The following is a 56,272-nucleotide window of genomic DNA, read 5'->3' on the forward strand; positions in this document are numbered from 1 at the left end:
GGAAGAGCACGAGCCATTCGCTCTCGGGCGCGCCGACATATCTGTCGCCGAACTCGGCGGCGAGCTTCGCACCAACCGGCTTCAGATAGTCGCCGGGATAGAAACCGGTTGGAATCTCGATCGTCTCGCCCAGCGCTTCCCGATACCGAAGATGCGCAGAGCGGGCGAGCACGTCGACCTGGCCGCCCGCGTCGTTGACATAATATTCCCGGATCACCTTGTGCCCGGCGAATTCGAGCAGGGAAGCGAGCGCATCGCCCACCACCGCGCCGCGGCAATGGCCCATATGCATCGGGCCCGTCGGATTGGCCGAGACATATTCGACGTTCACGGTCGTGCCCGCGCCCATGGTGGAGCGGCCATATTCGTCGCCGGCATCGAGGATTGCCATCAGCTCGCCGCGCCAGGTCGCGTCGGTGAGCGTCAGGTTGATGAAGCCGGGGCCCGCGATCGAGACCGAGGCGACTTCGTCCAGCTTCTCCAGCTCCGCGCCGATCTTCTCGGCCAGCGCACGCGGATTGGTGCCCGCCGGCTTGGCGAGGACCATCGCGGCATTGGTGGCCAGATCTCCATGCGAGGCGTCGCGCGGCGGCTCGACGGTGACCGCACGTCGCTCCAGCCCCGCAGGCAGGTCACCGGCGAGGACGAGCGCATCCAGAGCGAGGTTCAGATGCGCGGCGAAGCGTGCGTAGAGCGTCATTCAGGGTTCCAGTGGTTGCGGAAGCGCGCGCCTTAGCGGATGCGGCCGAAACTGCACAGCCCCCGGCCGAACTTCGCCATTCTCGCGCCCTGCGGGGCGGCGCGTGTTGACGGACCTTGCCGCGAGCCGCCAAATGGGCTGCTTTTGCCGGAACCGGCGATCGGGAAGGACGTAGGACAAGGTGGCGGCAGCAGCTTCGGGCAGCAAGCGTCGGACACAGGCGGAACGCACTGCGGAAACGCGGGAAGCGCTGCTCGATGCCGCGATAGGATTGCTCTACCGCAAGGGCTATAGCGGCACCTCGACCGAAGCGATCGCGGAGGAAGCCGGCGTGACCCGCGGCGCGCTCCACCATCATTTCGGCACGCGCGTCCAGTTGATGGCCGATGTGATCGGGACCGTCTACGAGCGCGAGAAGCGCGCCTATGAACGGATCGCGGCAGACACCGGCCGCGGCGCGCGCCTCTCCGACTGGCCCGAAATGCTCTGGGAAGTGCTGAGCAGGCCCTCCGGCCTCGCCGTGCTCGAGATACTTCAGGCATCGCGCAGCGATCCCGAGCTGGCCGAGCTGGTCACGCCGATGCAGGCGAAGGTGGAGCAGATGTCGCTCGAAACCATCAAGCAGCAGTTCGGCAGCGGAGAGGATGGCGACGTGCTCGCCGGGATCCGCCTGTTCGTCTGGGCCGTGCGCGGGCTGTCGATCGCGCAGGTCCTTGCGCCGAACCCCGCGGAGATGCGGCGCTCGATCGATTTCCTGCGGCTGCTGATCGACGGCGCGACGAGCGCGGGCGTCATCGACTCGCGGGGGCGCCCGGTCGCGTTGCCGAACGGCTGACGGATCAGGGAACCGGCTGCCCCTCCCGGCAGACCGCGGCGATGTTGGCGAAGTCCTTCGTCCCGTCGTCGGTCGCGAGCATCTTCAGATGCCCCAGCCATACGAAGCGCCTGAACACGGGGTCCCGCGCAGTCCGCTTCTCGCCACAGGCGATCTGCGGCGCGTCCCGCCGAACGACGACATCGCGCAGCTCGGCCCGCGGGTCCTCCATCGATGCGAGGATCGCGGTTTCCACCGCCGATCGCGGCTGCGGCGCCGGCGCGACGGGTTCCACCATGGGCACCGGCGCCGGAGTGGGCGCAGCGTCGGCCGGCCGCACCACGACCGCGCCGGCGTCGGCCGCAACGGGCGCGCTTCGCGGCCATGCGAAAAATCCGGCAACCGCCGCCGCTACGACCAGAATCGCGACGATGCAGTAGGTACGAACCATGTTCCTGCCTTCCATGGATGGGGGTTGGCCGCGCGCCGCCCGGACCGCGGCGCGCGACCAGAAGTTCAGGACCGGAGGCTCAGGGAATGTTCGAGACGCGCCCCGTCCAGGCATTCGCAGTGAAGAACTCCCCGGTGCCGTTCTTGAACGCGGCGCCCGCGACCGCATCGCCCTTCAGCTGCCAGGCGAGCCAGGCGGTGGGGAAGCCCATATAGCCATAGACGCCGTTGGCGCAGGCCTTGAGGAAGCCCAGCACGCCGCATCCCGGGGTACCGGTGATGTCGTTGTGATTCGCGCCCTTCAGCAGGCCCTTGGCCTTGAGCATCGTGCCCGGCGTGGCGTTGTAATAGGCCGTTTGCGAATTGAGCTGGGTGCCGCCGCTCTGTGTATCGGGGGCGATAAGGCTGTCCGCCGTGCCGCTCACATAGAAGATCGACCCCGAACCGCCGGTCAGCGTCGGCGTGAGCAGGCAATTGTCCGCCGGATTGCACCAGTTCTGGTTCGGCAGCTCGAACGTCACCGTCGTGGTGATCGCTCCGCTCGAGTGGAACATCGCATTGGCGGCGCCCGATGCCCCCTGCGAATGGCCCGCCGCGCCGACATGCGCGAAATCGATGCGGTGATAGAAGGGGCTGGACGGACTCGCTTCCTCGGCCCGCATATAGGCCAGCGAATCCAGCACGGTATTGCCATAGCCCGTCTGCTGGTCGCGCGTCGCCACGACGACGAAACCCCAGCTGGCCAGATGCTTCAGCCAGTTGGTGTAATTGTCCGGCGTGGAGCCGGTGCCATTGGCCCAAACCACCAGCGGCAGGCGGACGTTCAGCGATGCGATGTTGGACGGATAGAAGACATCGCACTGATTGCCCTTGGAATCGCAGGCTGCGGCGGAGCGCGTCGTGGTCGTCGCATAGCTGCCATTGGCATAATATTGCGTCTCCACCGGGCCGGTCGGCGCGTTGGGGACCGATTGCGCGGACGCCGGCAGGACGGCGGCGAGCGCCGTGGCGGAAACCAGCATGGTACAGATCGCTCGGGATAGTCTCGTCATCTGCCTCTCCTTGCGCTTGTTGTTCTTCTCCTTCGAACCGCGTCGATCGCGCGGCTCGTCCGCACGGAGAGGCGGGCGGGAAAATGGCTTGTGCATGGCGCACCGGCCCATGGCCCGGATGCGCAACTGGTCCTCCCCGATCGCCGGTCTCCGCCGGTAGCGGCAGCCTAGGCGCACATTTACATGCAATCAAGAACGTATGTAAGTTGCACGGGATGCCGTTCCCGAGGTTCGCGGCAGCGGCCTATTCGGTAACGGCCGCGCGCAGCCTTGCCGGGTTGACGCCGTTGAGAAGCATCGCGGCGAGCGGGAAGCGCCGGACGATCAGGCGATGCACCAGATAGGAGAGCCAGCCCGACGATCCCACGAGCAGCAGATAGGAGACATAGGGATCGAGCCGCAGCGGATCGAGCAGCAGGTCGAGCGCCAGGATGATCGGGAAATGCACCATATAGATGGTGAAGGCCGCGTCCGATACCCGCCGGAACAGCGGCGGCGTCGCGCGCATCGCGATCGCCGAACGCAGGATCAATACGGTGACCGCCGGGGGACAAAGGCAGGAAGTCACCACGTTGAGCGGGCTGGCCGGGCCATCGAAGAGTCCCTTCCCGCCCCCGGGCAGCAGCCGCGAGGCCAGGCAAAGCGCGAACACCGCCGCCAGCACGGTAAAGGCCGGCCCGGTACGCGCGGTCACATGGCGGAACAGCGCGGGCGAGCCGGCCATGATCACGCCGAATGCATAGAGCGGCGCATAGCCCAGCACCTGGTGGACCGCCCAGACCGGCTCGGCCAGCGCCCCCGCGACGCTTGCCAGCCGCGCGACGAGAAGGACGCCGACGGTCGCGACCACGCCCACCGCCAGGACGATCAACGTCACCGAGGGGCGATCGCGCTCCACCCATCGATCGATCCGGGCGAAGACCGCGTGCCCCTGGTCGGCACGAAAGAGCCAGAAGGTGATCGGAGCAAAGGCGAGCAGATCGACAAGGAACCAGAAATGCCACCAGCCAAGCTCCGGCAGCGCCGGCATCATCGTGCCGAACGCATGCCAGCTGATGCAGGCGCTCATCAGCGGAGCGAGCAGGAGCAATCCGAAGCACATGGGAATGCCGATCTGGAAGCTCCGGCGCGCCAGCCAGGGATCGGCGCCATGCTTGCGGATCGCGAGCAGGCTGAGCAGCCCGGCGATTGCGAAGAAGGCGCCCATCCGGAAATTGGAGGATGTCTTGGCGATCAGCACGAACACGGGCCGATCGATCTCCTGCACGGTGGTGGCATGCAGGAATATCCCCGCCAGCATCAGCAGCGCGCGCCAATTGTCCAGGCCGGCAATCCGCTCGCTTCGCAAACTCGCCCCCCGGTGCAACTGCGGATGCAGTCGACTGGAAGTTGGCTAGATCAAATTGCTTAATCAGCCGTTCCTTGCGGCAACGAAACGGTATGAATACTGTCGTAACCTTCGTCGCGGGGCATCGACAGGCATCCGGGTCTACGAAACTTCCTTATGGCATCGTTGCAGGACGGCGCGGGGCAGTTTCTCGTCCAGTGCGTGGCGCAGCGCGATCGTCCAGCGCCGATAGCCTTGGTCGTTCAGGTGCAGGCCGTCCTCGCTGTAGAAGGGCCCCGGCCGCCCCTGCTCGAGCAGCAAGGGCACGATGTCGACATAGGTGACGTCCGGCCGCTGCCCGGCAATCGTCCGCGCGGCCATGTTGTACCGATCCTGCTGGGCGCGCTGATCCCAGCGCAGGGGGCTGGGCTTCAGTGAGATGACGAACACCGGCGTCTGGCCGAACAGGCGGGACTTGATGGCGAGGAACTCGCGCAGATCCCCCACCGTCTCGTCCACCGAGCGGCCGAAGGCGAGATCGTTGTCGCCGGCATAATAGACGATCGCCTGGGGCGCGCGTTTCGCCTGATCGTTCGCGATGTGGAGGTTGATCTCCGCCATCGTGGCGCCGCCCATGCCGCGATTCTGCGCGATCCAGGGCTTGAGATCGTCCTGAAGCGAGGACCAGCGGCTCATCGTCGAGCTGCCGACGAACCACAGCACGCACGCGCCCTGGCGGTTCGACGCCCCGGGCAGGGGCTGGCGCGCCAGGACCCATTGCCATCCGCCGAAGATGACCGTGAACACGGTGAGCGCGAGCGCGCACTTGCCAAGCGTAGCGAGCGCGATGCGCAAGGGTCCGGGCGATCGGGGCGACAGCGGCACTCTCAGTCCTCAACGCTTGATCGGCGCATATTGTGGCATGAAGGTTAAAGCCGGGTTTTCCGGTAGGCCCGCGATATCAACGCTTTATCCAGGCCCCGCCTTTCATGGGAAGACAGCCCCCAAGGCCGGATCGGCGTTTCACGCCGCCCGGCCGCGATGCGCCAGGAACTCGCGCTGCACGGCACGCCCGCCGAACTGGAGCGCGTGCTGGAGGAACATCAGATGGAGTTGGGTGCGCTCCTCGCCGGGATCGGGATGCTGCTCGCCGCTGGATCCCGGGCGACGATGCTCGCGATAGCGGTCGAGCAGCATTTCGAACTCGCGATCGGAAAGCAGCCACACCGACAGCTGGCCACGCGTCGAGACGACGTCCTGGAACATGAGCTTGTCGCTCGCCTCGAGCAGTTCGATCGCGTTGCGGCGTTGCGTGCGGTTGCCCCAGAAGCTCCAGTTGCGGACCACGGCCCGCTTCTCGCGGACTTCCATGATCAGCTGCTCGGTGAGGCGATCATAGGCAAGGCGATTTTCCACCGTCCGCGCGTCGAGGATGCGGGCGCTGCGCTCGGCGCTGTCGGCGACATGCTCGCACAGGAGGACCCCGCCTACTTGCGGGCCGAAATCATGCTCGTCGACGAGCACCGGCATCGCGCGGGGCAGGCCATGATGCGCGAGTGCGTCGGCCACGCCCTGATGGACGCGCAGATAGAGCCACCACAAGGCGATGACGAAACCGGCATAGTCGCGCGGCAATGCCTGGCTCGGAACAGCATGCCGACCCGGATAGGCGCGGATCGCGCCGTCGAGCAGCGCGAGGCCGCGGCATTCGAGCGAAGTCTCGATCTCGACAAAACATCCCTGCCAGGGCGTGGCATGGCCTTCGGAGGCTTCCAGCAGCGCCGCGCGGCTGGCGGTGGAGAAGGCGAAGCTGCCATCGTCATAGAGCGAGACTTCGAAGCCGGGGCCCTCGCCTTCCCAATGGCCGGTCAGGTCGATGCCCAGCGCGGTACAGCGGCTGCCCTTGCGGTCCATCGCAAGGATATCGGCATGGACGCGTTCCCAGCCGACGATCTCGACGCTTTCGCGCATGCTGGCGCGGCACAGCGGCGCGAAGGCGGAGGGATGCTCCTCGAGAAGCATGGCGAGCTCGGTCTCGAGCGCGGCGAAATCGAGCGCGCGGATCAGCCCCGCAAAATAGCGATCGAGCGCGCGTCTCCCCTCGCCGGTCGAGAGTATCTGTTCCAGTTCGGTCATGCCACCCACGCCTTGCTGCCGGAAATCCGGGCGAGCGATAGCGTGGATGGCTTAATGGCTGGTTGTCAGGCCCGCACCAGGTCCTGGATCGGCCGCGCCATCTGCACCTCGGGGAAGAGCGTGCGTGCCGCGATCTGCGGAGTCAGGTCGAAATGCGCGGCGAGCGTGGAGCCGATCACCGTATCGAGCCCCAGCGTCGGCTTCAGGTCGCGATCCTCGTAGAGCGCCGCGTCGGCAAGGCCCGGCCAGTCGGCGACCACCCGCCCCCCGTTTACGGCGCCCCCCATCAGCATCGCGACCGATCCGGTGCCGTGATCGGTCCCCTGCGTGCCGTTGACCTTGACCGTGCGGCCGAACTCCGTGGCCACGAGCACCACCGTGCTGCTCCACAACGGGCCCAGCCCCTTCTGCAGCGCGCCGACCATCTGGTCGAGACCGTTGAGCTGGCCCGCCAGCCGGCCGCGCTGGCCGGCATGCGTGTCCCAGCCGCCGGTCTCGATCATCGCGATCCGCGAGCCGTTCTCGGCCGACAGCATCTTGGCGGCGAGATCGCCCGTGGCGGCGGCGTTGCGGCCATTGTCCGACGCGAGATCGCTGGTGAGCATCCTGGTGGCCGTCGCCTGTTCCCAGATGCCGTGGAGCTGGGCGTCGCCCTGATACATCTGGGTGACGCGCATCAGCAGGTCGTCCGAGGCGTCGGGCAGCGCCGAAGGGGCATAGCTTGCCACTTCCACCGGCCCGCGCAGCGCCAGCGGCACCGTGGCGGCGAGTGCGATCGCCTTGTCGTCGGCGGGCAACAGCGTGAGCAGCCGGTTCAGCCAGCCGTCCTTGACCTGATAGGCGGAGGTACCGCCGGTCTCGAGCACATTCTGCCCGTCGAAATGCGAACGGTCGCGATAGGGCGAGGCGACGGCGTGCAGGAACAGCGCCTGTTTCGCGCCATAGAGGCCGTGGATGTTCTTCATCGACGGATGGAGCGCGAACATCGAGTCCAGCTTCGGCGCCGAGGCGAAATCCTGGGCGAGCTGGCCACGCTGGCTCGCATAGGCGGGGTCGCCCACCGGCGCTACCGTGTGCAACCCATCGGCGGCACCGCGCTGGATGATGAAGACGAAGCGCCGGTCGGTCGCCGCACGGGCGAAGGCCATGCGGGCGCCGAAGGTGGAGGCGAAGACGGCCGAGGCGCCAAGGGCGACGAAGCTGCGACGGGAAAGTGCGGTCATCGGGCTTACCTCCGCATGAATTCGGGCGAGACGAGCATCAGGGCGAGGCCCTGGCCCGGGCTTTCGGCACGCGCGATCGACTGGGCGGTGCCGGTGCTCAGCGTGCCGGGGAAGAGTTGCGCGGCGCGCTGCCGCGCATCGATCGTATCGCGCGCGCGCTGCGCCATGCGCTCGGCAGCCTCGACTCGCCGCATCACTGCATCGGGCCCGGCCCAGGCGCCGGCGACATCGTCCCAGCCCGCCGGCGACCCCGGCTTCCAGGTCGGCTGGCCAAGCTGGCCCAGCAGCCCGTTGACCGCATTGGCCTGGACCTGCTGCGTGCCGAGCGCCCGCAGCGCCGAGATCGACCATTCCCAGGGCGATTTGAACTTGGCCGGCTGGGGGGACCAGCATTCGGGCGAGGCGATCAGCGTGCGATAGACGGTCGGCAGATCGCCGCCCGAGCTCAGGAACGCCTTTTCCAGCCGCGCGACCAGCGGCGCGGGGGGATCGTCGCTGGCGAAATGCCGGGCGAGCTTGGTCGCGATGTGCTTCGCGGTCGCCGGATGGGTGGCGAGATGGTCGAGCACCGCGGCCGCCTGCGCCTCGCCTTCCTGCGCCCATTGCCTGCCCAGGATGGTGCGGGTGCCCGGCTCGTGCAGCCGCGGGGCAAAGACGAAGCTTCCAGGCTCGCCATCGGCGGTGCCGGCATAGCGCGCGCCGGCGCCGCGGCCGAGGCCCGCCACGGTGAAGCCGGTCATCGCCCGCGCGAACTCGGTCACGTCCGCCTGGGTATAGACGGTGCGCACGCCGAGCGTGTGGAGTTCCATGATCTCGCGCGCCAGGTTCTCGTTGAGCCCCGCGCGCTGCCGCGCCTGCCGGCGGGCGGCGAGCTGGCCGGCGGGGCTGTCGGGGCCGATCGACACCGCCTGATCGAGATAGAGCAGCATCGCCGGATGGCGCTCGACCGCATTGAGCATGTCGCCGAACCGGCCCATCACATGCGGGCGGATCGCCTCGAACTCCATCGTGCCCGCCAGCCCGACCAGTTCGAGCTTGTCGGCCGAGACGGCGAAATGGTTCGCCCAGAAATGGACGAGCCGCTCGGCGAAGGGGGTGGGCGTGGCGATCGCGCTCAGCGCACGGGCGGAGACCATGCTCACATAGACTTGCTGCTGCTGGCGCCGTGCCTCGCGCCGCGCCAGCATCGCGGCGTCCTCGCCCTGATAAAGCGCGGGCTGCATGCCGGCCTGCATCGCCGGCGCGGCGGATTGCATGTCCTGCATCGCCCCGCCCCCTGCCATAGGCGGCTGTGCGCTCGCGGGCTTCGCCGGCCCGGCCGGCGATTGCGGCGGCAGCTGCCGGTTGCGCGGGCCCTCGGCCTGGCGGATCTGCCGCTGGCGTTCGTAGAAATCGGCGAGATCGCGCGCCACCTGGGTGCTCGGCACCTGTGCCGCGATCATCTGCGGGCGCGGATCGAAGCCCGCGATCTGCCCGGCGAGCCATTTGCGGGGATCGGCCCCGGCGTCCTCGCCCGGCCTGGCACCGAGACCGAAGCGATTGAGCGCGATACTGGCGTCCGACATGCGACTCCCCTGTCCGTTATGTGTCCGGGTTACGCGCAAAGTGTCGCAGAAGTTTGCCACAGTTGCGGTTCGACATCGCCTTTCGTCCCTTCTTCGCGTGCATACCCTGCAACTGGTGCCAGTCTCCTTTGCGATTGCCGGATTTGCCGCATCGCAACATGCTTCGACGCAAGAACAGAACAAACCGGATGCCGGTCTGGCTCCTGATCAATCAAGGAGAAAGATCGTGTCGAAGTTCCTCCTTGCGGCTGCCGCCGCCGTCCCGGCCTTCACTGCCCCGGCCGCGATCGCCGGCGAGCGCAGCTTCACCCATGAAGGCGTGACCTATACCTATTCGATCACCACGAAGGACAAGGCCCAGGTCCTTGCCGGCCGCACCAGCAAGGGCGGCGAATTCCGCCTGAACGTGAAGAACGGCTGGGTCGAGGGCTATGTGAACGGCACGCGCGTCTCGTTCCGCGCACCCAGGGAAAGGACGCCGGCGCAGATCGCCGCGCGCTGAACCGGAGCGCCGCAAGGGCCGGAACGGCGACGCTCCGGCCCTTCGCGCGTCAGAACCCCTCGGGCAGATCGATCGGGCCGACCCGTTCCCTGTAGCGCGCAATGGCGTAGCGATCGGTCATCCCGGCAATGAAGTCGGCGATGTGGCGGCCACGGGCAGGCTCCTCGACGGGCAGTGCCTCGGTCCATTGCACGGGCATCAGCGACGGATCGGCGCGATAGACATCGAACAGCCCGGCCACCACCGTGCCGGCCGCCTCCGCCGCGGCGAGTTGGCTCGGATGGTGGTAGAGATTGGCATACATGAAGCGCTTGAGGCCGCGTTCGGCTTCCCGCATTCCGTCGGAAAAGTGCGCGAGCACCCGGCCCGCCGCACGGACGTCCGCCACGGTCTCCACGCCGCTCTCGGCGATACGGGCGCGCGTGGCGCCGATAAGGTCGTTGACCATCGCGCCGATCTGGGCGCGGATCAGCTCGCTTATCAGGCGACGGCGCTCGCAGCCGGGGAATTTCGCCTCCACCTCGCGCCAGCCCGCGGCGATCATCGGCACTTCGAAGAGCTGGTCGAGCTGGAGCAGCCCGGCACGCAGCCCGTCATCGATATCGTGATTGTCATAGGCGATATCGTCCGCGATCGCCGCGACCTGGGCTTCGAGCGAGGGCCAGCTCGTCAGCTCCAGCGGGAACGCAGCGTCCGCCTCGGCCAGCGCCCATTCGGGGTGATCGATCGGGCCATTGTGCTTGGCGAGCCCCTCCAGCGTGTCCCAGGTGAGGTTCAACCCGTCCCAGGCCGGATAGGGGCGCTCGATCGCGGTAAGCGTGCGTAGCGTGTTGCCATTATGGTCGAAGCCGCCCTGCCCGGCCAGCGCCGTGCCCAGTGCCTTTTCGCCGGCATGGCCGAAGGGCGGATGGCCGATGTCATGCGCCAGGCAGAGCGCCTCGGTCAGGTCCTCGTTGAGCCCCAGGGTCCGCGCGATCGCCCGGCCGATCTGCGCGACTTCCAGGCTATGGGTGAGCCGCACGCGGAAATGATCGCCATCGGGCGCCATGAATACCTGGGTCTTGTGCCGCAGGCGCCGGAAGCTGATCGAATGGATGATCCGGTCGCGATCGCGCTGAAAGGCATCGCGCGGCCCCCGCGCGGTGCCGCCGGGCTCAGGATGGAGGCGGCCGCGGCTGGCTTCGGGCATGGAGGCCCAGGGGGAGATCGCTTTCACGCCTGGGCTCCTATCAAACCCGGCCACACCCGTCATCCCGCGCTTTGCCCGGATCCTACAAGAGCGCGCCCCCCTCCGACGCGCGCGGATCGACCAGCTTGCCGCCTGTCATCAGCAGGACCCGTTCCGCCGCTTCGATGGTTTCCCTGCGATGGGCGATGACGATGCGCGTGATGCCCATGGCCCCGATTGCCGCATTGACGGCATGCTCGTGTGCCATGTCCAGATGGGCGGTGCCTTCGTCCAGGATCAATATCCTGGGTTGGCGATACAGCGCCCGGGCAAGAAGGATGCGCTGCTTCTGCCCGCCCGAAAGCGTGGATCCCATATCGCCGACCAGGGTTTCATACTGCATCGGCATTCGCATGACGTCTTCGTGAATCGCCGCCATCATGGCCGAGGCGATTACGCGTTCCATGTCGATCCCGTCGTCGAACAGCGCGATATTGTCCGAAAGCGTGCCCGCAAAGAGGCTGTCCTCCTGCAAGACGGCAGCGACCTGGTTGTGGAAACTCTTGTAGCCGAAACGCGAGAGCGGCATCCCATCGACCAATAGCTCGCCGCTGTCCGGCTCCACCAGGCCGAGCAGCAGCTTCGCCAGCGTCGATTTCCCGCCACCCGAAGGACCGGTGATCGCGATGTGTTCGCCCTGACCTATCTTCAGGTCGACGCCGTCGAGAACGGCCGGATCGGAAGGCGAGTAGCGATAGAACACCTCCCGTAGCTCGATATTGCCCTTGAGCGGCGTCTCGATATCGGCGCCGACGCCGAAGCTGCGGTCTTCGTTCGAAAGCGCGATGTCCGACAGCCGTTCGAGATGAAGGCCGAGCATCTTGAACGCGATGCCTTGATCGATCAGCCCGGCGGCCTTTTGAATGAACTGCGTCTTGTAGGCCATATAGGCGAACACCATGCCAAGGCTGAACCCGGCGCCGTCGACGACGAAGCCGATGGCAAGCCAGATCGTGACGATGTTCTCGATGCCGAAGATCAGCAGATTCGCCGTCGATTGCCAGATGGCGATCCGGGCAACCCGGACATTGGCGTTGACCGCATCCGTAAGGCGCGTCTGCCACAAGGCATGGCGAAAGGCTTCCCGCCCGAACAGCCGCAGCGTCGTGATGCCGCGAATGGTTTCGATAAGGGTCGTCTGCTCCTTGCCGTTGCTGATGATCGCGGCTTCCTGAGCCTCGCGCTCGAAGGAGAAGGACACTAGCCGAACCACGCCATAGAGGCCGAACGCCACGGCCGAGACGAAAGCGAGCAGCGGGCTGTACCAGACCATCAGTGCCAGGGTCAGGGTCGCCATCAACCCGTCGACGATAGCGGCGACGGCACCCTGGGTGAGCATATTCTGGATCGGGGTGATGGACTGGAAGCGCGAGAGGATATCGCCGGTATGCCGCTTCTCGAACCAGTCGATCGGCAAGCGGAGCAATCGACGCGCGACGTTCGACGCAAGTCCGTAACCAAGTGTCGTGCCCGCGATCATGAGCACGAACGAACGCAGCAGGGATGCACCGGCATTGATGAGCGTGAACAGCCCGAAACCGAGCGCCAGCACCGCCAACAGGTCCCGATCGAGCGCGGGCAGGACATTGTCGACCGCCAGCTGCATGTAATAGGGCGAGGCCAGCACGAAGATCTGCAGCACGAGGCTGAGCACGAGCACCTGGGCAAGGGCGCGCTTCATCCCGGTCATGCGCCGCCAGAGTTGCGGAAGTCGCAGTCGCTCGCGCTGGCTGCCGGCCTGGAAGTTCGCGCCGGGCCGCAGTTCCAACGCGACGCCGGTGAAATGCCCGGAAACCTCCGCCATCGACAGCCAGGACGACCGGCCATCCGGATTATGGACGAGGGCCTTGCCCGCGGTCACCCGTTCCAGCACCACATAATGGTTCATGTCCCAGTGCAGGATGCAGGGGACATGGAGGTTGGCGAGTTGCTCCAGCGGCAGCTTCACTGCGCGCGGCGTAAGGCCGATCTTGTCCGCAAGACCGATCAGCGAACGAAGCGAGGCACCGCGCAAACTGGGCGCGAAGCGGCGACGCAACGTGCCCAGATCGACGTCCAGGCCGTGATAATTGGCTACCATCGCCAGCGAGGCGAGGCCGCATTCCGCGATCTCGGTCTGGCGCACCAGGCGCACGCGCGAACGGCTTAGAAAGCCAAGATCGAGCATCGACGGCGTCACCGGCGCTGCACGGCGAAGAGCGGTTCGAAGAGCCATTGCAGAAAGGACTGCTTCTCGGTCACGATCCGCGCGGTCAGCGTCATGCCCGGGACGAGCGCTTCGCGCTTGCCATAAGCGAGGACACCGGCCCGCTCCAGGGCCACCGTGACCGGATAGACCGAGATCGTCGCACCGCCGGGAGTCTGCGTGCTGACCGCGCTCGACGCGACGCGCTGCACCTTGCCCTTCAGCGTCCCGAACCGCTGATACGGGAATGCATCGATGGCAAGGCGCACCTCCTGCCCCGGCTTGATGAAACCGATCGCGGCGCTTGGCACTGCCAGCTGCGCATCGAGCACCGAGTCTGACGGCACGATCGTCATCAACGGAGCGGAGGCGCTGGCGAGTTGCCCCACCCGCGCCGTCAGCGCGGTCACGCGGCCGGCAACCGGCGCGCGCAGCGTGTAGGCGCGCGATCCGGCAATGCTGGCGGCCTGCCGCGCGACTTCGGCGCGGCTTGCGGCAAGGCTGGCGTGCTGCGACTGCGCCTGGGCTTCGACCTGGGCAGCGCTGCGCTCGACTTCGGACAGCGAAGCGCGCTTGCTCGCCAGGGATTGCACCAGCTGCGACAGGCCCTGCTGCCGAACCAGGAGCGTCTCTTCCCGCACCTGCAGATCCCGTTGGCTGATGAAACCATGCTCGGCGATCATCCGCGTGCGCTCATGATCCTTTTGCGCCGAGACGATCAGGTTGCGCTGCAGGGAAATCTGCGACTGGAGCTGCGCGATCTCCTGCGACAGGCCGAAGCGTTGCGCCGCGAGTTGGCGCAGCTGCGCATCCGCGGCTTGTCGCGCCGCCGCCATTTGCGCCGCGAGGCTGCTATCCTGGTGCCCGACCGCCGCTTCCATCCGACCGGCGACCGAGACCGCGTCCGCACCATCCTCTTCCGCGCGAATGGCCGCCAGCTCGGTGCCGGCGCGGATGTCGTGCCCGTCCCTTACCGCGATCGACATGACGATCCCGTTGCGAGGCGCGACAATAGTCACGATTCCCCTATCGGGCACTATCAGGCCGGTAACCGTTTCCACGCGCGAATAACTGGCAAGCGCCAGAAAGATAATCGCGCCAAGGACGCTTACGAATAGGAAATACCCGATGACCTGCCAGGCGACGGGCACCGAGATCGCCACGTCACCAGACAGTCGATCTCGGTGCTGCGTTATTGCTTCTACGCGGAACACAGGAAATCATGTCTTTCGGCAAGTGGTTCTAGACGGGATTTCCCGATATATCGCCACCCCGAATTCCGAGAGGGCGCTCGAAAATCTATCGCCGTTCGTTCTGGGCGATATCCTTGCCGATCGTATAGCCATTATTGAAGGCGGCGATCGACGCACCGATCACGCCCAGGCCGCCCGCAACAAGGAACGCCACCAACGGAAGCGGACCACCGCTGACCGAGGAAATCTCGCCATCATCGAGAGTAATGATCTGGTTTTCCATGATTACATCCTATCCGATTCGGCTTTGGCCAAATCTTGGCCAACAATGTATCCGGAGGAAAAGGCGTATACCGCCAATGCAGCGACAATTATGACATACAAGGCTACAATCACCGTGATGATGCTCCTCATAGGCATGATAATCATATCACTGCTTCTTGTTGACATTGTATCCGGTATGCACGCCAGCCACCCACGCACTACCGATGACCAGTACCGCAGCGTCGATGGCAATACCCGCATAGGCAATAGCCAGGAGAGGCAGAGGACCTCCGGAAACCTGATCGACTTCGTCCAGGTTAAGATCCTGAATAGACCCGGCAGAACTGACGATATTACCCATATATGACATAATGATATCCACATCTATAAATGGAGAGACCACGTTATTATGGACTCGTATCATTCTCTATACGCGGGAAACATCAGTCAATATGATGATGTCCGAATTACAGTCAAAATGGACTGATTATTGATATCATCGAATTATTCCGAACAGTCTAGATCGCATATACTTCCAACGGATAGCCAATATTTGTTACAAAGTATTGCCGGCCGCCCGTGGAATACAATCGCCACATACCTCGCAGTCACCAATCACAAGGCTTGATTTTCGGCGATTCGAATCGCCAACGGCTGGCTCGCCGCCAAAGCCGCGCGCCTTTGTTCCCGATGGATAGCGAAGGCGCCTCCCAGGGAGGCGCTAGCGGCGCCGAACACCGCTACGTTACGGCGCCAGCTTGGTCACCTTCTGCCCGGCTTCGCTGGTGAAGACGAAGCCGGAGACACCCGCCTTGCCCAGCATGTTGACGAAGGCCTGCGCCTCCGCGCTGGTCTTGAACGGGCCGGCGAGCACGCGGTTGGTGGCGCGCAGCGGCGTCGTCCACGCACGCTTGCCCTTCATCGCCGCCGGCGCTTTCGCGACCACGCCCTTCCAGGCCTTGGCGAGCGACTCCTCATTGGCGCCCCCTGCCACCTGCACCCAGATGCGGCTGGGATCGGTCTTGGCCGGATCGGGTTTCTTGGCCTCCGGCTTCTCCGTCGTCGCCTTGGGATCGGGCTTGCCCTTCCTGATCTCCTCGGGCGTCGGCTTGGCCTTGGGATCCGGCCTTTTCGGGTCGGCCTTGGCCATGACCGGCTCGGGCTTCGGCTTGGCCGCGACCGGCTCCGGTTTCGGTTTGGGCAATGCGGCAGGCCTGGCCTCCGCGACGCGCAGCGGCTCAGGGGCCGGCGCCTCCACCGGTTCGGTCGGCGTCGCGGTGACGGCTGCAAGCTCGTCGGCAGGAATCGTGATGCCGCCGACGATCGCGGCAAGCACCGAATCCTCCTGCCCCACCCTGGCCGGGCCCGGCGGAATCGGCTCGGGCTTCGGAGCCGGGCGCACCGGCTGCACCGCCGGCTCGGCGCGGGCGAGCGTAACGGGGGCCGCGGCCGGCTCCGAACGCGCCGGCACGGGTGCGGGGACCGAGGCAAGGCGCACAGGCGCGGGCATGGGCGTCGGAGCCGGAGCCGGGCGCGCGGGAACCGCGGCCGGACGCTCGGCGGCTTCCGCCGGCTCCTCCTCGCGCTTCGGCGCCGGGATCGGCTGCACGATCGGCACAGGCGGAGGCACGAAGCGCGGCGGCGGCGGGAGATTCTCTTCGGGCGCGGGCTGCGGCACCGGCGCGGCGGCCGGTCGCGCCGCGGCGACGGCGGCAAGCTTCTCGTCGCGCTCGCGATCCCTGCGCGAGCGGCGGTCGTTTCCCTTGGGCGCCGGCGCGGGCGCGACGACCGGCTGCGCCGCCGCCAGTTGCACCGGTCGCACCGCCGGCACATAGCGCGGCAGCTCCGGCGCAAGCCGCGTGTCGGCGAGCCGCGCCTGGCTTGGCGAAAGCTCGCCGAAATGCACGGCAAAGGCGCGGTCGGCGGGCCCCAGATCGGCGAGACGGCGGAAAAAGGGCGAGAGCGCCTGCCCCATCGTGCCCGGCATCATGCTGGAGGCGATCTTCTCCGCCCCCGCCGTGTCGCCGTTCATCGCCAGGATGAAGGCCCGCGCACGCCACGCCGCCCGATCGCTGCGGCGAAGCAGCGGATCGAGCGTGCGCATCGCCTCGTCCTTGTCGCCGGTGATGCCGAGAGAGAGGGCATAGCGGCGGAGCGTCTCGGCATCGTCGCGATTGCCCGACAGCGCGAGCTTGTAGTCGCGCTGGGCGAGGCCCGGCTGGCCGAGCAGGTCATAGGCGAAGCCGCGGTCGCCGGCATAGTCGCGCGGATCGAGCCCGCGCGCTTCGGCCGCCTGGAAAAGGCGCAGCGCCTCGCCGGGCCGCTCCAGCCGCACCAGCACCATGGCGCGCCCAGCCGAAATGCGCGGATCGCCGGGGCTGAGCGTCTCTGCACGCTGGAAGAAGGCAATCGCGGCGGAAGTATCGCCCAGCCGCGCGCTGGTCATCCCCGCATCGAGCAGCGTGCGCAGGTCGCGCGGATCGCTGGCGAGCATGCGGATATCGTTGGCCAGCCGGTCGGCGTCGGGATTGGGTTGGGCAACGACTTCGGTCTGGGCAAAGACAGGCGCGGCCTGGGCCGCGACCAGCGCGAGTGCCGCAGCACCGATGAAGCGAATCCGGTCCATGTCCCCGCCAGCCTGCGCCGTGTTGCGCTGAACCGCCGATTACGGCGCCGGCACGGCTCGCCGAAGCGAGGCCGGCCGGCGACGAATGGCTTACTGGTTGTTCTGGCTGCGCAGGAAGCGCGGAATGTCGAGCGGATCCTTGTCGTCGTCATCGTCCGACTTGGAGGCGCCGCGCGAAGCCATCGCCATGCGTTCGAACAGCGTGCCGCCGCTCTTCTTCGCCGGCTTCTCGGCCGGGATCGAGGGCGCAGCTTCTTCCTCGTCGCCGCCGGTCAACCAGCGGCGGCGCGTGGTCGGCGCGGGCGCCGGGTCATCGACGGGCGGACGCGGCGCCTCGGGCACCAGGCTCTCGGCACCGAGCACCAACTCGTCCTCGTCGCCGTCCTTGCCGTCATCGACCCAGCTCGCCTGCACGGGCGCGGCCGGCTGCGGTTCGGGTTCATAGGCCTGGGGGATGGGCGGCGAGAGCGGCGCCGGCTCGGCGGCCACTTCCGGCGTGTAGGCCTCGGGCACCGGCGGCTCGAGCGGCGCTTCCTCCGCTACCGGCTCTACCGGGATCGGTGCCGGCTCGGCGGCTGCGGTGCGGCGCGGCGTGGAGAAGGAGAAGACGCGCGGCTGCTCGGCGGCGCGCGGCGCCGCCATCGGCTGCGCATCGGCATCGATACCGGTCGCGACGACCGAGACGCGGATCTTGCCCTCGAGCTCGGGATTGAAGGCCGAGCCCCAGATGATGTTCGCATCGGGATCGACCAGCTCGCGGATATGGTTCGCGGCTTCGTCGACTTCGAGCAGGCGCATGTCCTCGCCGCCGGTGATCGAGACGATCACGCCCTTGGCGCCGTTCATCGAGACGCCATCGAGCAGCGGGTTGGCGATCGCCTTCTGCGCGGCGATGAGCGCACGGTCGTCGCCCTCGGCCTCGCCGGTGCCCATCATCGCCTTGCCCATCTCCTGCATCACCGAGCGGACGTCGGCGAAGTCGAGGTTGATGAGGCCCGGCCATCTCGAACGCTTCCTTGAAGGTCGTGTTCGCATTGGCGATCAGGAACAGGTTCTGGTTCGGGATGACGATCAGGGTATCGACGTACTTCTGGAGCTCGTTGATGCCCGCCTCGGCCGAAGCCGCACGGCGCTTGCCCTCGAAGGCGAACGGCCGGGTGACCACGCCCACCGTCAGAATGCCCATGTCGCGGGCAGCCTTGGCGATGACGGGCGCCGCACCCGTGCCCGTGCCGCCGCCCATGCCGGCGGCGATGAACACCATGTGCGCGCCCTCGAGCGCCTTCTGGACGTTGTCGATCGTCTCCTCGGCCGCGGCGCGGCCGATCTCGGGCCGCGAGCCCGCGCCCAGGCCCTGGGTGATCTTGGCGCCGAGCTGGATGCGATGCCCCGCGCTCGATTGCTTGAGCGCCTGCGCATCGGTGTTGGCGACGATGAAGTCGACGCCCTGCACATCCGCGCGGATCATGTTCGCGATCGCGTTGCCGCCCGCGCCGCCCACACCGACCACGGTGATCTTCGGGGTCAGCTCGTCCACATCGGGCGGAAGGAAATCGATACTCATCGCCTTGGTCTCCCTGCGCCCGGGTGGCTGTCACAGGCGCGTAATCTAGCCCCCGTTCTGCACGAACGCAGAGGGTGACTCTAGAGGGAACGCGAAGTTACCAACGCATTTCTTCTAATAATTTGCCCGGAATGCCGCGATCAGCCGCTGGATCAGGGCTCCGGGGTTCGTCCTGGTCACCATCTGGTGATTCGGTTCGAGCGCGCGCAGGTCGATCGGATTGGCCGCGGCGAAGCGCGCCAGCCCCGCCAAAGTGGCGAAGGCGGGCCCCGCATGCGCCTCGGGCAGCGCCACCAGCCCCTTGGGCCGGCCGACACGCACCGCGCTGCCCAGGAACTGCTGGGCATAGTCCGCCACGCCCTTCAGCTCGGCGCCGCCGCCGGTGAGGACGATCTGGCGACCGGCGGGATCCTCGAACGAAAGCTTCTTGAGCTCCTTCTGGATCTCGCCCATCAGCCGCTCCAGCCGCTTGCGGATGATCGCGTTGAGCTGCGCCTTGGTGATGCGCGGTCCTTCGGTGCCATCATCCGGGATCGCCGGCACCACGTCGATCATCTCGTGATTGTCGCGGGGAGACAGGTTCGCGGAGCCGTGGAAGCATTTGGTCCGCTCCGCCCAGGCGCGCGCGGTGCCGAAGGACGAGGCGATGTCGTCGGTGATGTCCGCCGAGCCCATCGGGATCGAGGCGAGGCCGGAAAGCACCCCCTGCGAGAAGACGCTGACATTCGTCACCCCCGCGCCGATCTCGACCAGCGCGACACCCAGTTCGCGCTCCTCGTCGGTGAGGCAGGCCAGCCCCGTGGCAACCGGCGCGGCGATGATCGAGCGAACCTCGAGATGCGCCGAGCGGACGCAGTGATCCAGGTTGCGCACCGGCGCGCCATCGGTGGCGACGACATGGATGTCGACGCCCAGGCGCTCCGCATGGAGCCCGAGCGGACGCCGCACGCCGGCAAGACCGTCCACGGTGTAGCGGGTCGGCTGGGCATGGAGCACCATCTTGCCCTGGGGGTCGATCGCGTCGCGGCCGGCGCGGAGCAACTCGTCCACGTCGTTCTGCTCGATCCGGTGCCCCCCCAGGTCGGATTCCAGCCGGACGATGTCGGAGATCAGCCCGCCCGCGGAGAAACTCACCCAGACGTCCTCGATATTCTGTCCGGCGATGCGCTCGGCCTGTTCCACCGCTTCGCGGATCGCCAGTTCGGTCGCGTGCAGGTCGGCGACATAGCCGCGCTTGACGCCGCGGCTCTCGCGCTGGCCGGTGCCGAGCACCACCAGCGAGCCGTCATCCGCCTTTTGCGCGATCAGCGCCGAGACCTTGGACGAGCCCACGTCCAGCGCGGTGATCAGTCCCTCCGGTGCAGCCTTCGCCATTTGCCCCTCATTCCAAAAAACGCCTAACTCCCGATTCAGCTTATGAATCAGTATTTTCCCCGGAAGGCAACTACGGTGTTCATCATAATCCCGTCGCTGCCGGCGCTCCGATTGCCGCCGGGCGGCGGATCACGAGATTGTCGGGATCGCGCATGTCGAATCCCAGATTGCCGCGGCCGAGCAGGCGATAGGCGCCATCCTTCTCGGCAAAGGTCTTGAGCGCGTCCCTGGCTTCCTTCTCGCCCTCGGGCAGCTGGAGCTTCTCTCCCGTGTCGAAGATGATATCCCAGCGCCGATTGCCCACCCAGGTCGCGGCGCGGACGAGCGGCTTCAGCGCGGGCGCGCTGTCCATCAGGTCGCGCCGCACCGGCTCCTGCGCATTCGCCCCGTCTCCGATCAACAGCGGCAGATCGGGCATCGCCTCGCGCGAGACCGGCTCCAGCGGCACGCCCATCGGATCGATCAGCATCAGCTGGCCGTGATTCTGCCAGATCGCCGCAGGCTCGCGCTCGACGATGTCGATCAGCAGCTTGTCGGGCAGGCGCCGGGAGACGCGCGCATCCTTGATCCAGGGATAGGCGAGCAGCCGGGTGCGCACATCGGCCAGGTCGACCAGCGGCATGGCACGCGCGTTCTGGTCGAGCACCTGCTGGTACACGGTCATGCGGTTCATTCGCTTGAGACCGTTGATCTGGATCGTGTCGACGCGCAGCCCCGCCTCGCCGACCGCCTGGGCGGCACCGACGCCGATCACCTGCGGCACGCCGAACCAGGTCGCGACGGTGATCAGCCCGACCGAGAACATGGCGACGATACCCCAGGTGGCGATGCGGGTGAGTGTCGCCTGGCTCACCGGCAGCGCAGCCAGCGCCTGGTCCATCAGTCCCGGCTGCTTCTTGCGCGCGATCTGCTTGCGCTTCTGCACCGGCTTCGCCCCGCGCCGGGTGGCCGCCCGTCTGGCGGGGGGGCGGCTCATCCCGCGCAGCCCCCGCCCATCGCCTCGTCGACGATGCGCTGGCACAGCTGCGGATAGGAGATGCCGAGATGCCGCGCCTGCTCGGGTACCAGGCTGAGCGGCGTCATGCCGGGCTGGGTGTTCACTTCGAGCAGGAACAAGCCCTCGACGCCCTGGCTGTCGTCCCAGCGGAAATCGGAGCGCGAGGTGCCCTTGCAGCCCAGCAGCTTGTGCGCCTCGAGCGCGATGCGCCGGCACGCCTCGGTGATCTCGTCGGGGATCTGCGCCGGATAGACGTGCTCGGTCAGCCCGTCGGTATATTTGGCGTCATAGTCGTAGAAGCCGCTCTTGGGCTTCAATTCGGTCACGCCCAGCGCTTCGCCAGCCAGCACCGCGGTGGTCAGTTCGCGCCCGCGGATGAAGGGCTCGGCGAGCAGTTCGTCGAACTCCTGCCACGGGCCCACCGCATCGGCCGAGATCGGATTGCCGTAATTGCCTTCCTTGGTGACGATGGCGACCCCCACCGAGGAACCTTCGTTCACCGGCTTGAGCACATAGGGGCGCGGCAGCGGATCGGCCTGGTGCAGTTCCCCGGTCTTCACCATGCGGCCGCCGGGCATCGGGATGCCGTGCGGCACCAGCGCCTGCTTGGTCAGCTGCTTGTCGATCGCGATCACCGAAGTGACCAGCCCCGAATGCGTATAGCGCACGCCCATCAGGTCGAGCATGCCCTGCACGGTGCCGTCCTCGCCGGGGGTGCCATGCAGCGCGTTGAACACCACGTCCGGCCGTGCTTCGGCGATCTTCAGGGCAACGTCGCGATCCATGTCGATGCGCGTCACCTTGTGGCCCAGGCTCTCCAGCGCCTCCGCGATGCCCGCGCCGGACATCAGCGAGACTTCGCGCTCGGCCGACCAGCCACCCATCAGAACCGCGACGTGCAACTTGCTCACCTATTCACCCCAATGACGTCCTTGCTTGGCGTCGTCGGCAAACATGCCGACACGCTATTTGTCCCCGTCGTCGGCAAGCATGCCGACACGCTACTTGTCCCCGTCGTCGGCAAGCATGCCGACACGCTACTTGTCTCCGTCGTCGGCAAGCATGCCGACACGCTGGATTTCCCATTCCAGCTCGACGCCCGACTGCGCCTTCACCCGGGTGCGGACTTCCTCGCCCAGCGCTTCGATGTCGGCCGAGGAAGCATTGCCCAGATTTAGCAGGAAATTGCAGTGTTTTTCGCTGACCTGCGCGTCGCCGCGACGAAGGCCCCGACAACCGGCCGCGTCGATCAGCGCCCAGGCCTTGCCGCCGTCCGGATTCTTGAAGGTCGAGCCGCCGGTGCGCGACCTAAGCGGCTGGGAAGCCTCGCGTTCCGCCGCGATCCGGTCCATCTCTGCGCCGATCTCGGCCTTGTCGCCGGGAGTCCCCTCGAACAGCGCCTCGACCACCACGGCACCGGCAGGCAGCTCCGAATGGCGATAGGTATAGCCGAGTTTGGCCGCCGGCCAGGTCTCCACCGTCCCGTTTCGAGTCACCAGCGTGACCTCGACCAGGATATTGCTGGTGTCACGGCCATAGGCGCCCGCGTTCATCCGCACCGCGCCGCCGATCGTGCCCGGAATCCCGCGCAGGAATTCGAGGCCCGCAATGCCCGCATCGCGCGCGGCGCTCGCCACGGTGATCCCCATCGCGGCCCCGCCCGCGCGCACGCGCCGGGAACCTTCCCTGGTGCCCGGTTCGATGGTCACTTTCGCCATCGCCTTGGGCAGCCGCACCACCACGCCCGGCACGCCGCCGTCGCGCACGATCAGGTTCGAGCCAACCCCGACCGGCAGCACCGGCACTTCCGGATCGAGCGCGGCCAGGAACGCCGCAAGGCCCTGCACGTCATCGGGGCGCACCAGCCATTCGGCCGGGCCGCCGGTGCGAAACCAGATGAAGTCGGCAAGGCTGCCCTGATGCTCCACCGTGCCGCGCAGCGGAGGCAGCGCGGTGCAGACTGCGCTCACTTCCACCCCCACATGCTCGACCATTGCCTCCACGCCGCGAGATTGGCCTCGGCCGCCCTCTGCCCGGCCTGCTGCAGCTTCATAACGTCGCGCCCGGCATCCAGCATCTTCTGCGCGGCAGCCATCTGCGCCTGCTGTGCCTGGATCAGGTCGCGCTGCATCTCGATGCCCAGGGTCAGCCAGTCCTTCATGCGACTGCCTTTGCTTCCTCGATCGCGCCCGCCAGGTTCGCGGCCCATTTGGTGATGTCGCCCGCGCCCAGGCAGATGACCATGTCCTTTGGCTGGATCACCCCGGCGAGCGCGCGCGCCAACGCGTCCTCGCTCTCGATCGCGCCCACCGCGCGATGCCCGCGGCGCTGGACGTTCTCCACCAGGGCCTCCGCGCTCACGCCCTCGAGCGGCAGTTCGCCCGCCGCATAGACCGGCGTGACATAGACCATGTCGGCATCGTTGAACGCCTGGGCGAACTCGTCCATCAAATTCTTCAGGCGCGTGAAACGATGCGGCTGGACGACTGCGATCACCCTGCCCTCGGCGCTCTCGCGCGCAGCGGCCAGCACCGCGCGGATCTCGACCGGATGATGGCCGTAATCGTCGATGATCGTCACGCCGCCGGTCTCGCCGACCTTGGTGAAGCGCCGCTTGACCCCGCCGAACTTGGCGAAGCCCTGCTGGATCGTCGCATCGGGAATGCCCAGCTCGAGCGCCACGCCGATCGCGGCGAGCGCGTTCTGGACGTTGTGGCGGCCCGGCATCGGCAGCTCGATGCCCTCGATCGAGCGGGTGGCGCCGTCGCGGTGGCGGATGATCGCCTCGAAGCGGTTGCCGCCATGATGCGGCACCACGTTGACGCCGCGCACGTCCGCGCTGGCGGCAAAGCCATAGGTCACGATCCGGCGATCGCGCACGCGCGGGATGATCGCCTGCACTTCGGGATGGTCGAGGCACAGCAGCGCGGCGCCGTAGAAGGGCACATTCTCGACAAACTCGACGAACGCGTCCTTCACCGCGTCGAACGAGCCGTAATGGTCGAGATGCTCGGGATCGATATTGGTGACGATGGCATAGGTGCCGTCGAGGCGCAGGAAGCTGCCGTCGCTCTCGTCGGCCTCGACCACCATCCACTCGCTGTCGCCCAGGCGCGCGTTCGAGCCATATTGGTTGATGATGCCGCCGTTGATCACGGTCGGGTCCACCCCGCCCGCGTCGAGCAGGGCCGCGACCATCGAGGTCGTGGTCGTCTTGCCGTGCGTGCCCGCCACCGCGACGGTGGACTTCAGGCGCATCAGCTCGGCGAGCATCTCGGCGCGGCGTACCACGGGAACGCGACGCTGATAGGCCGCCTCGACCTCGGGATTGGTACGCACGATCGCGGTGGAGACCACCACCACGGCCGCGTCGCCCAGATTCTCGGCATCATGGCCGATCGTCACCGGAATGCCGCGGCTGCGCAGCCCCTGCACGACATAGCCTTCGGCCACGTCCGAACCCTGCACCTTGTAGCCCAGATTGTGCATCACCTCCGCGATGCCGGACATGCCGATGCCGCCGATGCCGACGAAATGGATGATGCCGATGTCGGTTGCGACGCCCTTCATGCGCCAAACTCACTCATGCGAACGCTGGCCTTCCCTGCATTGCCGCGCGGCGGATCCCGATCGGAGCCTCCGGCGCGTGGATGGATTCGACGAGATCGGCGAGGTCGCGCGTGGCGTTGGGACGGCCCACGCTGCGCGCCCGCGCCGCGGCATTCTCGAGCCCGACCGTGTCGAGCCCGAGCTTCTGGATCTGCTTGGCGAGTTCCGCCGCGGTGAAGGCGCGCTGCGGGATGGTCCGCGCGCCGCCGGCCGCAGTGATCTCGCGGGCATTGGCGGTCTGGTGATCGTCGGTGGCGCTGGGCAGCGGCACCAGGATCGCCGGGCGGCCCGCTGCGGTGAGCTCGGCAATGGTCGAGGCACCCGCGCGCGCGATCACGATGTGCGACCAGGCCAGTACATCGGCCATGTCGGTGATATAGGTGGAGACATCGGCCGGGATGCCGTGATTCTGATATTTCGCCCGCACCGTCTCGATATCCTCGACACGCGCCTGGTGCGTCACCTGCAGGCGCCGGCGGAAATGCACCGGGAGCAGCGCCAGCCCGTCCGGCACCACCTGGCTCAGCACGGTCGCCCCCTGGCTGCCGCCGGTGACGAGTACGCGGAAGATGCCGTCTTCCTCGAGCAGCGGATAGGGGCGGTTGCGCAGGTTCAGCACCGCCTCGCGCACCGGGTTGCCGACGAGATGGATCCTGGCCTGCCAGCCGGGCTTCACCCGGTCGACCTGGTCATAGGAAGTGGCGATGGCATCCACGCGCCCCGCGACGAAGCGGTTGACCCGCCCGAGCACGGCATTCTGCTCGTGGATCACCGTCGGCACGCCCGCACGGAATGCCGCGAGCAGGGCGGGCAGCGCCGGATAGCCGCCGAACCCGATTACCGCGGCAGGCTGGATCTCCTTGTAGAGCCGAAGCGCCATCGAGCGACCCGTCATGATCCTGCTCGCCGCGCGCAGATAGCCGAGGGGCCCGCCGCCCAGCCGGCCCGCGGGCAGGACGTGCGTCTCGACGCCCTCGAACAGCCCCGGGAAGCGCACGCCGCGATCGTCGCTCACCAGCGCGACATGGTGGCCCCGCTCGGCCAGTTCCGCCGCCAGCGCCGCCGCAGGCACCATGTGCCCGCCGGTGCCGCCGGCTGCGAGGACATAGCTTCGGGACTGAGTCATGCGTTCGTGCTCCAGCGGCCGGTATAGGGCGAGCGTTTCAGATACGGGTTTCGGCGCGTGAAGGCGAGCAGCAACCCATAGCCGATGGCCAATGCGATCATCGACGACCCGCCATAGGAAATGAAGGGGAGCGTCATGCCCTTGGACGGGGCGATGCCGGTGTTCACCGCCATGTTGATCAGCGACTGCACGCCGAACTGCGCGGCCAGGCCGGCGGCCGCGAGCAGGCGGAAGGCGTCCTCCTCGTCCAGCAGCTTCATCAGCACGCGGATCACGATGGCCAGATAGAGGGTGGCGATCACCGCACAGGCGATCAGCCCGAACTCCTCGCCGATCACCGAGAAGATATAGTCGGTATGCCCCTCGGGAAGCTTGAACTTCATCATGCCGTTGCCCGGCCCCCGCCCGAGCAGGCCGCCCGCGGTGAGCGTCTCGTGCGCCATCTCCACCTGGTAGCGCTCGGCGAGCGCGGCGTCCTTGGTGGGAAACAGGAAATTGTCGATGCGGGTGCGGGCGGTGCCGTAGAACAGATAGGCCGCGAACACACCCGCCACTGCCGTGCCGAACAGGCCGGCGATGGCGGCGGGCGAGATGCCCGAGATCATCAGCAGGATGATCCACACGCTGCCGAACACGATCGTCTGGCCGAAATCGGGCTGGAGCATCAGCAGCACGCCGATCAGCGCAGTGAGCGCGCCGGTGACGAACAGCACCGGCAACTGCGGATCCTTGGCGCGGAAGCTGAGCATCCAGGCGGTGGAGACGATGAACAGCGGCTTGAGGAACTCGGAGGGCTGGAACTCGGCCAGCCCGACTCCGATCCAGCGCTTGGCGCCGTTCACTTCGTGCCCGATCACCGGCACCAGTGCCAGGCAGACCAGGAATATCCCCGCTCCGATCAGCGCCAGCCGCCGCGCCACCGTGACCGGCAGCATCGAGACCGCGATCAATACGGGCACGCTGATGCACACCCAGATCAGCTGGCGCCAGAAATAATACATCGGCGCCATGATGTGCGTGGCGTCGGAATAGCGGCGCGCCGTGGCGGGCGACGCGGCGGCGACCGCCACCAGCCCGATCGCGATCAGCAGCAGCGCCAGCGTGAGCAGCACGCGATCGACTTCCCAGAACCACATGCCGGCGCGCGTCTTGCTCGCACGGCCGAGCTGTTGCTGGACGCGACGGCGGACCTCGCTTCCAGCTTCCGGCACTTCCACGGTTTCGTTCATCCCAGTGCCTCCACCGCGTCGCGAAAGGCCTGGCCCCGGGCTTCGTAATCCTTGAACTGGTCGAACGACGCGCAGGCGGGCGACAGCAGCACTGTCTCCCCCGGATGCGCCTGTGCCGCCGCGCTCCGCACCGCGGCTTCGAGCGTGCCCGAGCGCTCGACCGGCATCTCGCCTTCGAGCAGCTGCGCGAACATCTCGCCCGCCTCTCCGATCGTATAGGCCTTCACCACATGGGGGAAACCCGGGCGGCAGGCGTCGAGATCGCCGGTCTTGGCCTTGCCGCCCAGGATCCAGTGGACCTTCGGATAGGCGGCGAGCGCCGGCGCGGCGGAATCGGCATTGGTCGCCTTGCTGTCGTTGACGAACAGCACGCCGCGCCTGGTGGCGACTCGTTCCATCCGGTGCGGCAGGCCGGGGAAGCTTTCCAGCCCTTGATCGATCGCTTCGCGGACGATGCCGAGCGCCTTGCACGCGGCGATCGCGGCAAGCGCGTTCTGCGCATTGTGCGGTCCCTGCAGCGCCGGCCAGCGCGACTGATCCAGGCAGGTGCCGGGGGCGATCCTGGTGAGGTCCTCGCTACGGCCCGCTGCAGCCAACTGGGCTGCGATCCCGGCCGAAGGCGCATCGCCGATGCCGATCACCGCGGCGTGGCCGGGCTTCTGCATCGCGAACAGCCGCGCCTTGGAGGCGGCATAGGCGTCGAAATCCGCATAGCGGTCGAGATGGTCCGGCGTGACGTTGAGCAGCACCGCCACGTCGCAGTCGAGGCTGTGGGTCAGGTCGATCTGATAGCTGGAAAGCTCGAGGACATAGACCCCGCCTTCGGGCAGCGGGTCCTGCCCCAGGATCGGCAATCCGATATTGCCGCCGAGCCGCGCCGGGATGCCGGCGGTCTCGAGGATGTGGTGGATCAGCGCCGTGGTGGTCGACTTGCCGTTGGTGCCGGTGATGCCGACCACACGGTGCGCGGGCATCTCGGCACGCGCCTCGGCGAACAGCTCGATGTCGCCGATGATCGGGACGCCGGCAGCCGCGGCATGGCCTGCGATCGGATGCCGGTTGAGCGGCACGCCAGGGGAAACCAGGACGCCGGCGAAACCCGTCAGGTCGATTTCCAGAGGGTCGGCGACAACCGGATCCTCCCCGGCACGGGGAGGGGGACCAGCCGCAGGCTGGTGGAGGGGGCTCTCCTCATCAGGACTGGCTTGCGGCGGGCCCCCTCCACCACCAGCTTCGCTGGCGGTCCCCCTCCCCGTTCCGGGGAGGATCGAAGCCCGCGCCGCCTCGCTGGAATCCCACGCGACCACGCGCGCGCCGCTCGCCACCAGCGCGCGCACCGTCGCCGCGCCGGAGCGCGCCAGCCCGAGCACCGCATAGCGTTTGCCGCGCCAGGCCGTGCTCGTGATCACCGCAGCTTGAGCGTCGCCAGCCCCGCCAGCGCCAGCACGAACGCGATGATCCAGAAGCGGATCACCACCGTCGGCTCCGACCAGCCGAGCTGCTCGAAATGATGGTGGATCGGCGCCATCTTGAAGATGCGCTTGCCCGTGCGCTTGAAGAAGAACACCTGGATGATGACGCTCAGCGCCTCCATCACGAACAGGCCGCCGATGATGCCGAGCACCAGCTCATGGTGCGTGGTGACGGCGATCGTGCCGAGCGCGCCGCCGAGCGCGAGGCTGCCGGTATCGCCCATGAACACCGCCGCCGGCGGCGCGTTGAACCACAGAAAGGCGAGCCCCGCCCCCACCATCGCGCCGCAGAAGATCGCCAGGTCGCCCGCGCCCGGCACGTGCGGGATGCCCAGATACACCGCATAGATCTTGTTGCCGGCCAGATAGGCGATCAGCATGAAGGCCATGCTGGCGATCACCACCGGCATGGTCGCGAGCCCGTCGAGCCCGTCGGTGAGGTTCACCGCATTGCCGAACGCGACGATCACGAAGGCGGCGAAGGCGATGTAGAACCAGCCGATGTCCGGGTGGATCCAGCTGAAGAAGGGTACATAGAGCTGGGTGCCGTTCTGCGAGCAGATGATCCAGGCGGCGACGCCTGCGATCAGGAACTCGCCCAGCAGCCGCACCTTGCCCGATACGCCGGCGGTCTTCTGTTTCCGCACCTTGTCGTAATCGTCGAGAAAACCGATCATCCCGAAGCCGAAGGTGACGAACATGCACGCCCAGACATAGGGGTTGCGCAGGTCCATCCACAACAGCAGCGAGAGCATCAGGCTGGTCAGGATCATCAGCCCGCCCATCGTCGGCGTGCCGCGCTTGGCAAGGTGGCTCTGCGGCCCGTCGTCGCGGATCGGCTGCCCCTTGCCCTGGCGGATGCGCAGCCAGCCGATGAACCTCGGCCCGATCACCAGCCCGATCAGCAGCGCCGTCGCCACCGCGCCGCCGGTGCGGAAGGAGAGATAGCGGAAGAGGTTGAAGACGCCGGGAAAGCCCAGCAGATCCGCGATCCAGTACAACATCAGGCAGGTGCCCTTTCCGCCAATGCCGCGACCACCGACCCAAGCCGCACGCCGTTCGACCCTTTTATGAGAACCGCGTCCCCCGCCTGGAGCATATCGTCGAGCCTGCCCAGCGCGGTCGCCGCGTCGGGCACATGGACGAAATCGACGCGCCCCTCAAGCGCCTCTGCAAGCGGAAGCATCGCTTCGCCGACGAGAATGGCATAATCGACGCCCGCGGCCTCGATCGGGCCCGAAAGTTCGGCGTGGAAAGCCGCCGAATGCACGCCGAGCTCGCGCATCTCGCCGAGCACCGCCAGCTTGCGGCCCTTTTCGAGCGCGAGCACTTCGAGCGTGGCGCGCATCGAGGCGGGGTTGGCGTTGTAGCTCTCGTCGATCACCAGCGCCTCGCCGCCACGCGCCGGCACCATGCGCCGCGCGCCGCGCCCCGCCAGGCCGCCCAGCTCGGCGAGCGCAAGGCCCGCCAGCTCGAGATCGCCGCCCACGGCATCGACCGCGGCGAGGATCGCCATCGCGTTCGACACCCAGTGCGCACCCGGCTGGGACAAGGTGAAGCTCAGTTCGCGCTGGCCGAAACGGGCCGTGACGAAGGTGGCGCCGGTGCGGGTGCGCATCGTCTCGACGGCGCGATAATCGGCGCCTTCCTTCAGGCCGAAGGTGACGATCTTTCCCGCATAGGGCCTCGCGGCGTCGATCAGACGGTCACGATGCGGGCTGTCGAACGGGACGATCGCGGCGCCGCCCGGCTCCAGCCCCTGGAAGATCTCGCCCTTGGCGTCGGCGATCGCCTCTTCGCTCGCGAAGAAGCCCAGATGCGCCGGGGCGATGGTGGTGACGATGGCGACATGGGGGCGCACCAGCCGCGTGAGCGCGGCCAGTTCGCCGGCATGGTTCATGCCCATCTCGAACACGCCATAGCGTGCCGTGCGCGGCATGCGCGCCAGGCTGAGCGGCACGCCGGTATGGTTGTTGTAGCTCTTGACGGAACGATGCGCCGCGCCGGGCGCATTGCGGTCGAGCGCCGCGAACAGCGCTTCCTTGGTGCCGGTCTTGCCGGCCGAACCGGTGACTCCGATCACCTGGCCCTGCATCCGCCCGCGCGCCGCAACGCCCAGCGCGTCCAGCGCCAGAACGGTGTCCGCCACGCGCACATGCGGGTGCGGCGTGGGTTCCGAAACCAGCGCCCCTGCCGCGCCCTGCGCAAAGGCCTGGTCGAGATAGCGATGCCCGTCGGTGGCCTCGCCCTTCAGCGCCAGGAACAAGTCCCCCTGCCCGACTTCGCGGGAATCGAAGGTCACGCCCGAGGCCTCGAACGCCGCCGAGGCCGTGCCGCCGGTCGCCTCGGCGATCTCGTCTGCGGTCCACAACCTCACGCCGCGCACTCCCGCGCCACGGCGACGTCGTCGAAGGGCAGCACCATGTCACCGACAATCTGGCCCTGCTCATGCCCCTTGCCGGCGATGAGCACGATGTCCTCGCTCCCGGCCATCTCGATCGCCGCCTTGATCGCCCCGCGCCGGCCGCCGATCTCGATCGCTTCGGGCGCGCCTTCGAGCACCTGGGCGCGGATCGCCGCCGGATCCTCGGAGCGCGGATTGTCGTCGGTCACGATCACTATGTCCGCGCCGGCGGCCGCCGCCTGCCCCATCGGCGCGCGCTTGCCGGTGTCGCGGTCGCCGCCCGCGCCGAACACGATGATCAGCTGCCCTGCGGTGTGCGGCTTGAGCGCCGCGATCGCCGCTTCGAGCGCGTCGGGCGTATGCGCATAGTCGACATAGACCGGCGCACCCTGCTTGGTGATCACCGCACGCTCCAGGCGCCCCCGCACCGGCTGCAGCCGGCTGAGGTCGCCGAGCGTCTGGATGACATCCCCGCCCGTCGCGATCACCAGGCCCGCCGCAACCAGCGCATTGGCGGCCTGATAGGCGCCGATCAGCGGCAGGTTCACTCGATATGTCTCGCCCCCGGCCTCGATCGTCAGCCCCTGGCCGAGCAGCGTCGGATCGCGGGCGATCAGCTTGAGCGTTTCGCCATGCTCGCCCACGGTGACCAGCCGATTGCCGCGCATCCGCGCCAGTTCCTCGACCCGCGGGCTATGCGGGTCGTCCGCCCACACCACCGCCACGCCGTCCGGATCCAGCACATCGGCGAACAGACGCAGCTTGGCATGGAAATAGGCGGCCATGTCGCCATGATAGTCGAGATGGTCGCGGCTGAGATTGGTGAACGCCGCCGCGCGCACCGGCAGGCCTTCGGTGCGATATTGCGACAGGCCGTGCGACGATGCCTCGAACGCGACATGGCTCACGCCTTCGCGCGCCAGCCCGGCGACATTGGAGAGGAAGGTGACGATGTCCGGCGTGGTCAGCCCGGTGCTCACCGTGTCGTCCGCCGTGGTGACGCCGAGCGTGCCGATCGAGGCGGCGTGGAAGCCCCGCATCCGCCAGAGCTGGCGCGTCATCTCCACGGTGGAAGTCTTGCCGTTGGTTCCCGTCACCGCCACCGCGGTCGCCGGGAAGGGCGCGAAGAAGCGCGCGGCCAGCCGGGCGAACTTCTCGCGCGGGTTCGCATCGACGATGTGGACCGCCCCCTCCACCCTGGCGCCGGGCCGGGCGACGATGGCGACGGCACCGGCCTTCACGGCGTCGGGAATGAAATCCTCGCCGTTGAAGCGCGCGCCTTCGAACGCGCCGAATATGGTGCCGGGCGCCACCTTGCGATGATCGATGGCAAATCCGGTGACGACGGCGTCCCCCCCGCCTTCCGTCAGCGTGCCCAGTTTCATTCGGGATCCTTCTTGTCGGCGCCTGGCCCCGCCCAGATCAGCGGCAGCAACTCGCGCTCGTCGATGTCGCGATTGGCGTCGGGCATCACGCCGAGCAGCGAGCCGGTACGGCCCACCACCCGCGCGACCACGGGCGCCACCGTCCACGCAGCGGTCGTGCGATAGACGCCGATCGAGGGGTTGGCTTTGGGCGAATCGAGCATGGCGATCATCACATAGCGCGGTGCGTCGATGGGGAAAGCCGCCGCGAAGGTCGAAACGTTGCGATGCTTGTCGTAACCACCTTCGCTCGCCGCCTCGGCGGTGCCGGTCTTGCCCGCGATACGGAAGCCGGGCGCCTCGCCCTTGCGGCCGGTGCCCTTAAGCACGATCAGGCGGAGCAGCTGGCGCATCCGGTCGCTCGTCGCCTGTTGCAGCACGCGCTTGCCCTCCGGCGGATGCGCGGGATCGACCTTGCGCAGCGTGACGGGACGCAGGATGCCGCCATTCACCATCGCGGCATAGGCCGTCGCAAGGTGCAGCGGCGTCACTGCGATGCCATGGCCATAGGCAGTGGTCATCACCGTGATCCGCCCCCAGCTCGACGGCCAGAGCGGCTTGGCGCTGGCATCGAGCTCGATCTCGGGCTTCCGGTCGAAGCCGAAACGGCGGAAGATCTCCTGCATCTTCTCCGCGCCCAGCTCGTCGGCGATGCGCGCGGTGGCGATGTTGGAGGAATAGATCAGCGTCTCCGGGATGTTGAGCCAGCGGAACTGCTCGTCGCCCGGATCGTCGTGAATCTTGAAGCGACCCACCTGCAGCGGCACGGTCGCGTCGAAGCGGCGCGACATCGACGTGATCGTGCCGGTGTCGATCGCCGCTGCCACCGCGATCGGCTTGAAGGTCGATCCCAGCTCATAGACGCTCTGCGTCACGTTGTTGCGCGGCGGCGGGCCGGCGATCGCATTGGGATTGAAGGCGGGGAGCGAAGTCATCGCGATCACTTCGCCGGTATGGACGTCGAGGATCACGCCCGCGGCGCCGCGCGCCTGGAGCTGCGTCATCGCCGTGCCCAGCTCGTTCTCCAGCGCCGCCTGCACCCGCAGGTCGAGCGACAGCGCCACGGGCTCGCCGCGCCGCGCCGGATCGCTCAGTTGCGCGTCGAGCACCCGCTCCATGCCGTAGCGGCCATGACCGGTGCTATCGATATAGCCGAGCACATGGGCCGCGAGCGTCGATTGCGGATAGAGCCGGTCGTTCTCGCGCTGGAACTCGATCGCCGGCTGGCCGAGTGCATTCACCGCGCTCACCAGCTCCGGCATGGCCCGGCGCTTGAGATAGGCGAAGCTGCCCCCCGACTTGAGCAGCGCGAAATAGCGCTCGGCGCTCTGCTCGGGAATCAGCTCGGCCAGCCGGTGCGCCAGCTCGGCCTTGTCGCCGATCACCTGGTTGGGGTGAATGGCGATCGTCCAGGAATCGATCGAGCGCGCGAGCGGCGCGCCGCGCCGGTCGGTGATGTCGCCGCGCGGGGGCACCAGCGTGGTGGCAATGTCGCGCGCAGTGGCCGGCTCCGCCCAGAGCGCGAGCAGCGCCAGCTTGCCGATCACCACCAGCATGCCGAACCCGAACAGGATCGACAGGATCATCAACCGCACCTGGGCCGTGGCGACAAGCGCCTGACGGGCATCGCCCGTACGGCCCTTGCGGGCCGGCGGGGCGACGACGACGATCAACGGAGCGCCAGCTTCTCGCGCTGCGCAAGCTTCTTCAGGTCGTCGATGGTCGAGGTGCTCAGCACGCCCTTGTCCACCATTGCCACCGCGCGCCTGTCCGCCTTCTTCATGAGGTCGTGAAGTTCCCTGTCCTGCTGCGCCACGCTCTTGCCCGACGGCGCCGAAGCGGAGCCCGGCTGCGGCGCCGGGGCCGCCTGCACCGGCGCTGCCGCTGCCGTCGCCACTGCTGCGACGGAGTGAGCCCCGGGCGCGCCGGCCGGAACGATCAGCGAAGCATTCTGGATCTGCGCGGGCTCGTCGAGGCTGGCCAGCGCCGTCTCGCTCGCCAGATACTGGCCGGGCGCCGGCGCGGCAAGCGCAAGCACGTCGCCGTTCCAGCGCTCGATCTGGGCCAGGTTGGCGCGCGTCTGGAACTCGGTCTCCAGCCCGCGAATGTCCTTCTGCGCCTGCAGGATCGCACCCTTCATCGCGTTGAGCTTGGCCTGTTCGGCCGCACCGTGCGAATTGACCATGTAGCACGCCGGCGCCACCACAACGGCGCAGAGGAGCCACCCCAGTCCCTTGAAGCTCTGAACCGCCATCTCACGCTACTCCTTCACTGGGCCACGGCGCCGCCGCGGTCCGCCGCGCCACGCGCAGCGTCGCCGAACGGGCACGCGGATTACGGGCAACCTCGTCATCGCCCGGCCGCACGGCCTTGGCGGGAGGTTCGAAACTGGGCTCGGCACGCGGGCCGACCGCGGGACGGTGACGCGAGCCGGCAGGCTCGCTGCCGCTGCGCTCGCGCAGGAAGCGCTTCACCAGGCGATCCTCCAGGCTGTGGAACGTCACCACCGCCAGCCGGCCGCCGGGCCTGAGCACGCGCTCGGCCGCGGCCAGCCCCTCCGCCAGTTCGTCGAGTTCGCGGTTGATGAAGATGCGCACCGCCTGGAAGGTACGGGTCGAGGGATCCTTCTTGTCGTGCGGCTTGTGGCCCAGCGCGCGGCGGACGACATTGGCGAGATCGGTGGTCGTCGCCAGCGGCCGGGCGCGCACGATCGCGCTCGCGACCCGGCGGGCACGCGGCTCTTCGCCAAATTGATACAGCACGTCGGCGATCTCGCCTTCGTCGGCCGAGTTCAGCCACTCCGCCGCGGTCATCCCCTCGCCGGCCATGCGCATGTCGAGCGGCCCCTCCTGCTGGAAGGAGAAGCCGCGCTCGGCCTGGTCGAGCTGCATCGACGAGACGCCGATGTCCATCGTCACGCCGTCGACCGGCACGAGGCCGCGGCGCTCGAGCTCGCCCTCCAGCTGGCTGAACGGCGCCTCGATCAGGATCAGCCGGCCATCCGCATGGGAGACGAGAGTTTGGCCGCCCTCGATCGCACGGGGGTCGCGATCGAAGGCGGCCACCTCGGCACCCCGCTCGAGGATGGCGTTGGTGTAGCCGCCGGCGCCGAACGTGCAGTCGACATGGCGCTCGCCGGGCACAGGGGCGAGGCCGTCGACCACTTCGTCGAGCAGCACCGGGATATGCGGCTGGGTCGGGGAGCTCACAGCTTCACTCCCTTGGCCTGGCACAGATACTCGCAGATCTCGCGCAGCGTCGGGTCCGCTTGCGCGTCGCTCATCAGGCGCTCCGGCGCCCAGATGTCGAAGGTCTCGCCGCTGCCATAGAACAGCGCCCATTTCTGGATGCCCGCCTTCATGCGGAAGAAGGGCGGGATCACGAAACGGCCGGAATCGTCGTACGGCGCCTTCTCGACCTGGCCGAAGGCACGACGCTTCGCCTTGTAATCGGCGTCCTCGCCGCGATCGGCAGCCTGCTGCTCCTTGCGGTCGATCCGCTCATATTTCTCCTTGGACCAGGAGAGGTCGTGCGCCGACAGGCAGGGGTCATGGGGGTGCAGGCCCACGACGATCTGGCGGATGTCGGAATTGCGTTCGGCGGCGTTGCGCAGGTCGGCGGGGATGGCGACGCGGCCCTTCTGGTCCACCGCCTGGAGCGCAAATCCCTCGAAGAGCTCCCTGTCTGCCACGCCAATACCCCAATGGGCACAGCTTTCCCGTCTCCGGAATCAGCCCCCACGGCCGGGCCCGGCGCTTCAAATGACGGTGAAAAGGGTGTGCCCCCTTTAAGCATCTCGTTTTACCAACAAGCGCCCGGGGATACAACGGGAGAATTGGGGATAGAGCGGGAATTTGCCCCACTAAGCCCCGATTTTCAACGGTGTTTTACTTAGAATCAGCGTTTGTTCTTTGTTTGTTTCGATAACGCCTCCGTAAATGAACCCATTCGCTACGGACAATTCCGGAAAATGGGGCGCCATCCCGCCCGATCCCGGGAAATCGCCAAGTGACGCAATTTCCTCGATTTTCCTGCTCGACCCCTAGCGGCGGCCATCTCGCCCGGCCAGCCCGCCCCTGCAGGAAACCGCAGAAATCCTGCGAGTCGCCGCAGAAACCGGCGCGCGCCAACCGATATTCCTGGGATTCAAGGTATTTCGGGAGCTGCTTGCAAGGAAATTGTGGATAGCCGGGCCGCCATGCCTGCTTCGCGCCAGTGGCGCCGGATCCCCGCGACCGCGCGGGCAGCGGCGATCAGCGCGCCTCGCCGTTCTGCTGGGCTTCCTGCTGCCGGCGCGCGATCGCCGCGGCATCGACCTTCTCGGTCGAGGTGGTGCTGGGCGCGGCGCCCAGTTCGGCGAGCGGCTCTTCCTTGGTCTTCTCGCCCAGCGAGTTGCCCAGGGCAGTCATGTTGGCGACCACGGCCGAGTTGGAGGCACCGACCGCGGAGACCGGCATGTCGTTCGCACGCCAGGCGACGACCGCGCTCGCCAGCACGATCAGCACCGTAACCACGGCGAGCCCCGTCAGACCAACGTAGATACGTTGCATCGTCTGGGCGGTATCAGGCGAACCCACGCTCATATCTGTTGCATAAATGTAACGCCGAACTGCCCCGTTGCCAAGATGGAGCGTTCACTCCGCTGCGAGCCACTCCGGGACCGGCAATCCCTTGGCCGCGAGCCACTCGGCATTGTAGAGCGTTGAAAGATAACGAAAACCCGTATCGCACAGGATCGTCGCGATCCGCTTGCCCGGCCCCAGCTCGCGCGCCAGCCGCACTGCGCCGGCCACGTTGATTCCGGAGGACAGGCCCAGGCACAGCCCTTCTTCCTTGAGCAGCCGCTCGACCCATTCCAGCCCCTCCTCGTCGGAGATGCGGAACTGGGTGTCGATCGGCGCGCCCTCGAGATTGCCGGTGATCCGCCCCTGGCCGATCCCCTCGGCGACCGAGCTGCCCTCGGCCTTCAGCTCGCCGCACGCATAATAGCTGTAGAGCGCCGCGCCGTGCGGGTCGCTGAGCGCGATGCGGACATTCTCGTCCCGGGCCTTGAGCCCCAGCCCGACGCCGGCGATCGTGCCACCGGTGCCCGCCGCGCAGGTGAAGCCGTCGATCCGCCCGTCCATCTGCGCCCAGATCTCCTCGGCGGTGCCGACGATGTGCGCCTTGCGGTTGGCGGTGTTGTCGAACTGGTTGGCCCAGATCGCATTGGGCGTCTCCTCGGCGATCCGCCTGGAGGTGTGCACGAAATGGCCCGGGTTCGAATAGGGCGCCGCCGGCACCAGCACCAGTTCGGCGCCGAGCGCGCGCAGCGTGTCCATCTTCTCGCGGCTCTGCGTCTCGGGCATCACGATGATCGTGCGATAGCCCTTGGCGTTGGCCACCAGCGCCAAGCCGATGCCGGTATTGCCCGCCGTCCCCTCGACGATGCAGCCGCCCGGGCCGATCAGCCCGCGCTCCTCGGCATCCTTGACGATGAACAGCGCCGCCCGGTCCTTCACAGACGCGCCGGGATTGGCGAACTCGCACTTGCCGTAGATCTCGCAGCCCGTGGCCTCGCTCGGCCCCTTCAGGCGCACCAGGGGCGTGTTGCCGATCAGTGCCAGCGTATCGGATGTCGAATGCATGGCCGCTAGATGGAGCGCTTTCCGCCGCGCCGCAAGCAAGCGCTGGCAGGGCACGGCGAAGCCCGGCTTTCCGCCTTTACGAAACCCTTATGCGGGCGCCCGGAATTCGTCTCGAAGCTTAACGGGCAGGGCCCCTATCTCACGCTCCGTTCCAATCGAGGAGTGCATATGGTTTCGCGTTCCGAACATGTCCTGCGCGTCGGCCAGGATCGCCAGGGCCATTGGGTCGTGCAGGAAGAAGGGGGGATGCTCGAAGGCCTGTTCCGCTCGCGCGACGCGGCGGTCCGCTTCGCCCTGTCCGAATGCCGCGCCTTTCCCGGCGCCCGCATGGTGCTCGCCACCGCGCCGCTCCATTCGATCCTGTCGCACTGATGCGCGGCCGTGACCGCGCTCCTCGCGCTCACCCTGGCGCTCGCCCTGCTGCTGCGCCTGCCGCGCAACGGAGCGCCCCACCCCATCGCCGGATTCCGGGATCCCTGTCGCTGAGGACCCGGTCCGGCACCCAGGAGAAGAACCGATGACAGCCACCCAATTCTCGCTCGGCGGCCTGCTGCGCCGCGCCGGCCTGTCGACCGAGCCGGAGCGATCGCGATCCGGCCCCTGCGACGCGCGCATCGCGCGGGCGCTCGCCGAATTCCGCAACCATGGCCATCGGGCGGTGCGCATGCTCGATCTCGACTGCGCCGATGGCGGCCGCCTGCTCCGCGCCGCCGAAGCTGCCCGCGCGCTGGGCTTCGTTGCGATCGAGGGCCGCGGCGTGTCCCTGTGGACCGCCGGCATCCGCCATGCCCGCTGGCAGGCCGAGCTCGCCGCCCACCCTTCCACCAGCCTGGCCTTCGAGATCGCCGAGCCGATCGCCGCGCTCGCCTCGGAGCATGACGGCGCCGCCGACCTGATCTTCCTGTCGGAACCGATGCCCTATCCCTGCAGCCCGCTCGGCGCGGCGCTTGCCCGGCTGGGCGGCCGGGTGCTCGCCGAGGGCTAGGCGGACACGCCCGCTCGCTGGAGATGCGGGTCCAGCTTTCCCGCGAACCACAGGAAGAACATCCGATAGTCCGAGACCAGCGACCAGAGCGGATAGGTGAAGGTCGCCGGGCGGTTCTTCTCGACACCGAAATGCGCGGCCCAGGCGAAGCCATAGCCCGCCAGCGGAATCGCCAGCCACCACCACCATCCGGCCCCGCCCAGCGCCAGCAACAGGAACCAGAGCGTCAGGATCGTGCCCACATAATGGAGCGCCCGAGTGCTCGGCTTCGCATGCTCGCGAAGATAGAAGGGCCAGAACTCGCGATAGGTGGTGATGGTGCCTGCCATGGCGAGAGGCTAACGCGACATCATGGATCCGCGCAAGCACAGCTTCCCGCCGGTGGTCGATGCCCATGTCCGCCTGCTCGTCCTCGGCTCGCTCCCGGGGGAGCGTTCGCTTGCCGAGCAACGCTATTATGCCCATCCGCAGAACCAGTTCTGGCGCCTGGCCTCCCCCGCCGCCGGCCGCGACCTTGCCGCGCTCGACTATGACGCCCGCCTGGGCGCCCTGCTCGCTGCGCATATCGGCCTGTGGGACGTGGTCGCCAGCGCGCGGCGCATGGGCAGCACCGACGCGGCGCTGCGCGACGTCGAGGGGCATGACATCGCCGCGCTGGCCGCGACCCTGCCAAATCTGCGCGCGATCGCCTTCAACGGCGGCACCGCATTCCGCACCGGCTCGCGGCAATTGGGCAGCGCCGCGCAGCGCTACGCGATCGTCGCCCTGCCTTCGTCGAGTCCGCTCCACACCATCGGCTTCGAGAAGAAGTTGCCGCACTGGGAGGCGCTGCGCAGCCTGCTCGAATAATCCTATCGAAACGCTGTGAATTTTCCACTTGCCGATTCCGCCGCAATCATGCCACATTTACGGCGAGATTATGGCATCAATTGGGCAAGGAGAGAATGCATGCGTAGCAAGTTATTGATTTCCGTTGCTATTCCGGCGACCCTTCTCGCCAGCTGCAACAGCCAGCAAGGCAGTTCGGTCGGCTACCGGTCCGGCCCGCAGCAGATGGCGGAAGCCGATTCCGCCGCAGCGCCCGATAGCGCGGAGCGCTATGCGCGGAACGACGTGGCGGCGGTCCGCGCAGTGGCGCAGGAGCCGGTCTCCACCTTCGCCGTCGATGTCGACACTGCCGCCTATGCCAATATCCGCCGCTTCCTCACCCAGGGCCAGCTTCCGCCCAAGGATGCCGTCCGCGCCGAGGAGCTGATCAACTATTTCCGCTACGACTATCCGCTGCCCCAGGATCGGGCCGCGCCGTTCAGCATCACCACCGATGTCGCGCAGACGCCGTGGAACCCCGAGACCCGGCTGCTGCGCATCGGCCTGCGCGGCTACGACCTGAGCCCCAGCGAGCGCCCGCCCGCCAATCTCGTCTTCCTCGTCGACGTCTCGGGATCGATGAACGAGCCGGACAAGCTGCCGCTGGTGAAGCGCGCGCTCGGCATGGTCGCGGACAATATGAAGGCCGGCGACCATGTCTCGATCGTCGTCTATGCCGGGGCTGCCGGCGTGGTGCTGGAGCCGACCGCCAGCCCCGCCGAGGTCCGCGCGGCGCTGAACGATCTCAGCGCCGGCGGCTCCACGGCGGGCGGCGAAGGCATCCAGCTCGCCTATGCGATGGCGCGACGGAATTTCCGCGAGGACGGAGTCAATCGCGTGATCCTCGCCAGCGACGGCGATTTCAACGTCGGCATCACCGACCAGACGCAGCTCGAGCAGCTGATCGAGAAGAACCGCGACGACGGCATCACCCTCACCGTGCTCGGCTTCGGCCAGGGCAATCTCAACGATGCGATGATGGAGTCGATCGCCGACAAGGGGAACGGCAACTATGCCTATGTCGACGGGATCGACGAGGCGCGGAAGGTGCTCGACACCGAGCTGGCCTCCACGCTCTTCACCATCGCGAAGGACGTGAAGGTCCAGGTGGAGTTCAATCCGGCGGCAGTGCGCCAGTATCGCCTGATCGGCTATGAGAATCGCGCGCTGCGCGAGCAGGATTTCCAGAACGACAAGGTGGACGCGGGCGATATCGGTGCCGGGCATCAGGTTACCGCGATCTACGAGATCGTCCCCGCCGGCGCCAAGGGCTGGCTGCCCGAGCGCCATTTCGCCGCCAGTCGCCGGCCCGAAGGCCAAACCCCGGATACGGGCACGGCGCAGGGCGAACTGGCCCAGGTCCGGCTCCGCTACAAGCTGCCCGAGGGCGGCGCCTCGCGCCTGATCACCCGGCCGGTCGACGCCGGCCAGCTGCGGAACGCCCCGATGCCGCGCGGCGACCTGGCCTTTGCGGTGGCAGTGGCCGGCTTCGCGCAGAAACTGCGCGGCGACGATCTGCTCGGCGACTGGGGCTATGCCGACATCAGGCGCCTCGCCGGCACGCAATGGGGCTTCAGCCAGCAAGCCTGGTGGCGGAGCGAGTTCCTGCGCCTGGTCGATCTCGCAAACACCCAGGCGCGTACCGCTTCGACGGCAGGCCGCGGGGAAGATCGGGCACTCTAGCCTCCCCCGCATCCGGCGGCGATCCAGGGCGCCGCCGGCCGCCGCGGCCCGGCCCTTCGTCCCCTTGAGGCCGGGCCGCGGCACCCATTTGCTTCACGCCAACGCGTCATTCCCACGAAAGCGGGGGTGACGGACGTAGTTTCAAAGGCTTGCCTGGAGTTCTCAACCTAGCGCCGGTTCACCACCGCATGGTCTGACCCGGCCGCATTGTCGGCGACATTCCCCGGCGCCACCGGCGGTTGCGAATTCAGCCCGTCCGCCGGCCGTGCCCCCGCGCAGCCATGGAGCTGCTTGTCGCCGATGCGGATATCGGCGGTTAACGGTCGCTCGATCGCCGGATCGCCGCCTTCGACGCAACGCGTACCGGTGAAGGTGATCGTCACCGGCGCGCCCGCGACGTCCTTGGTGGTCCACACCGCCTTCCCCGCCTGGACCTGCGGCGAGACAGGGTAGAATTGCGTCACGCTTCCCTCGGTCCCGCGCCCGGCGAAGCGCGTGAGCGTGATCGATCCGGGCGCGACCTCGAGCGACCAGGTCAGCGCGTTGTCGGTGGCGCGCAGCGGCGCGTCGAGTGGGATATCGCCCAGTCGTGGCCCGGCCGGGCTCGGCTTGGCCGCCGGCGCTTCGGTCTTCTCGCTCGATCCGCAGCTCGCCAGCACGAGCAGCGCGGCAATGGCGAATGCGCGCATTTACCATCCTCCCTCGGCCGCGACCCTGCACGGGCCGCGCCCGCCGGGTCAAGCGGCAGGCCGCGCCCCCAATTCTTCATTCCCGCTGTCCGACAAGACAATGTTCCTATATTGTTCCAATCCATGATCGACGCGAGTCGCCTTGCCGCTGCCCCTTCGCCGCCCCCGCCGGTGCTCGAAGAGAGCGGAGCCGGGGCCCCGTACCGTGATCCGCCACCGATCCTCGCCTTCCCGCCCCGGCCGCTGCGCTGGCTCTATCTCGATCTCAATTCCTATTTCGCCAGCGTCGAGCAGCAGCTGAACCCCGATCTCCGCGGGCACCCGGTGATCGTCGCGCCGGTGGACAGCGACACCACCGTCGCCATCGCCGCCTCGGTCGAGGCGAAGCGGTACGGCATCTCCACCGGCACCCCGGTCTGGGAGGCCAAGCGCCTGTGCCGGGATCTGCGGATCACCCCGGCCCGGCACGAAAAATATGTCGAGTTCCACGAGGCGGTGCTGGCCGAGATAGGGAAGCACATTCCCGTCACCCATGTCTGCTCGATCGACGAGGTCGCCTGCCGGCTGCTCGACAATGAGAACGATCCGGCGGCCGCAGTGGCGCTCGCGCATCGGATCAAGGCGGGAATCCGCATGCATGTCGGCGAATGCCTCACCAGTTCGGTGGGCATCGCGCCGAACCGTCTCCTCGCCAAGCTCGCCTCCGACATGCAGAAGCCCGACGGCCTGGTGGTACTGACGGCGGACAAGCTCCCCCAATGCCTGTATCCGCTGCGTCTGCGCGAGATCGCCGGCATCGGCGCCAAGATGGAGAAGCGGCTGGCGCAGGACGGCATCCTCGACATCCGGCAATATTGCGAGCGCCGCCCGCGCGACGCGGGCAATGCCTGGGGCGGCGTCAATGGCGACCGGCTCTGGTATCTGCTCCACGGCGTCGAGCTGCCCGACAAGCCGACCCAGAGCCGCACGATCGGGCACAGCCATGTGCTCAGCCCGCAGAGGCGCGGGCTCGAGCCCACCCGGCTCACCGCGCGCCGCCTGGCGCTCAAGGCCGCCAGCCGCCTGCGCCGCAAGGGCTATCGCGCGCGCCTGCTGGTGCTCCACGGCAAGTTCGAGGACGACAAGTCGGGCTGGCGCGCCTCGATCCGCCTGCCGGACACGCAGGACAGCTTCGTGATCCTCCATGCGCTCGACCAGATCTTCCCCCGCCTGGCCGAAGCGGGGCGCGGCCGGCCGGGCGGCTTCCGGCTGCGCATGGTGGGCGTGACGCTCTGCGAAATCGCGGCGGTGGAGGGCGAGCAGGGTTCGCTCTTCGCCGCGCTCGATCCGGACGATCCGCTGGCCCGCGAGACGCGCACGCTCGCACTCAGCCGCGCGATGGACCGGATTAACCATAGATTCGGCCGCAACGCCATTTCGGTCGGCCCGCTGCACGGCGGCAGAATCGATCGGGTAGGGACAAAGATCGCTTTCGGACGTATTCCGGAAATGAGCGAATTCCATGAATGACATCGGTGTCGGTCATGCGATCGCAATATTCCAGGCGTGATACCGCACCGCACAATTGGAATGTAACTCTATAACACGAATCGCTTGACGATTCTTGCATGGTGAACGAAAGCTCCTGCCCGCTATGAAGAAAGCCCCCTTTTTTGCCGCCGCCGCCGTGCTCCTGTCGCTCGCGGCCTGTGAGAACAAGCCCGAGGAAGTCTCGGGCACCGCGCCCGATCCCCAGGCCGAAGCGCTGAAGAACGCTCCCAAGGTCGAGCTGCCGCCGTCGATCGCTTCGTCGGTCTCGATGCGCTGCAAGGACAACACCGTCGTGTTCGCCGACTTCTACAAGGGCGACAAGCAGGTCCTGATCAAGGAGGCCAAGGACGGCCCTGGCACCATGCTCAAGGCGCCGGAAGCCGGCCAGCCCTTCGTCGCCGCGGGCGGCTACAAGGTCACCGGCACCGCCAAGAACGCCACGATCGAGATTCCGGGCAAGGGCTCGCGCGCCTGCCACGCCTGATCGCGGTACAGTGTTTTCATCCGAGGGTCGGCGGGCATTCCCGCCGGCCCTTTTTCATGCGAGGCTTGAAGGCGAAGGGAGCGAATCCGGGTGGCGACTGTCGCGATCTACAGCCTGAAGGGCGGTGTCGGTAAGACGACGCTGGCGGTGAACCTGGCCTGGGCCTCCGCCACCCTGTCCGCGCGCCGCACCCTGCTCTGGGACCTCGATCCCCAGGCCGCCGCCACCTTCCTCGTCGAGCCGCAGGGCAAGACCCGCGACCAGGCCCAGGCGATCTTCACCAAGGACGTGGCGCCGGCCAAGCTGGTCCAGCACACCGGTACCGAACGGCTCGACCTGATCGGCGCGGACACGTCGCTGCGCGGCCTCGACCTGACTTTCCACGAACTCGACAAGAAGAAGCGGCTGGCCAAGCTGCTCGCCGAACTCGACCGGGCCTATGATCGGATGCTGCTCGATTGCCCGCCCGGCCTGACCGAGACCAGCGAGCAGGTGATGCGCGCCGCCGACCTGATCGTCGTGCCGGTGATCCCCTCCCCGCTCTCCACCCGTGCCTTCGAGGAGGTTTCGGCGCATCTCGCCCGCAAGGGGGGCAAGGTGCCGCTGATGCCGGTCCATTCGATGGTCGACCGCCGGCGGAAACTCCATGTCGAGGCGGTGGCCGCGCGCCCCGACTGGCCGGTGATTCCGATGGCGAGCATCGTCGAGGCGATGAGCGTGCACCGCGCCGCAGTGGGCGACTATGCCCCCCGTACCCTCGGCGCCCAGGCCTTTGCCGGGCTGTGGCAGGCAATCGAGCGCCGGCTGGCGGGCAAGAAGCGTTGAGCCGCGCCCAGCCGCCCCAGCAGGAGCTGGATCCGGACCTGGTGCTGCGTGCCTATGCCATGGGCGTCTTCCCGATGGCCGATCACCGCAGCGCGGCCAGCGTCTATTGGGTCGAGCCCAAGCTGCGCGGCGTGCTGCCGCTGAACGGCTTCCACCTGTCCCGCTCGCTCAGGAAGGTCATCCAGTCCGGCCGTTTCCGCCTGACCGCCGATGCCGCGTTCGAGCACATCATCCGGCTCTGCGCCGAGAGCGCCGCCGACCGGCCGGACACCTGGATCAACGGCCCGATCGAACGCGTCTTCCTCGAACTGCATCGCCGCGGCTTCGCGCATTCGCTCGAATGCTGGGACGGCGATACGCTCGCCGGCGGCTTGTATGGCCTGGCGCTGGGCCGGGCGTTCTTCGGGGAATCGATGGTCACCCGCATCCCCAACGCCTCGAAAGTGGCCTTCGCGCACCTCGTCGCACGGCTCGGAGCCGGCGGGTTCGCGCTGCTCGATTGCCAGTTCATCACCGAGCATCTCACCACGCTGGGCGCGGTCGAGATTCCGCGTGACGACTATGTCGCGTTGCTGGCCGGGGCGCTGGGCGATTCGGCTGCCGGGCTCTCGGTCGGCGCGCCTTCGGTCGACGGCGACTTCTTCGCGCTCGACACATTGCCCGATCCGCTGCCGCCCGCCGCGGGCGCCGGCACCGTGTCGGGCCCGCTGTCGCGGAAGGTCATCGCGCAGCTCTTGGGCCAGACGTCGTAGATCGGATGCTGGACGACGTTGAGCGCCGGACGCTCCGCGAACAGCCAGCCCGAATGGACGCGGTGCCATTGCTTGTCGAGCTCGAGCACATCGACCTGCACAAAGGCGCCGGTGAGCTGGTCCGCTTCCCAGGGCGCGGTCTTGTCGCAGGCCCTGAGGCGGACGATCACATCGCCGATCCGCACCGCCTGGCCCGGCTTCAGCTTGAATTCGCGCGCTTCGCCGTTGCGCTTGTTGAGGATGCCGAGCACGGCGACGCGGTCCTTCATCGGCGTCGCAGCCGCATCCTCGATCGCCTTGCCGTCGCGATCGACGGTGATCACGTCGGCCGCCGCCTTGTCCGAAGCGCCGCCGCCGGTGACGATCTGGTCCGAAACCGAATTGTTCGTGGGACCGCCGCCGCTGCCCGAACAGGCGCCGAGGGCGAGCAACAGCCCGACCGCGGCGGCTCCGGCACGGCAACGGATCATGCGCCGGGGGTCCAGGCCTCGTAGTCGCCGGTGGCGCGGGCACGGTGCCCGCCCTTCTCCAGCGCGCCGCTCGGACGATAGGCGAGCTGCGAGCCGGTCAGGTTCATCTCGGCGGGCTTCTCCCACGCCTTGGGCGCCGGCAGCGCCTGGTCCGGCGCCGAATCGATCTGGTGGTGCAGCCAGCTGAACCATTCCGGCGGCACCCGGCTCGCATCGTTCGAGCCGTTGTAGATCACCCAGCGGCGCGGAATGCCGTTGGGATCCTGGCCGCCCTCGTAATAGACGTTGCCCAGATCGTCCTCGCCCACACGCGTCTTGCCGCGCAGGCCCATCCAGGTGCCGAAGGTGGCGCCGTTCCACCAGGTGAAGGGATTGAGATTGAGACCCATGGGCGCGGATTAGCGGGGAGCGCGCGGAGAGGCAATGATTACTGCTTCTCCCAGCGCACCTTGTCGCCGGCCCGGATGCCGAGCTTCGCCGAAAGGCCAGCGTTGATCTCGAGCACCGCCGCCACCGGCTCGCCCGACTTCACGTTATCCTCCGAAAACGGCACGGCATTCTCGCCGATCCGGGCGATCGTGCCGTCCTCGCGGATGAACAGGATGTCGAGCGCAGTGGGCGTGTTCTTCATCCAGAAGCTCGCCTCGCGCGGCGGGCCGTCGGCCGGATAGGGCGCGAAGAGCATGCCGCCGTCCTGCGGGATGTTGGTGCGGAACATCAGCCCGCGCTCCTGCTCGGCAGTGGTGCGGGCGAGCTCGACATGGAAGACGTGCGGGCCATTGGCACTGTCGACCGTCACGTCGATCTTTCGCGCAGCCTGCACCGCGGCTGGCCGGGTCTCCGCCTCGCCCTGACACGCACCCGAGACGAGCAGCACGGAAGCGGCGAGCGCCGCTCCCAACCCACGCAGGAACTTCATCGTCTCAGCCGGTCCTTTCGACCGCCACGGCGAGCGGCCCCTTTTCGCCATCGACGATGCGCGCGCTGAGCGACTGGCCGGGCTCGACCTCCTCGATATCGGCGCGGCGCAGCGTCTCCATATGGACGAATATATCGGCCGAGTCGGATTCGCGCACGAGGAATCCATAGCCCTTGAGGCGATTGAACCATTTCACCGTCACCGGCTCGAACGGTCCGGCAGTGGCGATCAGCTTCACCCGGTCGGCCCGATCGGCCTGGCGCTTGGGCGCCTCGACCGCCTGGCTGAGATCGATCGAAAGGATCTCGCGAGCCTGCAGCCCCCGCTGGCGCTGCACCGCCGTACACTCCACCCGAGCGCCCTCGGGCAGCGAGCGGCGGCCATGATCCTGAAGCACGGTGAAGTGGATCAGGATGTCGCCCACGGCAGCGTCGTCGGCAACGAGAAAGCCGAAACCCCGCGTAACGTCGAACCATTTCACGACACCGGCAAAGACCTGGTTTTCATCCACCGGGTCCTCGCCAATCCCCCCGTTATCGTTCGGCGTGTCTGTATAGTCGTTCTGCGCAACCTGTTGGTCAGCACGCATTTCCTGTTCCCCCGAAGGGTCACATTAACATGGTATTTTCCATAAATGGAATTGCCTTTGTTGCCGATCTGGCATCAAGCGTCGCCGAGTGCGGTTTCCGGGTCGTCCCCCGGCGCCATGCGGACGATCGCGCGGGCCAGTCCCGGCGCATGCCCGGCACGGATCATCGCAGCCATCTGCTTCTCCTGGAGCGGCCGGTCCGCCGCTTCGCGGGCATAGGGACCGATGCGCCTGCGCCGGGCAAAGGCGATCGCGCTCGCAAGTCCTTCCGCCGCGATCGCCAGCGCCAGCGCGGCGGCATCCGCCTCCTCCACGCCGGCGAACCGCAGCGCCTCGCGCACCCGGCGGGCCCCCAATCCGCGCCGCGCCATCGCCCCCGCCTTGGATTCGGCATAGAGCCGGTCGTCGACATAGCCGAGCTCGGCCATGCGCTCGGCCAAAGCCTCGGGATCGGGGGAATTTTCTCCATCCCAGCCGCGCTCGCGCAGCTTTCGGGACAGATAGGCCGCAAGTTTGGCCCTTGTCGTAGCGTAACGTTCGACATAGCGGAGCGCATAACGCTCCAGATCGGCGCTATTCAGCGGTGGGAGGGGGCGTCTCGGGACTGGCATGCGCCATGATTGTGCCACACTGGCAACCGATTTTGAACGACAGCGCGTAGCAGAGGCTAGCCTCAAAAAATTCGTCGTGGGGGCACGACGTTGGCTACCACGCAGGGGCACGGAATAAAGAATGGTATTGGACGTTACGGGATCGCTCGAGGCAGAAAAGGAAGCGGGAACGCTCGCGCCTACGCCTACCGATGACAGCCTGCCGCGTCGCCTCGCGGATTTCGAGACGCTGGGCGAAGCGCTCGACTATGCCGCCAAGGGCAAGCGCGGGCTCAATTTCCACGACGCGCGGGGCAATCTCGTGCGCCCCTATCCCTTTGCGGAGCTGCGCGAGGATGCGTTGAAGCAGGCCTGGCGCCTGATCGCCGCGGGCGTGAAGCCCGAGGACCGCATCGCGCTGATCGCGGAGACGGGCGCCGAATTCGCCTCGCTGTTCTTCGGCGTGATCTATGCCGGCGCCTGGCCGGTGCCGCTGCCGCTGCCGACCAGCTTCGGCGGCGCCCAGTCGTATATCGACCAGCTCACCGTCCAGCTGCAGAGCTGCGACCCCTCGATGCTGCTCTTCCCGCCCGAGATCGGCGCGATGTGCGCCGAGGCCGCGCGCGGCCGCGGCGTGCCGGGCGTGGACTGGTCCGAGTTCGTCCAGCGCGATGCAGCACCGACGCAGCTGCCCGAGGCGAAGACGACCGACATCGCCTATCTGCAATATTCGAGCGGCTCGACCCGCTTTCCGCACGGCGTGGTGATCACCCACCATGCCCTGCTCAACAACCTGGCGGCGCACAGCCACGGCATGAACGTGACCGATGGCGATCGCTGCGTCTCGTGGCTGCCCTGGTACCATGACATGGGCCTGGTCGGCTGCCTGCTCTCGGTCGTCGCCAACCAGGTCTCGACCGACTATCTGAAGACCGAGGACTTCGCGCGGCGCCCGCTCGCCTGGCTCGACCTGATCAGCCGCAACCAGGGCAACACGCTCAGCTATTCGCCGACCTTCGGCTACGACATCTGCGCCCGCCGCATGTCGAGCCAGACCAAGGCCAGCGAACGCTTCGACCTCAGCCGCTGGCGCGTCGCCGGCAACGGCGCCGACATGATCCGCCCGGACGTGATGCAGTCGTTCGTCGATGCGTTCGCCGATGCGGGCTTCAAGGCCACCGCCTTCCTGCCGAGCTACGGCCTGGCGGAGGCCACCCTCGCCGTCTCGATCATGCCGCCGGGCGAAGGCATCATGGTCGAGCTGGTCGAGGAAACCCAGCTTTCCGGCGGCGAAGTCGCCCGGGGCGACCGCCCGCAGCGTTTCCGCGCGATCGTCAATTGCGGCGTCCCCGCGCGCGACATGACGATCGAGATCCGCGAGGAAGACGGCACGCCGCTTCCCGAAAAGGCGATCGGCAAGGTTTGGTGCAAGGGCCCGAGCGTGATGGTCGGCTATTTCCGCGACCAGGAGGCGACCGACGCCTGCCTGAAGGACGGTTGGCTCGACACCGGCGACATGGGGTATATCAGCGAAGGCTATATCTACATCGTCGGCCGCGCCAAGGACATGATCATCATCAACGGCAAGAACCATTGGCCCCAGGACATCGAATGGGCCGTGGAGCAGCTGCCGGCATTCAAGCAGGGCGACGTCGCCGCCTTCGCGATCACCACGCCGGGCGGCGAGGAGACGCCGGCGGTGCTGGTGCAGTGCCGCACCTCGGACGAGCAGGAGCGCCTGCGCCTGCGCGACGAGATCCGCGAGCGCGTCCGCTCGGTGACCGGAATGAACTGCGTGATCGAGCTCGTCCCGCCGCGCACGCTGCCGCGCACCAGCTCGGGCAAGCTCAGCCGCGCCAAGGCGCGCAACCTCTATCTCAACGGCGAGATCAAGCCCTACGCGCTCGCCGCATAGGGCTTTCGCTTCCATCGCCTCCGTCATCCCCGCCCGCACGGGGATGACGGAAGTAATCTCGGAAGCAATCTCAAGGGCTGCTCGGGTTCCGACCCCAGGCCATTCCCCGCCCGCCATGGAACGGGAAGCGCCCCGTCACCACCGCCCGCCGACCACCCGGTCGATGATCGCGTCGTCCGCCGGGATCTGCCGGTCGAGCATCAGCATCGCCAGCCCGTGCGCGCAGGACCAGGCATGGATGGCGATCACGTCCGGGTCGCCGCCATGCTCGGCCGCCGCGGCGCGGGCGTTTTCCCTCAGGAACGCCATCGCACTGTCTTCATGCGTCAGCGCCGAGGAATCCATGTCGGGATTGGCGAAGATCAGCCGGAACAGTGCCGGATTGGCCAGCGCGAAGCGGACATAAGCGGCACCGGTGGCCGCGAAGCCCGCCTTGCCGCCGCCGGCGCGATCGGCCGCTTCGTGCTGCGCCTCCGACAGCCGCCGGAGCCCCTCGCCCGCCAGCGCGGTCATCAGCGCCTTCTTGTCGGGGAAATGCCGGTAGAGCGCCGTCGCGCTCACGCCCACGGTCCGGGCGATCTCGCGCAGGCCGAGATCGTCGGCGGCGCGTGTCTCCAGCAATCTCAGCCCGGCCTCAAGCGCTGCCGTACGCAGATCGCCATGATGATAGGCCTTGCCGCTTTCAGATGTTGACACTGTTATCATTTGCTCGCTATGTGAACAGCGTCAACATAGTCCCGGAGGCGACAATGGCAAGCGCGATCGAACTGGACCAAGCGACCGATCACCCCTTCCTCACCGGCATCCACGCGCCGATGCGCGCGGAGCTGACCCTTACCGAGCTTCCCGTCACCGGCACGATCCCGCCGGCGCTGAACGGCCAGTATATGCGCATCGGCCCCAATCCGGTGAACCCGGACCCCAGGGGCTATCACTGGTTCGTCGGCGACGGCATGGTCCACGGCCTCGCGATCCGGGACGGGAAGGCGCAATGGTATCGCAACCGCTGGATCCGTTCGACTCCGGCCGCCGCGGCGTTGGGCGAGCCTCCTGCCCCCGGGCCGCGCCATGGACGCTTCGACACGGTGAACACCAATGTCGTCGAGATCGCCGGCGAAATCCTGGCGCTGGTCGAGGCCGGCAGTACGCCGGTCACCCTGTCGCGCGACATGGAGCGCCAGGCCTATTCCGATTTCGGCGGCACGCTGGCGGGCACCTTCACCGCCCATCCCCACCGCGATCCGCTGACCGGCGAGCAGCATGCGATCACCTATGCCGCCATGGTGCCCGATACCGTGCATCATGTCGTGATCTCGGCCAAGGGCAGCGTAGTGCGCGAGGAGCCGATCGCGGTAGAGCACGGCCCCTCGATCCATGATTGCGCCTTCACCGCGCGCTACGCGGTGGTGATGGACCTGCCCGTGACCTTCTCGCTGGCGGAAGCGATGCAAGGGACCCGCTTCCCCTATCGCTGGAACCCCGAGCATCGCGCCCGGATCGGCCTGCTCGCCCGCGACGGGCGGGGCGAGGATATCATCTGGATCGAGATCGACCCCTGCTACATCTTCCATACCGCCAACGCCTATGACCTGCCCGACGGCCGGGTGGTGCTCGACGCAGTGACCTATGACACGATGTTCGCCGGCGCGCCGGGGGGGCCCGACCAGAGCCCGCGCGGGCTCGAGCGGTTCGTGCTCGATCCCGCGACCCGCACTGCCGAGCGGCGCATCCTCGATTCCGCGCCGCAGGAATTCCCCCGCCCCGACGAGCGGCGCTTCGGCCGGCCCTATCGCTATGCCTATACGATGGCGCTGCCCGACAACGGCTTCGCGATCGCCGGGACGCGGCTCTACAAGCACGACCTGGCGGACGGCACCCGCCAGGTCCACGACTTCGGCCCGGGCCAGCACCCGGGCGAGTTCGTCTTCATCCCCGCCGCGCCCGATTCGGCCGAGGACGAGGGATGGCTGGTCGGCCTGGTGGTCGACCTGCCGAACGAAACGACCGACCTGGTGATCCTCGACGCGCACGACTTCGCGGGCGCGCCGGTGGCCCGCATCCGCCTGCCGCACCGGGTGCCGCCCGGCTTCCACGGCAACTGGATCGCGGATTGAGGAACGCGCTCCCCTCCCCCGCAAGGGAGGGGAGCTATATTCGCCTTTTCCCTTCCCAGCCTAACCACTCGCTAACCAGCGCCGGTCTACACCTTCCGGGTGAACAGCCAGACGACCTCGCAATTCGCCCGGCCGCGCATCGATGCGCGTGCGCTTCTGGGCCTGTACGACCCGGCGGACACCACCGACTGGGGGCCGATCCGCGCCGCCCAGCTCCATGCCGGCAGCCAGCTGGCCCTGTTCATGCTCGCGGCCAATGTGATCGGCGCCTCGCTCGTCACGATGATCCTCGCCCCGCTGGTGCCGCTGTGGCAGCTGGCGAGCTGGGGCGCGATCGTCGCCGCGGCCGGCACCGCGGTCGCCTTCCGGCGCCTCGCCAGGCGCCATCGCACCGCCGTCACCGCCACGCTCGGCGACGTGCGCGACACCGTGCTCGACGGCGTGGCGCTGGGCGCGGTCTGGTCGATCCCGCCCCTCGCCTTCGGCCATCTGGTGGACGCCAGCGCCGCGCTCGGCCTGTGGATCGTCGTGTCGCTGCTGATGACCGCCAGCGCCGTCGCCATGGCCGCGCTGCCGCTCGCCACCATCACCTTCGTCTCGATCGTCGGCACCGCGCTGGTGGTTACGCTGTCGCTGATCGCCTCGCCGATGCTCGCCGCCGCCTCCGCGCTGTTCACCGTGCTGCTCGTCATGGCCACCTTCGCGCGCGGCAAGGCGCTCGTCGTGATCCGTGCCGGCGAGATGGCGATCGCCGAACGCGACGAGACGCTGAGCCTGCTCCTGCGCGAGAACGAGCGCGAGGGCGAGGCGGACTGGCTGTGGGAAATCGATGCGCAGCGCCGCGTCGCCCGCGCCAATCCGCGCTTCTCCAAGTCGCTGGGCGTCGATCCCAAGGCGATCAACGGCATGCCCTTTCTCCAGGTGCTCGCGGGGCCGACCTGGGAGGACGGCAATTTCGCCGCCGGCCTGCGCGACCTGGCCGAGAAGCTCAAGACGCGCGACCCGTTCCACGACCTGCTGCTGCCGGTCTTCGTCAATGGCGAGGAACGCTGGTGGGAGATGTCCGCCAGCCCGCGCTATGACGAGGGCGGCACCTTCATCGGCTTCCGCGGCGTCGGCTCGGACGTTACCGAGGCGCGCGCCTCGGCCGACCAGATCAGCAAGATGGCGCGCTTCGACACGCTCACCGGCCTGCCCAACCGCCTGCTGCTCAACGAGACGCTGGCCCGCGCCATGGCCGAGGCCGAGAAATGGGGCTCGCGCTGCGCGTTCATGATGATCGACCTCGACCGCTTCAAGGCCGTGAACGACACGCTGGGCCATCCGGTGGGCGACCGGCTGCTGATGCGCGTCTCCGAGCGGCTGAAGCAGTTGATGAGCGAGAACGAGATGGTCGGCCGGCTGGGCGGCGACGAGTTCGCCGTGGTGGTGCGCGACGCGACCGACACGGCGGGCATCGAGCGGCTGGCCCAGGCGATCATCGACACGGTCTCGCGCCCCTATGAGATCGACCAGAACACGCTGTTCATCGGCGCCTCGGTCGGCCTGGCCGTGGGGCCGCGCGACGGGCGCACCGCCGAGATGCTGATCCGCTCGGCCGACCTGGCGCTCTATCGCTCCAAGGATACCGGCGGCGGCGCCTTCCATTGCTACGAGCCGCAGCTGCACATGGCTGCCGAGGAGCGCCGCGTGCTCGAGATCGCGCTGCGCAGCGCCGTCGAGAATGGCGAGATGCACCTCAACTACCAGCCGGTGGTGCTGGCGGACACCGGCTCGCTGGCCGGCTTCGAGGCGCTGCTGCGCTGGACCCATCCCGAGTTCGGCGTGGTCTCGCCCGCCAAGTTCGTGCCCCTGGCCGAGGATGCCCGGCTGATCCCCGCGATCGGCGAATGGGTGCTGCGTACCGCATGCAAGGAAGCCGCGCGCTGGGATGCCGATGTGCGCGTGGCAGTGAACGTCAGTCCCGAACAGCTCCACTCGCCGAGCTTCGCCACCATGGTGGCGCAGGCGCTCGCCCAGTCCGGTCTGCCGCCCGAGCGGCTCGAGCTGGAAGTGACCGAGAGCGTGTTCATGCGCGAAGGGACCCAGGCGATCCACGTGCTGGAAAAAGTGCTCGAGCTGGGCGTGCGCCTGAGCCTCGACGATTTCGGCACGGGCTATTCCTCGCTCGGCTATCTGGCCCATACCCGGTTCAGCTCGATCAAGATCGACCGCAGCTTCGTCCAGGGCGCATCCAAGGGCACCAAGGAAGCGATCGCCATCATCCGCGCGGTCGTGGCGCTGGCCGACAGCTTGGGCATGGCGACCACGGCCGAGGGCGTGGAGACCGAAGAGGAGCACCGGATGGTGCAGCAGCTCGGCTGCACCAAGGTGCAGGGCTATTATTTCGGCCGCCCGCTCCCCGTGCAGGAAGCCCGCGCGCTCGCCACCCGCCCGCGGGGCGGCGCCAGCGCCGCCGCCTGAGACGGCGGCGCTGGCAGGTCACTTCGCCGGCGCGGTCCGGCTGGGCTCGGTCGGCAGCGGGCGCCGCGGGAAGGGCTTGTCCGCATTCGCTGCGTTCCACAGGAAGCTCGCCAGGATGATCGAGGCCTGGCGCATGTCGTCGGCGTCGAGATGGTCGAACGTGTCCATCGAAGTATGGTGCATCCGGCCATAGTCGTTCCAGTCCTGGATGAACTGGAAACCCGGCACGCCGACCATCTGCATATATTCATTGTCCGGCCCGGTATTGTCCGATGCGGCGACCGTGGTGGCGCCCATCGATGCGAAGGGCGCAAGCCAGGCCTGGAAGATCGGCACTGCCGCCAGGTTGCGATAGGCATAGACGCCGCGGATCTTGCCCGAGCCGTTGTCGAGATTGAAATAGACCGACAGCTCGCCCCAGGTCGGCCGCTTGACGATCGGCCAGCTGGTCGAGTGGAGCCAGAAGCGGCCGTTCGCGCCCACCTTGGGCTCGGCCGGCGGCACGCGCTGCGCGAGCCGTTCCTCGACAAAGGCCGAGCTGCCGATCATCCCCTGCTCCTCCGCCCCCCACAGCGCGAAGCGGATGGTGCGGCGCGGGCGCGGCATCTTCGAGAGGATGCGCGCGGCCTCCATCACCATCGCCATGCCCGCGCCATTGTCCGCCGCGCCGTCCGCCGCCGCCGAACTGTCGAGATGCGCCCCGGCCATCACATAGGCGGCCTTGGGATCGCTGCCGGGGATCTCGGCAAAGATGTTGTAGGCCTGGGGATCGCTGTCGTCATAATGGACCACGCTCTCGATCGCGAGCGTCGGCGCCTGCCCCGCATCGGCGAGGCGGACGAGGCGGCGATAGTCCTCCGCGGCGATCTCCACCGCGGGCAAGGGCGCCTCGTCGCCCGGCGCGAAGCGATAGCCGTCGCCCATCACCAGCTTGCCGTCGCGCTTGGTCACCCGAGCATAGGCGAGCGCCCCCTCCGCCTTCAGGAAGTCCTCCATCTGGCGCGGGAAGAAATAGGATTTCTCCAGATAGGCCTTGCCGTCGGACGAGAATTTCGGCGGCTCGTACACGGCCAGCCTGGCGAATTCGTCCGCCGACAGCCGCGAGGCGGCCGGCGGGGTGCGGATGTCGTCGATGCCCGAGACCAGGACGATCCTGCCCGCCAGCTTGCCCTTCCACTGCGCGAAATCCGCCTTGCTCGTCATCGGCGCGAAGACGATCGGAGCAGTGATCACTCCGTTCGTGCCCGGCGTCCAGCTGATCGGGATGGCGGTGAGCGCCAGCGGCCGGGGCGCGATCATCCGCACG

The 56,272-nt window shown here is 67.7% G+C and carries 53 protein-coding genes and 2 pseudogenes (2 of these 55 running past the window's edge); 13 read left to right on the forward strand and 42 right to left on the reverse strand.

Annotated features, from left to right (window positions below):
- On the reverse strand, window positions 1-700 hold the 5' end (the start) of the coding sequence (argS, locus tag BGP17_RS00295; RefSeq protein ID WP_286710645.1) for an arginine--tRNA ligase. Its footprint begins 1,022 nt before the window's first position; only the first 700 of its 1,722 coding nucleotides appear in the window; the start codon lies at window positions 698-700; its stop codon lies off the left edge, out of view.
- Between the two features lie 181 nt (window positions 701-881).
- Between argS and BGP17_RS00300 the strand changes: the two genes are divergently transcribed.
- Window positions 882-1,535 (forward strand): TetR/AcrR family transcriptional regulator, encoded by a 654-nt coding sequence (locus tag BGP17_RS00300; RefSeq protein ID WP_167300662.1) that lies wholly within the window; start codon window positions 882-884, stop codon window positions 1,533-1,535.
- A gap of 4 nt (window positions 1,536-1,539) precedes the next feature.
- Here the strand turns inward: BGP17_RS00300 and BGP17_RS00305 are convergent, their stop codons facing one another.
- The 7 genes from BGP17_RS00305 to BGP17_RS00335 form a co-directional block, all read right to left on the reverse strand.
- Entirely contained in the window at window positions 1,540-1,965 is a 426-nt protein-coding gene (locus BGP17_RS00305; RefSeq protein WP_286710646.1) for a hypothetical protein, read from the reverse strand.
- A gap of 79 nt (window positions 1,966-2,044) precedes the next feature.
- Window positions 2,045-3,016 carry a poly(ethylene terephthalate) hydrolase family protein gene (locus BGP17_RS00310; RefSeq protein WP_286710647.1) on the reverse strand — a complete coding sequence of 324 codons (972 nt, stop codon included), beginning with the start codon at window positions 3,014-3,016 and terminating at the stop codon, window positions 2,045-2,047.
- 244 nt (window positions 3,017-3,260) lie between these two features.
- Complete coding sequence (locus BGP17_RS00315) at window positions 3,261-4,364, reverse strand: acyltransferase family protein (protein ID WP_286710648.1); 1,104 nt, start codon at window positions 4,362-4,364, stop codon at window positions 3,261-3,263.
- Window positions 4,365-4,505: 141 nt separating this feature from the next.
- Window positions 4,506-5,198, reverse strand: a complete 693-nt coding sequence (locus BGP17_RS00320) for a GDSL-type esterase/lipase family protein (RefSeq protein WP_286710649.1) — start codon at window positions 5,196-5,198, stop codon at window positions 4,506-4,508.
- Window positions 5,199-5,366: 168 nt separating this feature from the next.
- Window positions 5,367-6,479, reverse strand: coding sequence for a hypothetical protein (locus BGP17_RS00325; RefSeq protein WP_286710650.1), 1,113 nt, complete (start codon window positions 6,477-6,479; stop codon window positions 5,367-5,369).
- 65 nt (window positions 6,480-6,544) lie between these two features.
- Entirely contained in the window at window positions 6,545-7,702 is a 1,158-nt protein-coding gene (locus BGP17_RS00330) for a DUF1501 domain-containing protein (protein ID WP_167300668.1), read from the reverse strand.
- Between the two features lie 5 nt (window positions 7,703-7,707).
- Window positions 7,708-9,267: a DUF1800 domain-containing protein gene (locus BGP17_RS00335; RefSeq protein ID WP_286710651.1), complete on the reverse strand. Its 1,560-nt coding sequence runs from the start codon at window positions 9,265-9,267 to the stop codon at window positions 7,708-7,710.
- Between the two features lie 226 nt (window positions 9,268-9,493).
- Here BGP17_RS00335 and BGP17_RS00340 point away from each other — a divergent pair, with 226 nt between their 5' ends.
- Window positions 9,494-9,769: a hypothetical protein gene (locus BGP17_RS00340; RefSeq protein ID WP_286710652.1), complete on the forward strand. Its 276-nt coding sequence runs from the start codon at window positions 9,494-9,496 to the stop codon at window positions 9,767-9,769.
- A 49-nt stretch (window positions 9,770-9,818) separates the two neighbouring features.
- Here the strand turns inward: BGP17_RS00340 and BGP17_RS00345 are convergent, their stop codons facing one another.
- The 25 genes and pseudogenes from BGP17_RS00345 to BGP17_RS00465 form a co-directional block, all read right to left on the reverse strand.
- On the reverse strand, window positions 9,819-10,985 hold the full coding sequence (locus BGP17_RS00345) for a deoxyguanosinetriphosphate triphosphohydrolase (RefSeq protein WP_286710653.1): 1,167 nt from the start codon (window positions 10,983-10,985) through the stop codon (window positions 9,819-9,821).
- A 55-nt stretch (window positions 10,986-11,040) separates the two neighbouring features.
- Window positions 11,041-13,212 carry a peptidase domain-containing ABC transporter gene (locus BGP17_RS00350; protein ID WP_286710654.1) on the reverse strand — a complete coding sequence of 724 codons (2,172 nt, stop codon included), beginning with the start codon at window positions 13,210-13,212 and terminating at the stop codon, window positions 11,041-11,043.
- A complete protein-coding gene (locus BGP17_RS00355) occupies window positions 13,173-14,345 on the reverse strand; it encodes a beta-barrel domain-containing protein (protein WP_286710655.1) in 1,173 nt (390 codons plus the stop codon). Before BGP17_RS00355 ends, BGP17_RS00350 begins: the two co-directional genes overlap by 40 nt.
- A gap of 136 nt (window positions 14,346-14,481) precedes the next feature.
- Window positions 14,482-14,658, reverse strand: coding sequence for a hypothetical protein (locus tag BGP17_RS00360; protein WP_286710656.1), 177 nt, complete (start codon window positions 14,656-14,658; stop codon window positions 14,482-14,484).
- A 147-nt stretch (window positions 14,659-14,805) separates the two neighbouring features.
- On the reverse strand, window positions 14,806-15,000 hold the full coding sequence (locus BGP17_RS00365; RefSeq protein ID WP_167300675.1) for a hypothetical protein: 195 nt from the start codon (window positions 14,998-15,000) through the stop codon (window positions 14,806-14,808).
- 384 nt (window positions 15,001-15,384) lie between these two features.
- Window positions 15,385-17,265, reverse strand: a complete 1,881-nt coding sequence (locus BGP17_RS00370) for an SPOR domain-containing protein (RefSeq protein ID WP_286710657.1) — start codon at window positions 17,263-17,265, stop codon at window positions 15,385-15,387.
- A 90-nt stretch (window positions 17,266-17,355) separates the two neighbouring features.
- Window positions 17,356-18,829: pseudogene (gene ftsZ / locus BGP17_RS00375) on the reverse strand (cell division protein FtsZ).
- A gap of 114 nt (window positions 18,830-18,943) precedes the next feature.
- Entirely contained in the window at window positions 18,944-20,203 is a 1,260-nt protein-coding gene (gene ftsA / locus BGP17_RS00380) for a cell division protein FtsA (RefSeq protein ID WP_167300678.1), read from the reverse strand.
- Between the two features lie 82 nt (window positions 20,204-20,285).
- Window positions 20,286-21,179 (reverse strand): cell division protein FtsQ/DivIB, encoded by an 894-nt coding sequence (locus tag BGP17_RS00385; RefSeq protein WP_286710658.1) that lies wholly within the window; start codon window positions 21,177-21,179, stop codon window positions 20,286-20,288.
- Entirely contained in the window at window positions 21,176-22,111 is a 936-nt protein-coding gene (locus BGP17_RS00390) for a D-alanine--D-alanine ligase (RefSeq protein ID WP_167300680.1), read from the reverse strand. The genes BGP17_RS00385 and BGP17_RS00390 overlap by 4 nt, the downstream gene beginning before the upstream one ends.
- A 126-nt stretch (window positions 22,112-22,237) precedes the next feature.
- On the reverse strand, window positions 22,238-23,194 hold the full coding sequence (gene murB, locus BGP17_RS00395) for a UDP-N-acetylmuramate dehydrogenase (protein WP_286710659.1): 957 nt from the start codon (window positions 23,192-23,194) through the stop codon (window positions 22,238-22,240).
- On the reverse strand, window positions 23,167-23,361 hold the full coding sequence (locus BGP17_RS00400) for a hypothetical protein (protein ID WP_167300681.1): 195 nt from the start codon (window positions 23,359-23,361) through the stop codon (window positions 23,167-23,169). Before BGP17_RS00400 ends, murB begins: the two co-directional genes overlap by 28 nt.
- Window positions 23,358-24,770 carry a UDP-N-acetylmuramate--L-alanine ligase gene (murC, locus tag BGP17_RS00405; RefSeq protein WP_286710660.1) on the reverse strand — a complete coding sequence of 471 codons (1,413 nt, stop codon included), beginning with the start codon at window positions 24,768-24,770 and terminating at the stop codon, window positions 23,358-23,360. The genes BGP17_RS00400 and murC overlap by 4 nt, the downstream gene beginning before the upstream one ends.
- Window positions 24,771-24,783: 13 nt before the next feature.
- Window positions 24,784-25,935: an undecaprenyldiphospho-muramoylpentapeptide beta-N-acetylglucosaminyltransferase gene (gene murG / locus BGP17_RS00410; RefSeq protein ID WP_286710661.1), complete on the reverse strand. Its 1,152-nt coding sequence runs from the start codon at window positions 25,933-25,935 to the stop codon at window positions 24,784-24,786.
- The gene (locus BGP17_RS00415; RefSeq protein WP_243857482.1) at window positions 25,932-27,164 is read right to left on the reverse strand and encodes an FtsW/RodA/SpoVE family cell cycle protein; all 1,233 of its coding nucleotides are present in this window, start codon (window positions 27,162-27,164) and stop codon (window positions 25,932-25,934) included. The genes murG and BGP17_RS00415 overlap by 4 nt, the downstream gene beginning before the upstream one ends.
- Window positions 27,161-28,573, reverse strand: coding sequence for a UDP-N-acetylmuramoyl-L-alanine--D-glutamate ligase (gene murD / locus BGP17_RS00420; RefSeq protein WP_286710662.1), 1,413 nt, complete (start codon window positions 28,571-28,573; stop codon window positions 27,161-27,163). Before murD ends, BGP17_RS00415 begins: the two co-directional genes overlap by 4 nt.
- Entirely contained in the window at window positions 28,570-29,640 is a 1,071-nt protein-coding gene (gene mraY / locus BGP17_RS00425; RefSeq protein ID WP_286710663.1) for a phospho-N-acetylmuramoyl-pentapeptide-transferase, read from the reverse strand. The genes murD and mraY overlap by 4 nt, the downstream gene beginning before the upstream one ends.
- Window positions 29,640-31,013, reverse strand: a complete 1,374-nt coding sequence (locus BGP17_RS00430; RefSeq protein ID WP_286710664.1) for a UDP-N-acetylmuramoyl-tripeptide--D-alanyl-D-alanine ligase — start codon at window positions 31,011-31,013, stop codon at window positions 29,640-29,642. Before BGP17_RS00430 ends, mraY begins: the two co-directional genes overlap by 1 nt.
- A complete protein-coding gene (locus BGP17_RS00435) occupies window positions 31,010-32,425 on the reverse strand; it encodes a UDP-N-acetylmuramoyl-L-alanyl-D-glutamate--2,6-diaminopimelate ligase (protein WP_286710665.1) in 1,416 nt (471 codons plus the stop codon). The genes BGP17_RS00430 and BGP17_RS00435 overlap by 4 nt, the downstream gene beginning before the upstream one ends.
- Entirely contained in the window at window positions 32,422-34,137 is a 1,716-nt protein-coding gene (locus BGP17_RS00440) for a peptidoglycan D,D-transpeptidase FtsI family protein (protein WP_167300688.1), read from the reverse strand. The genes BGP17_RS00435 and BGP17_RS00440 overlap by 4 nt, the downstream gene beginning before the upstream one ends.
- Window positions 34,134-34,718 (reverse strand): hypothetical protein, encoded by a 585-nt coding sequence (locus BGP17_RS00445; RefSeq protein ID WP_286710666.1) that lies wholly within the window; start codon window positions 34,716-34,718, stop codon window positions 34,134-34,136. The genes BGP17_RS00440 and BGP17_RS00445 overlap by 4 nt, the downstream gene beginning before the upstream one ends.
- A 1-nt stretch (window position 34,719) precedes the next feature.
- Window positions 34,720-35,673 carry a 16S rRNA (cytosine(1402)-N(4))-methyltransferase RsmH gene (rsmH, locus tag BGP17_RS00450; protein WP_286710667.1) on the reverse strand — a complete coding sequence of 318 codons (954 nt, stop codon included), beginning with the start codon at window positions 35,671-35,673 and terminating at the stop codon, window positions 34,720-34,722.
- A complete protein-coding gene (locus BGP17_RS00455; RefSeq protein WP_167300691.1) occupies window positions 35,670-36,155 on the reverse strand; it encodes a division/cell wall cluster transcriptional repressor MraZ in 486 nt (161 codons plus the stop codon). The genes rsmH and BGP17_RS00455 overlap by 4 nt, the downstream gene beginning before the upstream one ends.
- Window positions 36,156-36,717: 562 nt before the next feature.
- Window positions 36,718-37,014 carry a hypothetical protein gene (locus BGP17_RS00460; RefSeq protein ID WP_086130451.1) on the reverse strand — a complete coding sequence of 99 codons (297 nt, stop codon included), beginning with the start codon at window positions 37,012-37,014 and terminating at the stop codon, window positions 36,718-36,720.
- Between the two features lie 84 nt (window positions 37,015-37,098).
- The gene (locus tag BGP17_RS00465; protein ID WP_167300692.1) at window positions 37,099-38,091 is read right to left on the reverse strand and encodes a cysteine synthase A; all 993 of its coding nucleotides are present in this window, start codon (window positions 38,089-38,091) and stop codon (window positions 37,099-37,101) included.
- 168 nt (window positions 38,092-38,259) lie between these two features.
- Here BGP17_RS00465 and BGP17_RS00470 point away from each other — a divergent pair, with 168 nt between their 5' ends.
- Both BGP17_RS00470 and BGP17_RS00475 read left to right on the forward strand, forming a co-directional pair.
- The gene (locus BGP17_RS00470; protein ID WP_167300556.1) at window positions 38,260-38,463 is read left to right on the forward strand and encodes an RAG2 PHD domain containing protein; all 204 of its coding nucleotides are present in this window, start codon (window positions 38,260-38,262) and stop codon (window positions 38,461-38,463) included.
- Window positions 38,464-38,608: 145 nt separating this feature from the next.
- Window positions 38,609-39,076 carry a hypothetical protein gene (locus BGP17_RS00475; protein WP_167300693.1) on the forward strand — a complete coding sequence of 156 codons (468 nt, stop codon included), beginning with the start codon at window positions 38,609-38,611 and terminating at the stop codon, window positions 39,074-39,076.
- Here the strand turns inward: BGP17_RS00475 and BGP17_RS00480 are convergent.
- Window positions 39,073-39,405 (reverse strand): Mpo1-like protein, encoded by a 333-nt coding sequence (locus BGP17_RS00480; protein WP_167300694.1) that lies wholly within the window; start codon window positions 39,403-39,405, stop codon window positions 39,073-39,075. The two genes, BGP17_RS00475 and BGP17_RS00480, sit on opposite strands and share 4 nt — an antisense overlap.
- Window positions 39,406-39,427: 22 nt before the next feature.
- Here BGP17_RS00480 and BGP17_RS00485 point away from each other — a divergent pair, with 22 nt between their 5' ends.
- Together BGP17_RS00485 and BGP17_RS00490 are read left to right on the forward strand one after the other, a co-directional pair.
- Window positions 39,428-39,925 carry a DNA-deoxyinosine glycosylase gene (locus tag BGP17_RS00485; RefSeq protein WP_286710668.1) on the forward strand — a complete coding sequence of 166 codons (498 nt, stop codon included), beginning with the start codon at window positions 39,428-39,430 and terminating at the stop codon, window positions 39,923-39,925.
- 99 nt (window positions 39,926-40,024) lie between these two features.
- Complete coding sequence (locus tag BGP17_RS00490; protein WP_286710669.1) at window positions 40,025-41,626, forward strand: vWA domain-containing protein; 1,602 nt, start codon at window positions 40,025-40,027, stop codon at window positions 41,624-41,626.
- A gap of 167 nt (window positions 41,627-41,793) precedes the next feature.
- Here BGP17_RS00490 and BGP17_RS00495 read toward each other — a convergent pair whose 3' ends face one another.
- On the reverse strand, window positions 41,794-42,315 hold the full coding sequence (locus tag BGP17_RS00495) for a hypothetical protein (protein ID WP_286710670.1): 522 nt from the start codon (window positions 42,313-42,315) through the stop codon (window positions 41,794-41,796).
- Window positions 42,316-42,438: 123 nt separating this feature from the next.
- On the opposite strand from BGP17_RS00495, the gene BGP17_RS00500 reads away from it, so the two are divergent.
- The 4 genes from BGP17_RS00500 (at window position 42,439) to aat (ending at window position 45,906) form a co-directional block, all read left to right on the forward strand.
- Window positions 42,439-43,824: a Y-family DNA polymerase gene (locus tag BGP17_RS00500; RefSeq protein ID WP_286710671.1), complete on the forward strand. Its 1,386-nt coding sequence runs from the start codon at window positions 42,439-42,441 to the stop codon at window positions 43,822-43,824.
- Window positions 43,825-43,948: 124 nt separating this feature from the next.
- Window positions 43,949-44,329 (forward strand): hypothetical protein, encoded by a 381-nt coding sequence (locus BGP17_RS00505; protein WP_167300699.1) that lies wholly within the window; start codon window positions 43,949-43,951, stop codon window positions 44,327-44,329.
- A gap of 90 nt (window positions 44,330-44,419) precedes the next feature.
- On the forward strand, window positions 44,420-45,154 hold the full coding sequence (locus BGP17_RS00510; protein ID WP_286710672.1) for a ParA family protein: 735 nt from the start codon (window positions 44,420-44,422) through the stop codon (window positions 45,152-45,154).
- Entirely contained in the window at window positions 45,151-45,906 is a 756-nt protein-coding gene (gene aat, locus BGP17_RS00515; RefSeq protein ID WP_286710673.1) for a leucyl/phenylalanyl-tRNA--protein transferase, read from the forward strand. Before BGP17_RS00510 ends, aat begins: the two co-directional genes overlap by 4 nt.
- Window positions 45,907-45,941: 35 nt before the next feature.
- On the opposite strand, the pseudogene BGP17_RS23850 reads toward aat, so the two are convergent.
- The 5 genes and pseudogenes from BGP17_RS23850 to BGP17_RS00540 all read right to left on the reverse strand — a co-directional run.
- Window positions 45,942-46,376: pseudogene (locus BGP17_RS23850) on the reverse strand (DUF2155 domain-containing protein); the annotation flags it as partial.
- Window positions 46,373-46,765, reverse strand: a complete 393-nt coding sequence (locus tag BGP17_RS00525; RefSeq protein ID WP_086130341.1) for an NADH:ubiquinone oxidoreductase subunit NDUFA12 — start codon at window positions 46,763-46,765, stop codon at window positions 46,373-46,375. The gene BGP17_RS00525 and the pseudogene BGP17_RS23850, both read right to left, overlap by 4 nt.
- 38 nt (window positions 46,766-46,803) lie before the next feature.
- Window positions 46,804-47,295 (reverse strand): DUF192 domain-containing protein, encoded by a 492-nt coding sequence (locus tag BGP17_RS00530; protein ID WP_167300702.1) that lies wholly within the window; start codon window positions 47,293-47,295, stop codon window positions 46,804-46,806.
- Window positions 47,296-47,299: 4 nt separating this feature from the next.
- Complete coding sequence (locus BGP17_RS00535; protein WP_086130339.1) at window positions 47,300-47,884, reverse strand: cold-shock protein; 585 nt, start codon at window positions 47,882-47,884, stop codon at window positions 47,300-47,302.
- A gap of 74 nt (window positions 47,885-47,958) precedes the next feature.
- Window positions 47,959-48,324: a RecX family transcriptional regulator gene (locus BGP17_RS00540; protein WP_353681852.1), complete on the reverse strand. Its 366-nt coding sequence runs from the start codon at window positions 48,322-48,324 to the stop codon at window positions 47,959-47,961.
- Between the two features lie 292 nt (window positions 48,325-48,616).
- Between BGP17_RS00540 and BGP17_RS00545 the strand changes: the two genes are divergently transcribed.
- Window positions 48,617-50,389, forward strand: coding sequence for a fatty acyl-AMP ligase (locus tag BGP17_RS00545; RefSeq protein WP_167300704.1), 1,773 nt, complete (start codon window positions 48,617-48,619; stop codon window positions 50,387-50,389).
- A gap of 135 nt (window positions 50,390-50,524) precedes the next feature.
- Here BGP17_RS00545 and BGP17_RS00550 read toward each other — a convergent pair whose 3' ends face one another.
- Window positions 50,525-51,094 (reverse strand): TetR/AcrR family transcriptional regulator, encoded by a 570-nt coding sequence (locus BGP17_RS00550; RefSeq protein WP_167300705.1) that lies wholly within the window; start codon window positions 51,092-51,094, stop codon window positions 50,525-50,527.
- Window positions 51,095-51,138: 44 nt separating this feature from the next.
- Between BGP17_RS00550 and BGP17_RS00555 the strand changes: the two genes are divergently transcribed.
- Window positions 51,139-52,503 (forward strand): 8'-apo-carotenoid 13,14-cleaving dioxygenase, encoded by a 1,365-nt coding sequence (locus BGP17_RS00555; RefSeq protein ID WP_286710675.1) that lies wholly within the window; start codon window positions 51,139-51,141, stop codon window positions 52,501-52,503.
- Window positions 52,504-52,602: 99 nt separating this feature from the next.
- Window positions 52,603-54,966 carry a putative bifunctional diguanylate cyclase/phosphodiesterase gene (locus tag BGP17_RS00560; protein ID WP_167300707.1) on the forward strand — a complete coding sequence of 788 codons (2,364 nt, stop codon included), beginning with the start codon at window positions 52,603-52,605 and terminating at the stop codon, window positions 54,964-54,966.
- 18 nt (window positions 54,967-54,984) lie between these two features.
- Here BGP17_RS00560 and BGP17_RS00565 read toward each other — a convergent pair whose 3' ends face one another.
- Window positions 54,985-56,272, reverse strand: partial view of a M20/M25/M40 family metallo-hydrolase gene (locus tag BGP17_RS00565; protein ID WP_286710676.1) — the 3' portion only. Its footprint extends 323 nt past the window's final position; only the last 1,288 of its 1,611 coding nucleotides appear in the window; its start codon lies beyond the right edge, outside the window; it ends in the stop codon at window positions 54,985-54,987.

Source organism: Sphingomonas sp. 67-41 (assembly GCF_001899725.1).
GTDB lineage: Bacteria > Pseudomonadota > Alphaproteobacteria > Sphingomonadales > Sphingomonadaceae > Sphingomonas > Sphingomonas leidyi.

What these genes read in the sequence shown, in the direction of transcription:
- BGP17_RS00305 (WP_286710646.1), bottom strand. Translation starts at nt 1,965, where the DNA reads ATGGTTCGTACCTACTGCATCGTCGCGATTCTGGTCGTAGCGGCGGCG.
- BGP17_RS00310 (WP_286710647.1), bottom strand. Translation starts at nt 3,016, where the DNA reads ATGACGAGACTATCCCGAGCGATCTGTACCATGCTGGTTTCCGCCACG.
- BGP17_RS00325 (WP_286710650.1), bottom strand. Translation starts at nt 6,479, where the DNA reads ATGACCGAACTGGAACAGATACTCTCGACCGGCGAGGGGAGACGCGCG.
- BGP17_RS00330 (WP_167300668.1), bottom strand. Translation starts at nt 7,702, where the DNA reads ATGACCGCACTTTCCCGTCGCAGCTTCGTCGCCCTTGGCGCCTCGGCC.
- BGP17_RS00335 (WP_286710651.1), bottom strand. Translation starts at nt 9,267, where the DNA reads ATGTCGGACGCCAGTATCGCGCTCAATCGCTTCGGTCTCGGTGCCAGG.
- BGP17_RS00350 (WP_286710654.1), bottom strand. Translation starts at nt 13,212, where the DNA reads ATGGCTCTTCGAACCGCTCTTCGCCGTGCAGCGCCGGTGACGCCGTCG.
- BGP17_RS00360 (WP_286710656.1), bottom strand. Translation starts at nt 14,658, where the DNA reads ATGGAAAACCAGATCATTACTCTCGATGATGGCGAGATTTCCTCGGTC.
- BGP17_RS00365 (WP_167300675.1), bottom strand. Translation starts at nt 15,000, where the DNA reads ATGGGTAATATCGTCAGTTCTGCCGGGTCTATTCAGGATCTTAACCTG.
- BGP17_RS00370 (WP_286710657.1), bottom strand. Translation starts at nt 17,265, where the DNA reads ATGGACCGGATTCGCTTCATCGGTGCTGCGGCACTCGCGCTGGTCGCG.
- ftsA (WP_167300678.1), bottom strand. Translation starts at nt 20,203, where the DNA reads ATGGCGAAGGCTGCACCGGAGGGACTGATCACCGCGCTGGACGTGGGC.
- BGP17_RS00385 (WP_286710658.1), bottom strand. Translation starts at nt 21,179, where the DNA reads ATGAGCCGCCCCCCCGCCAGACGGGCGGCCACCCGGCGCGGGGCGAAG.
- murB (WP_286710659.1), bottom strand. Translation starts at nt 23,194, where the DNA reads ATGGTCGAGCATGTGGGGGTGGAAGTGAGCGCAGTCTGCACCGCGCTG.
- BGP17_RS00400 (WP_167300681.1), bottom strand. Translation starts at nt 23,361, where the DNA reads ATGAAGGACTGGCTGACCCTGGGCATCGAGATGCAGCGCGACCTGATC.
- murC (WP_286710660.1), bottom strand. Translation starts at nt 24,770, where the DNA reads ATGAAGGGCGTCGCAACCGACATCGGCATCATCCATTTCGTCGGCATC.
- murG (WP_286710661.1), bottom strand. Translation starts at nt 25,935, where the DNA reads ATGACTCAGTCCCGAAGCTATGTCCTCGCAGCCGGCGGCACCGGCGGG.
- BGP17_RS00415 (WP_243857482.1), bottom strand. Translation starts at nt 27,164, where the DNA reads ATGAACGAAACCGTGGAAGTGCCGGAAGCTGGAAGCGAGGTCCGCCGT.
- mraY (WP_286710663.1), bottom strand. Translation starts at nt 29,640, where the DNA reads ATGTTGTACTGGATCGCGGATCTGCTGGGCTTTCCCGGCGTCTTCAAC.
- BGP17_RS00435 (WP_286710665.1), bottom strand. Translation starts at nt 32,425, where the DNA reads ATGAAACTGGGCACGCTGACGGAAGGCGGGGGGGACGCCGTCGTCACC.
- BGP17_RS00445 (WP_286710666.1), bottom strand. Translation starts at nt 34,718, where the DNA reads ATGGCGGTTCAGAGCTTCAAGGGACTGGGGTGGCTCCTCTGCGCCGTT.
- BGP17_RS00460 (WP_086130451.1), bottom strand. Translation starts at nt 37,014, where the DNA reads ATGCAACGTATCTACGTTGGTCTGACGGGGCTCGCCGTGGTTACGGTG.
- BGP17_RS00465 (WP_167300692.1), bottom strand. Translation starts at nt 38,091, where the DNA reads ATGCATTCGACATCCGATACGCTGGCACTGATCGGCAACACGCCCCTG.
- BGP17_RS00470 (WP_167300556.1), top strand. Translation starts at nt 38,260, where the DNA reads ATGGTTTCGCGTTCCGAACATGTCCTGCGCGTCGGCCAGGATCGCCAG.
- BGP17_RS00475 (WP_167300693.1), top strand. Translation starts at nt 38,609, where the DNA reads ATGACAGCCACCCAATTCTCGCTCGGCGGCCTGCTGCGCCGCGCCGGC.
- BGP17_RS00480 (WP_167300694.1), bottom strand. Translation starts at nt 39,405, where the DNA reads ATGGCAGGCACCATCACCACCTATCGCGAGTTCTGGCCCTTCTATCTT.
- BGP17_RS00485 (WP_286710668.1), top strand. Translation starts at nt 39,428, where the DNA reads ATGGATCCGCGCAAGCACAGCTTCCCGCCGGTGGTCGATGCCCATGTC.
- BGP17_RS00490 (WP_286710669.1), top strand. Translation starts at nt 40,025, where the DNA reads ATGCGTAGCAAGTTATTGATTTCCGTTGCTATTCCGGCGACCCTTCTC.
- BGP17_RS00495 (WP_286710670.1), bottom strand. Translation starts at nt 42,315, where the DNA reads ATGCGCGCATTCGCCATTGCCGCGCTGCTCGTGCTGGCGAGCTGCGGA.
- BGP17_RS00500 (WP_286710671.1), top strand. Translation starts at nt 42,439, where the DNA reads ATGATCGACGCGAGTCGCCTTGCCGCTGCCCCTTCGCCGCCCCCGCCG.
- BGP17_RS00505 (WP_167300699.1), top strand. Translation starts at nt 43,949, where the DNA reads ATGAAGAAAGCCCCCTTTTTTGCCGCCGCCGCCGTGCTCCTGTCGCTC.
- BGP17_RS00525 (WP_086130341.1), bottom strand. Translation starts at nt 46,765, where the DNA reads ATGGGTCTCAATCTCAATCCCTTCACCTGGTGGAACGGCGCCACCTTC.
- BGP17_RS00530 (WP_167300702.1), bottom strand. Translation starts at nt 47,295, where the DNA reads ATGAAGTTCCTGCGTGGGTTGGGAGCGGCGCTCGCCGCTTCCGTGCTG.
- BGP17_RS00535 (WP_086130339.1), bottom strand. Translation starts at nt 47,884, where the DNA reads ATGCGTGCTGACCAACAGGTTGCGCAGAACGACTATACAGACACGCCG.
- BGP17_RS00545 (WP_167300704.1), top strand. Translation starts at nt 48,617, where the DNA reads ATGGTATTGGACGTTACGGGATCGCTCGAGGCAGAAAAGGAAGCGGGA.
- BGP17_RS00550 (WP_167300705.1), bottom strand. Translation starts at nt 51,094, where the DNA reads ATGATAACAGTGTCAACATCTGAAAGCGGCAAGGCCTATCATCATGGC.
- BGP17_RS00555 (WP_286710675.1), top strand. Translation starts at nt 51,139, where the DNA reads ATGGCAAGCGCGATCGAACTGGACCAAGCGACCGATCACCCCTTCCTC.